Source organism: Bartonella sp. AP88HLJMH, assembly GCF_042195605.1.
In the GTDB taxonomy this organism is placed as follows: Bacteria; Pseudomonadota; Alphaproteobacteria; order Rhizobiales; family Rhizobiaceae; genus Bartonella.
Window position 1 is genome coordinate 57,672 of sequence record NZ_JBHIOR010000002.1, and the last position, 57,671, is coordinate 115,342.

The following is a 57,671-nucleotide window of genomic DNA, read 5'->3' on the forward strand; positions in this document are numbered from 1 at the left end:
TTCGTTGCATATCGCGTACAATATGAGCAGTATGGCCATAGGGTGCTACACAATCAATAAACCATACGTATTTTCCATTCTGCCAATTGGCATCAGGTAAAAATTCTCCCTTATCAAGCATAGATTGATGATTTTTCTCATCTAAAAAAGCCCAAGTGATAAAGGCACAAAATTCTCCGCGTTCATTTTTATAGAGCTTGTATTGCCCAGTCTGTAAAGCTGGTCCTAAATTTCGTTCGATATCCCAGATTCGCCAGCGGCGGTATAAGGGAGATGTGAGCATTAAAACAACCATGGCACCCAAAGCCGTAAGAGGGTCTATGAATGATGGTGATGAATTTTCATTTACAGACATTATCTTTCCTTTAGAGATTGTTCTAAAACTTTGGTGATAGGTTCAAAGAAATAAGAAATGAGACGCCGTTTTGAGGTAATGACATCCGTTGTCACAGTCATGCCAGGGATAAATTTAAGTTGTTTGTTATTCAAAGTGATGTGATCTTGGTCAATTTTGATTAAAACAGCGTAGACACCATTAATTTCTTTATTATAGCGCGCTGTAGCGCCTACATTAACGAATGTACCGTGGATGACACCGAAACGTTCAGGCGGAAAGGCAGAAAACTTGATGTAAGCGTGTTGGCCCTTTTCTAAAAAACCAATATCTCGATTATCAAAAAATGCTTCAATAATGAGACCACCCGCACCAGGGACAATACGCATGAGGGTTTTACCAGCTTCTACAAAGCCGTCCAAAGTATGAATACTTAAATCATCGATACGTCCATCAACAGGTGCATAAAGTGATAAGTGGTCAAGATGGTATTGAGTGCTATCAAGCTTTGCTTTTAATCCTTGAAGATTCAGTTCTGTTTCACGCGAAAGTTGCCGATAGCGGGCGATTTCATCGGAAATGAGACTTTTCCTTTGTTGGCGGAGGGTGTTTATTTCGGCGGCATTTTCTTCCAAACGTCTTTGATTGGTTAAAATTTCATGCTCGACATTTTTAAAATCATGTAAACGCTCTAAATAAACGGCTTGGCTAATGACTTTTGTTTCCATCAGGCTTTTTGCAGCTTTTAATTTTCCTTGGCTTAATTGACGATCATCTTCCAACCTATCTAATTGCGCATGTTGTGTTGCACCGCTGCGCTCGACGCGGTCCGCTTGTGCTTTTAGCGCTCTTAATTTATCTTGGAGAGATTGAAGGGTAGCGCTAATAAGTATTTCTCCTTCTATTCTTGCAGTCGTGTTGCCAGAAGGAGGAACTGGCAGATAGGCAAGCCCTTTGGTCACAAAATCTTTATCCAAAGGATTGCTTTCAGCAAGAAGTGTTGTAGGTATGTTATAAAGAAAAGAATAACCGGTATTCCACGGAGGTTTGTGCAAATCAAAAAGGCCACACAGTATGGAGTTGTCCAGCCTTTTTATGCAAGCAAATGGGAAAATAACGCTCACTTTACAGCATTTTCTTAGAACTGATAACGTATTCCACCAGAAAAGCTCGCTCCTGTTATACCCGTTTTTTGTAGCTTTTGTTGGTAACTAACATCACCATGAAGTACGATATTGTGGGAGAGTTGTGCATTGATGCCCAAACCGCCTTCAATGGCAGTTCCGGCAGGATCAAGGTCAAATTCCTTACCAATCTGTATTTTCCCATCATCACTAAAGGTTTTAAGAAAGTTCACTTTTCCATAAAAAGAAAAGGGATAATCACTTTCGGCAGAAACAGTTTTAGTTAAACGTCCGCCAATCCGAACCAACCATTGGGAAGGATTTTTCATATCAATTTCTAGATTATCAGCATCTTTCATGGTGTCAAACGACAATTGTTGATAAACAATTTGTGCTTGTGGCTCAAACTCTATCCCTGCCATTCCTGTAGCAAATTCTTTTCCAATGGTAACCAAAGCGCTCAAGGTTTTGGCACCCTTCAAGTTTGCGGCATTCTTGATATCAGCCGTAGTGATATTTCCATCGATCATGCCATAGGAAGTTAGGACATCGACATATAAGCCATTGTTGTGTTGTATACTGCCATAAGCTGTAACCGCCCATTTATTGAGTGTGCTTTTGTCTGCACCCTCCATATCCTTAGGTGTGAAAGAGAGTTTCCCATAGGTTCCCATAAGTCCAAAATGCATGGTGATATTTTGGCTTTCCATTGCAGCTAATGCACCACCTGCTTGTACGGCAGCATAGCGAATATCAGCGCCATAGCCATATTTGAAGGGACCACGCTCAGAGGTTAAGGTAGCATTGCTACCATAGGGTGAAAAGAAGAAAGAATAATTTTGTGTTGTACGGATATCAGCTAACAATTTGCTTTGCTTAGTAATGTCGGTAAAACCAGCGTAGAAGAGAGCGTTAGGCATCACGATATAGCTTGCCACTTGCGGTACGACAGCTTCCACATGTGGACCAGGGACAGAGCCACCGGAACCGCTACCGCCACCGGAGTCAAGAAATGCTTTATGCAAGCGAAAATCCCAGAAGTTTTCATTTTTTTCATCAAAGAGGTTTTGCTCAATATTGGCTGTGCCATGGCGTGATTCTGGTCCATAAGCAGTTAGTGTGTATTTATAAGGCAAACCATCTCTTGTGATATAACCATTGGCTAATTTGAAGGAGTCTTCCATCGCTTTTCCAGAGACTTGGATAAGGGAAATACCGCCTGTATTCGAGGGGGCCGCAGCATTTTCTACACTGTTTTTATCCCCTACATCACTCTTGATATAAACTGTTGTTGTACCTGATGCATCGCCATGAATGAGAACGCGATCGGTTTTTTGATCATCTACAGCAACCCCATCGTTCCATGCCATGTTAAAGTGGATTTCTGCGTTTCCAGAAGCGTTATAGATCTCTGGAGTATCTTTTTTACCAGAACCGATATGTAATGTGTGATAATGGTTTTCTACTGGCTTTTCAAAAACAATTTTGCTGTCATTGAGGTTGAGTGCAGAAACATCAGAACGTGATCTTTGAGTGATATCAAGTAACTTGCCCGCATCATCTTTTTCTTTTGTGCTGGTGTTCACAAACCATGTTGTATTGTTTTTGAGATCAAAGCTTGTTTGTCCATTTTCGTCATTTCTTACACCACCTTGTAAGACAGAACGGTCTGCGGAGAGTGAAAAGATTTGATTAGGTTTTGGTGTATCATGGATTATCCCTACGAATAACCTATCGGCTCTGATTTCTGAATCTTTGAGGTTGAGTTTACCATTTGATGAATTGTTGGCAACAATACCCGTTCCATCTTCGATGAGAAGGTTTGTATTGGTCAGGTTTATTTCTAAAGTTTGATCGTTTTTTGAGTTATCAAAGCGTATCCCATTGCGCTGTGCTTTTGCAGAAATATCTGTGACATCAATATGTCCGCCATCTTTTACGACAAATGCTGCTCCTTTTGCACTTACACTCCCTCCCGTCATTGTGATTTTGGCTTCTTCACCATCTACATGGAGTCCGTAATTTTTAGATGTTACTGTGACATTATCATTTAAAGTAATTGTGCTACCTTGCAGAGTTTGTACTTCTCCACCAAAGGAACCTCCGCCCATTACTGTTATTTGGGAATTATCATTAGCCAAGAGAGCTTTTTCTGCATTCTTAACGGTTACATTATTTAAAGAAACCATGCTTCCTTTGTCAGCACTTATTCCTTTCTCCATAAGAAAGCCATCTTTACCGCTTGATATTTTCACATCTTTCAGCGTGTTTTCTTTGCTTGTGGTTTCAAGGAATAATGCACCTACTGCTTCGCCTCCTGTGACCTCAATAGATCCTCCTGTCATCTTGATTGTCGCATTATCACTTTGGGCTTTAACACCGATCTTAGCATTTTTAATTGTTGTGTTTCCATTCAATTCAATGGTGCTGGAACCTCTTGCAAATGCGCCGAATTTTGTTCCTTTTCCATTTGCTGTGAGAGCAACGTCTTTAACATTAATATATCCACCAGCTTTTGTATATAATACACTATTGCTACCGGTAACAGTTCCCCCTGTCATAAAAATTTTTGATTGCTCACCAATTGCATGGAGGCCATCACCCTCAGATGATGTGATTTTAGCCTCATTGTCCAAAGTAATGGTACTACCGCTTTGAGCATTGATTGCATCTTCTTTTGCCTCAAAAGATCCACTAGAAACCATTACTTGAGATTTGTTATCTGCATAGATGCTGCGTTTTGCTTTTGTGACGGTTACATTATTTAAAGAAACCATGCTTCCTTTGTCAGCACTTATTCCTTTCTCCATAAGAAAGCCATCTTTTCCACTTGATATTTTCACATCTTTCAGCGTGTTTTTTTTGCTTGCGGTGTCAAGGAATAATGCACCTACTGCTTCGCCTTCTGTGATTTCAATAGATCCTCCTGTCATCTTGATTGTCGCATTATCACTTTGGGCTTTAACACCGATCGTAGCATTTTTAATTGTTGTGTTTCCATTCAATTCAATGGTACTGGAACCTCTTGCAAATGCGCCGAATTTTGTTCCTTTTCCATTTGCTGTGAGAGCAACGTCTTTAACATTAATATATCCACCAGCTTTTGTATATAATACACTATTGCTACCGGTAACAGTTCCCCCTGTCATAAAAATTTTTGATTGCTCACCAATTGCATGGAGGCCATCACCCTCAGATGATGTGATTTTAGCCTCATTGTCCAAAGTAATGGTACTACCGCTTTGAGCATTGATTGCATCTTCTTTTGCCTCAAAAGATCCACTAGAAACCATTACTTGAGATTTGTTATCTGCATAGATGCTGCGTTTTGCTTTTGTGACGGTTACATTATTTAAAGAAACCATGCTTCCTTTGTCAGCACTTATTCCTTTCTCCATAAGAAAGCCATCTTTTCCACTTGATATTTTCACATCTTTCAGCGTGTTTTTTTTGCTTGCGGTGTCAAGGAATAATGCACCTACTGCTTCGCCTTCTGTGATTTCAATAGATCCTCCTGTCATTTGAATGACACCATTGTCTTTTGCTTCAAGTCCAATGACAGTCTCTTTAATGGTTGCATTATTATGCAAATCAATCATGCTGTTAGGACCAGTGGATTTTGCGCCTGTTCCTTTGTTATATGCGGTGAGAGTGATATCGGCGACATCAATATATCCGCCATTTTCTGTCAACAGAGCACTTTTTTTCCCCTTTACAGTTCCTCCAGTCATTGTGATTTTAGATTGTTCACCATCTGCATGGAGTCCATCATTTTTAGATGTTACTGTGACATTATCGTTTAAAGTAATGGTACTGCATTGTTTAGCTTGTACCTCACCGCCAAAGGAACTGACAGATATTATCACATGTGCATCAGAAGATGCAGCTACGGATAAATCTGCTTCATTAACGGTTACATTTTTTAAAGTAATTATGCCTTTTCTAGCGGAGATTCCTTTGCTCATCGAAGTGTTGTCTTTACCGCTTGATAATTTCACGTTTTCCAATATCGTTGTGCCACTGTCATCAGTGTCTGATATAACGCCATAATCGGCTGCAATAACACCTCCTATCATCTTAAATGTACTACCATGCCATATTCCAACACCACTATGCAGCTGAGTATCGTTTGCACTTTTAATGGTTGTATCCCATAACTCAATTGAAGATTGGGTTCTAAGGACTACAGCATCCAAATCGTTGTTTATTGGATGACCTCCGGTCAGTGTTAAGTTTTTACCGATGACTTTTCCACCATTTGTTGTTTGAATATATTCATAAGTCTTGTTTGATACGTTTTTTACTTCTCCTTTATCAACTTCAAGAGATTCAGCATGTACGTTGAGATTTTTGCCAAAAAGCATAATTGCTGCGATAGCTGTACAGGAGAGTAAAGATTTTTTAGACATAGCTGTTCCTCCCTTATAAGCTCCGCATGTTCTCCCCGCTTAGAAGTAAGAAAAATAAACAATTTAGATTTTAATTACAATACTTACCTATTAGTTAATTTGTTATTATTTGTCAAATATTATAAATTTACTTTTTAATAAAATAAATCATTTTTATTGTTTAATACATAGTATATTAATAGTTAATATATATTAATACTTAAAATATTTTAAATAAAAACATCAAATGAGAGACAAAACAATATTTTTGTTATGAAATAAGTTAGGATTGAGATATTTTCGTTTAAAAGCTTTGTCCTGAAAGAGTAAAAGCACTTTCAGTAATAAGTAATAATAGTGCAAACAAATGACAGGTTGGTAGGGATTTTTCTGTTGGAAGTAAGTACAAGTTTCTACTCATCATCTTGAGAAAGAGGAAGTGACGAGATTTCTGTATCAAGCGCATCCATAAAATCGATAATAAAAACAGCATTAGTCCCCAAATCTCTTGGCGAATAACGAGAAGCAGAACGCATATCAACAAAAGTTGTATCCCCTTCACCAGTTAAACGAATAACAATATCTGAAATAAAGCCAAGGTAAAAAGTTTTTGCCATTGTTTCAATATAAAGCGCATCTTCTTCACCTTTAAACTTTTTTTGAGCCACAACTAGCCAATCATACGCAGCTAAAACATTGAGAACGGATTCGCGAATACGGTCAGGTGATCCATCATAACGGTGCCCCGATATTTCTGGCCATTGTGACATCTGTAATGTTGTTTGTTCAGTCAAAACACTTTTGAGCGGTAAAGCAATGCACAAGCTTGTAGGCATAATTATGTGTCTACAAACTTGACAGGAAGGTTTAGGTGCATAATTTTACAAAATTATATATTTAATTTGGATTTTTTTTATGAATGAGATTATTAGTATTATTGTAGAATTATTATTTTCTATAGGTGCTTTATTTATATTTTTCTATACATTGTTTTCATATTATAAATCTAAAGGTTATAGTAACAAAGAAATTGTGAAAAAAATGTTGTTAAGCACATTTTTGTTCATTATATTTGTTATATTACTTTCTATAACAGTTTTTATTTGTATACGTTATTTATATGAAAAATGATTATTTATTATCTTTATATAATAATGTTTTTGATATTTTATTTTCAATATTTGTTTTTATATTTTTATTAAGTTATAGATAAAGTGATGACAGTTGGAAAAATAGTATAAAGGAAGCAATTAAGACATTTAGTGGGTTATTTTTGGCGTTTTGTTTTATTTATGTTGCGTTTAAATATATTATATATTAGTATTTATATTTAAGTTATGTTTGATGAAAAATTATTTTCATTTAAATAAGTTTCTATTATTTGTAATAATATATATTTTTTTTTATTATTATGAAATTTCTTTATAAAATTGAAATAATCATTTATTGTAAAATACAGATGAATTTATGTGTATTTTATTGTTAATTTTTTCTGTAACTATATTACATATGCATCATATTTTATGATAAATGTATTTCATCTTTCTTGATGAGGGTGTATTTTTCTATTTTCATTGGAAAAATGCGCCTGTAAGAAATGCTTAATTTCCTTATTAGAGAAGTCTTCTTTCCTACTTTTATGATGAGATTTCTGAGCATAAAAAATATATGTAAAATCAATTATAGTATTTAAGTTTAGAATTTGAATTCAAATATTTTATCTATATGTCACGCGCTAAAAAGAGGCTATAAGTTGCTTTTGGGTGTTTAAAGAACTTGTCAGTAATGCTTATGGCCGTCGAGAGACGATAAATGTTTTGTGCGTTTCTGCACGTCTCAAAATTTATTTTTGAAATAAGCTAATTTAGTAAATGTAACTTACTATACTTCTAACCTCTACTCATTATCTTCAGAAAGAGGAAGTGAGGTGATTTCTGTATCAAGTGCATCCATAAAATCGATAATAAAAGCAGCATTTGTCCCCAAATCTCTTGGTAAATAACGAGAAGCAGAACGCATATCAACAAAAGTTGTATCCCCTTCATCAGTTAAACGAATAACAATATCTGAAATAAAGCCAAGGTAAAAAGTTTTGGCCATTGTTTCAATATAAAGCGTATCTTCTTCACCTTTAAACTTTTTTTGAGCCACAACAGGCCAATCATACGCAGCTAAAACATTGAGAACGGATTCGCGAATAAGGTCAGATGATCCATCATAACGGCGCCCTGACATTTCTGTCCATTGTGAGATCTGTATTGCTGTTTGTTCAGTCAAAACACTTTTGAGCGGTAAAGCATCACTGGGACGTATTGTGCGAAAAAAAGCCGGCGGGTTTTGTGTATCGGTAGAAATATCGTAAAGAGCTGGTAAGGTAAACCAAAGTCCCAAAAAGAGTATCAATGGTGTTGCAGTTATTAACGAATAAACGATCCCTTTTAAAGCTTTCATTCCCCCTAGGGCTCCATAGACCCACAAACTATGAAGTGCTTTAATAGCCAGAAAAAGAGAAATAATTACACAGCCAGTAGAGATACCTATCAAAATTATGAAATCGGTTACGTTAATAACGGAAAAACGTTGTAAAATGACTGAAAATAATAAAATAAAGAACGACAATCCACCAAATCGAGGGGACCATACTGCTGCTCTTGAAACGAACCGAACATATCTCTTCTTCATGAAGTTTTTTCCCCTCAATTGTAAACTATAAGCCAAGTTTTTTCAGAGTGCCTATCGTACAAAAAGCTTCTGCTTATAAGAGAAAAATAAAGCACTTATTTTTGAGGTCAAGGATGCGTAATGTCTTATAAGTTTCCAGCGATTATTTTCGCACTTTATTGAAGGTAAACAGTATTTCTTCTATAGTTTATCATGTCATTGATGCGAATTTTATGGGAATGTTTGTAAATAAAAAGAAATAAACTCAAATAACAAGTTTTACAATTGTTAGCAGCATATTTTTTTAGAGCTTTACTCTTGATTTTTCTCTTCTGATTGCGGGGAGTTTTTTCTGTCAGATAATGCGTATCAAATAGGATATGATGATGTGCAATAGAGATTTCATTCTACCTCAATAAAAAATTGAGGGATCTACAATCAGACAAATCTGAATTCGAATATTCAATTAATAGAGAAAAAAGATAACCATTTTGATAGGCTTCATGTATTTTGTATAGAAAGTTAAGGTGTTGTACAAATGAGAGGTTAGTCGGTTTTTATTCATAAAATATACGGCAGGTCGCAGATGAAAGGAAAGCTTCACTTTCTTTTTTCGCAAGGGAAGAAGGGACAAAAGTACGTAAAATAACAAACCCTTCATTCAAATTTTTAGCAACCAAAACTGAATTGGTATTTTTTTTAGGTTTTGATTTTTTGAGTTCTATGATTTGTATTGGTTTTCCAATGATAAGATCGAGTGTCGCATCAGGGGCTGTTCGGTCATTAAGGCTATAGAAAATAATTCCGTTGTGTGTGTAGGCTGCTAGTGACCAAAATTGTCGTGTTTTCAAAGCTTTTAAATGAACAGGTCCATTTTCAAGGTTAAATCTGCAGACTTTAAGAAGAAAGAGGGGATCAGCAGATTGTTGAATAGGATTATCGGGAGTAAAAGCAACAAATTGATAAGGGGCTCCGGATTTTTTAAGTGCTGTCCATATATTATCCTGTGCCCAATAGGGGATCAGAAAGAGAACGCAAATATGAACGATAATAGCGCCAATGATTGCAAGAAGTGCGGTATGAATAAATCTAGTCACAATTTATTTGTCCTGATGGAATTTGTTCTATTGATGGCATTGTAAGCTTTTGTAATGCCGTTGCAGAGATGATTGAGGTATCGTATAAGGTAAGAATAAGCCCGAATTCTTTTTGACTAACTGTTGCAAGCCAATTGCCGGTTTGCGGTGTGGGTGAAATATTAATGCGCAATGAGCCATCATGCTCATAAATAATAGCGTTCGTGTGGAGTTCAAAAGGTATTTCTTTGGATGAAGTATAGGGTTTTAGGGATTTGTCAGCTGTATAAAGGGTAAAAAGACGGGTTTCAGGGATGGTGCCTTTGAGTAAATAATGACAGTGGGGGTGGAGTGGACGCCCTTGGTTATCTTGCCAAATCTGGAATTGAATACCTTCAGTTCGTCCGAGTGAAACAATGCCTTGTTTAGCGGTGCGGGCGCGGGTATAAGGATCCATATTGGCTGTTCCCATTTGTGGATAAGCACTCCATTTTCCAATTCTAAAGAGTCCAAAATGAGGAAAGGAATTGAGCACATAATCGACACTCAGTTTTCCACATAAAATGGAAAAAGCGAAGATAAAAAAGAAAATGGTGATATTAAAAAACATCAGTGAATATCTTGAATTCAAAATGTTGAATCTCCAGTTGTTTTCATTTTCAAAGAAATTGCAGATGTTTTTTTCAGATCTTTGTTAATCAATCGCACGATATTTAATGTTTCAGGAGAAAGCGTAGAGGGTATTGGAGGAGGAACTTCAGAATCTGCATGGGAAGAAAGTACTGGGGGCTGATAAGGAAGGAGAGAATCTTTAACACCATAGAGCTGTTTGAGCATGATATTTTGATGTGCAGCAAGCATGATGCGATGCCATATCATGGCAGGAACGCCACCCCCAAAAGCACGATTCATCGGTGAAAAGTTATCATTTCCCATCCATACCGCTCCTGTATAATTGCCTGTAAAGCCAACAAACCAAGCATCACGATAAGATTGTGATGTTCCAGTTTTCCCAGCGACGAGAGTCATGGGTAGAGCAGCACGCTTACCAGATCCTCGTGTCGTGACACCCACCATCATTTGGTTCATATAAGCTGTTGATTGTTCACTCAGAACTCGGTGTAGTTTTTTTCCGTTATGTTCGAAATCCCATACCACATGCCCATCGATTGTTCTGATTTGCGTGAACCCATGACGATTACCAGCTATCCCGCCATTGGCAAAGACATTAAAGCCAGTTGCTTGATCCATGGGGGTCATGTTGGAAGTACCAAGAACCATTGTTTTGTGTGATAAAATATGCGCGTTAATCCCCATATTCTTGATGAGATCTATGATGGGTTGGGTATCACGGTTAAGATATTGATAGGTGAGATACACAGGGACTGTATTAATAGAAAAAGCTAAAGCTGTTGCTAAATCAATTTTTCCCAAATAACGACCAGAATTATTTTTTGGTGTCCAACCTCCCCAATTGATAGGAGCATCTAAAACGATTGTCGAGGGAGACAGTCCGTGTTCCATTGCGGTTGCGTAAACATAAGGTTTGAATGAAGAACCAGTTTGCCGTCCGCCTTGTGTTGCTCTGTTAAATTGGCTCTTTTTATAATCTTGTCCTCCAACAATTGCGCATACGGCACCGTTATTATCGAGTATAACGGTGGCAGCTTGGGTTACGCGATATTGTTGACCATATTGATGTAAATGATATGCGATTGATTCTTCTGCTGCTTTTTGAATATTCGGATCAAGGGTCGTTTGAATAATTAAACTATGGCTTGGAAGTTGATTACGTATTTTTTTGACTTCCTCGAATGCCCAATCAAGAAAATAATCTGGCTGATTATTTTCTCTTTGGGGAAGTGCCTTAGCAGGGTGGCGATGCGCATTGATAATTTGGCTCTTCGTCATAAAGCCACTATTAACAAGATTAGAAAGGACGATATTGGCACGTGTTTGAGCTGCAAAGAGATGACTATGAGGAGCATATTTTGTTGGAGCTTTAAAGAGTCCTGCTAACATAGCAGATTCACTTAAAGAGACATGACGTATGTTTTTTCCAAAATAAAATTTTGCCGCTGCGGCAATACCAAAATTGTTTCCTCCCATATAGGCTCGGTCAAGGTAAAGTTGTAAAATCTGCTTTTTGCTAAAATTTGCTTCTAGCCAAAGAGCAAGATAAGCTTCTTTGATTTTACGTGTTATGGTTCTTTCGTTTGTTAAAAATAAATTTTTAGCCAATTGTTGTGTGAGAGTTGAACCACCTTGCACCACACCTTTAGCTTGCATATTTTGTGAAATTGCCCGTGTAAGTCCTTGAAAATCAATGCCCCAATGATCAAAAAAACGACGGTCTTCTGTAGCGAGAACCGCTTTAATGACAGTGTCAGGCATTTCTTCAACGGGGATAGAGATTGCCGGCAGTGCACCACGGTGCCCAATGGAATTTCCATAGCGATCTAGAAAAAGAATGGAAAAGTTTTTAGGAGAAGACCAATCTGTTTTGGTCAGTTCAAAAACAGAAATGCCCAAAATAGTGAAAAGAGTAAATCCCATCAACCCTAATGTCAGTATTTCATCGAGAACTTCAACGATAAAACGTTTCCATCCTTGAAGATGAAAATTTTGTGAGACGATTTTTGCCTTTTTCCAGAAAAAACTGTTAGCAGAACGAATGTGATAAAGCGCTGTGTCTAATCGTGCGTCTAATTCAATGAGAGCAGGACTATGAAATGGCTTACGGTGTTGCCCTTTCTTTTTTTTAAAAAAATCAAACATTTAAAGAGAGCCTATGGCAAAGCAATACAACCAAACAAATCTACAATAATTATATGGAGTAGAAGTATTTTTTTTCTATAGTGCTAACAGAGAAAGAATTTGTTTTAGAATTATGCATTTTTTGTAAGATAGTATATTAATATTTTATTATTTTATTGAATAAATTTTATTCTCATTATTAAAAATATTTTTTTGATTTTTTAAAAATTTGGAGTAATGTTAATATGTTCTTCTGTAAGATAGAGGATAAATTGTTTTCATTTGTGATTTTTTAATCGACTAAAAAAAACCATTATTTCTTTTATCCTTTATCAAGGAAGAGAAGAGATGGGTTATTGAAATATTTATGATGAAAAAAAAATTCTTGTTCGTAATAATAGCAGCTTTTTTAGAAGCAGATTCTGTTCTAGCTTCTGGGTGTGCTGAAGTAGGTAAGAAGGCTGCCGCACAAGAGAGCGGGGTTCTCGTCCGTTCAAAACCGGTTGTTCAGGATGGAAAGGACATGTGTGCAATTGTGGTTGTTGTACCAGCCCGTAATGGTGAAAAGTTACGTCGTGTTGAATTTTTTGTTCCTGCTGATTAGTTTTTGGCAGATGGTGTTGTGATGCGTATCTTAATCGTTGAAGATGATCGGAATCTTCACCATCAATTAGCAGAAGCTGTAAGACGTGCAGGATATGTTTCCGATAGTGCTTTCGATGGTGAAGAGGCTTATTTTTTAGGGAGCACAGAGTCTTACGACGCGGTGATACTTGATATAGGTTTACCGCAGATTGATGGTATTAGTGTTGTTGAAAAGTGGCGTCAAGAAGGGCTCTCCATGCCTGTTTTAATGCTAACGGCGCGAGACCGTTGGTCTGATAAGGTGCAAGGTATTGATGCTGGAGCTGACGATTATGTTGTGAAGCCATTTCATTTGGAGGAAGTGATAGCGCGCTTGCGAGCATTAATTCGTCGCACTACGGGACATGCGACAAGTGCATTATGTTGCGGAAATGTTTTGTTGGATACAAAGACGTCTCGTGTTTTTGTGGATGGTCAATTGATTAAACTAACATCTTATGAATTCAGACTGCTTTCGTATCTCATGCATCATTGTGACAGGGTCATTTCAAGAACAGAGCTTACTGAACATCTTTATGATCAGGATTTTGATAAGGATTCGAATACGGTGGAAGTCTTTGTAGGTCGGTTACGGAAAAAGCTTGGAGTGAATTTGATTGAAACTATTCGAGGAATGGGATATCGCGTGAGAACGCGAGGTGATTAATGAATGTTTTTGAAGAGAATAATTGGTATAGGAGGTTCTTTTTTGTAATTACTCGATCTCTCAGTTTACGTGTTATGATCTTATCAACATTATGGGTTGTTATTTCTCTTTTATCGATTTCTGCAGTAAGTATTTTATTTTATAAGCGTTCGACTGAACAAAGCCTAGAGCGTATCCTTTCTGCTCAACTCTACAGTCTTATTGCAACAGTGACGGTGTCATCGGAAGGTACTTTGATAGGAGGGGCTGGGATTGATGATATTCGTTATTCTGATCCAACAACAGGATGGTATTGGGAAGTTGTTGCGATATCCCATAATTTAAAAGGAAGATTGACATCTCCCTCATTGGGAACAGGCGAGATATTTACACCAAGTGATGTTGATATACCTTTTGACAATAAATTCTTTCGCTCTTATCGGATAACGGGGAACAATGGTCAAAAGCTACAAGTGATTGAGAGTGATGTTGTTCTTGATAATAAAAATCATATTGCACGTTTTCGGCTTGTTGGGAATATCGATGAAGCTCATGCCCAGGTAAAGGAATTTACGCGAACTTTGCAAATTTTTCTTTGGAGTTTCGGTATCGGGAGTGTTCTTATTAATATTGCTATTATTTTCTTTAGTTTTCAACCGTTGAAGCTTATTCGACGTGCATTGAATGATATTCGCGAAGGAAGAGTTCATTATGTGAATACGGATTTAGTAAGCGAAGTGATGCCGCTTGTACAAGAGATGAATGCTCTCATTAATAATAATCAGCGTATTATCGAGCGATTTCGCACACAGGTTGGTAATCTCGCGCATTCATTGAAGACGCCTCTATCCGTGATTATGAATGAGACAGATAAGATGCGCGGAGAAAAGGCTAGTTTGTTGAGAGAGCAAACGCAAATAATGCAAGCTCAAATCAATCATTATCTTCAGCGTGCGCGGATTGCAGCACAATGCGATAGTGTTGTCTATCATACGTCTGTTCGCAGTGTGCTTGAACGCTTGGTGCGGGTTATGAAAAAGCTTAATCCTGAAAAACAAATTCAATTTATTATGGATGTTGATGATATTGTTTTTTCTGGAGAGAAGGAAGATTTAGAAGAAATTATAGGGAATTTGATTGAAAATGCTACTCAGTGGTCTCGCGCAAAGGTTTTGATCTCTTGTTGTTTAGAAGAAAATGCTGAAGAAACAGAATATTTTAGTATCTTTGTAGAAGATGATGGTCCTGGTTTAACAGAAGACAAAATTGATGAAGCATTAAAAAGGGGGCGGCGGTTTAATGAAAGTAAACTAGGATCAGGCTTAGGGTTAGCAATTGTTTCAGATATGGTCAGTGAATATGGTGGGAATCTCTTTTTATCCCGTTCTGATTTGGGTGGGTTGTATGCAAAAGTTTTATTACCTAAGATGGGAGAATAACATATTTTCTCCTTAAGCAAGAAATGTCTATAAAGTTTGTAAAGCAGTATTTTCAGATAATACATCAAAGAGTAGGGAAACATTGTTTTTAGTTTCTTTGTTTAATTGATATATATAATAGATTTTATAATATTCTCCATGAAAAAATGAATTTTTATTGATTCACATCACTTTTCTCATGAAGAGGATAAAATGTAAGCGAGTTATTCTCTGTTCGTATTGGAAAAAAACGATATGCTCTTATTGATTTTTGCAGCATTTTTTCTGATTTTTCTGGCAAGTGTTCTTTTTCTTTCACTACGTTTTGATGATGAGATAAAAAAAGAATGGAAAGTTCAAACCGTGGATGGTTATAGAAGCCATAAGCGTATGATTGAGTTTAACAAGCTTTATATGCATTATAAAAAAAGAAATATTCTTAAGGCTTTAAGTATCTTGTTTGTTCTCCTTATGACATGGAATATTTATGGGCTGACAGGCAATCCAGAAGTGAAAAGTTATTTTTTTAGCGAATTAATGGATAAGGATCCTCAAACTCTTAGTAAGCAAGAAAAGCTTATTCGTTTACAAGTGCTTTTTTTCCGTGCACCTCATGATGGCAAGCTAGCAGATGCGTTAGCGGTAGGGTATCTCGAAGAAAGCCTTTTTCAAGAAGCAGTGAATACTTATTTAGATGCACTTCGTTTGAATGGAGAAACAGCTCCAAGGCTTGTAGGATACGGTTTAGCATTGGTTGGTTATGAAGGGGGAGTGATAACGCAAGAAGCGCAAAATGCTTTTCAAAAAGCAGCAGATTTAGCGCCAACAGATTTTTATCCACGTTTATTGTTAGCCGATGCATTGCATCAAGCAGGAAAAACTGCACAGGCAGTGCAATTTTTACAAAGCTTTCTTGATACAATGCCTGAAAATTTTTCAGGACAATCACGTGTTAAAAAAATGATGATTCAGTTACGTGATTTATCGAGTAAGCATACAAAGAAAAGAAATCTTGCACCTATGTAGAAGATGTGCAAAGCTCTTAAAAAATAAAATATTGATACTTAATTATAACGTATTTAAAATTTTTTCGCAGAGTGTCTATGAACAGTCAATCTTTAAAGAATTCTGCCTCATGGAAGGTTATTTTAGAGCAGCGAAAAAAAAAGCGCTTACTGATCATATTATTATGTTGTTTGGTTATGACAATTGCAGCAAGTCTCATAGTGTATGCAATGCGTCATGCGGTCAGTTTTTTTAGAATGCCCTCTGAAATTACAAGAGAAGATATTTTAACGGAGCGCCCTTTGCGTTTGGGTGGCTTTGTTGAAAAGGGAACTGTTCAATATGTTGGAGAGAGAGGCGTTGTTTTTTTTGTAACGGATAACAAAAAACATGAAAAAGTAGTTTTCAATGGTGCCTTACCGGATCTTTTTCGTGAAGGTCAGGGGGTGATCGTAGAAGGGCATTTCGATAAACAGGGCTTTTTTATAGGGATGCGTATTTTAGCAAAACATGATGAAACTTATATGCCTAAAGAAACAGCTGATCGTTTGAAAAAACATTACATTATGGAGAAATAATTCGATTGTGCTTGTCGAACTGGGTCATATTTTTTTAGCTGCAGCATTTTCAGTAAGCTTATTAGGGGCATTTTTACCTGCTTTAGGTTTTTGGTGGAGAGAGCGTTTGTTAATGCAAACAGTTGTTCCTCTAACATATATTACTTTTACATTACTGCTTTTATCTTTTTTAGTGATAATTTATGCTTATGTTGTATCTGATTTTTCTGTTTTGAACGTTGTTGAGAATTCTCATTCAGAAAAACCGATGCTCTATAAAATTACAGGTGTTTGGGGCAACCACGAAGGCTCTATGTTGTTATGGGTTTTAAGTCTTGCTTTTTTTAGCGCATTGATGGCTTTTTTTAGCCAACATTTGCCAGAAGATTTTAAGACGCTTGTTTTAATTTGCCAAAGTTGGATTACAACTGCTTTTCTTTTATTTATTCTTTTTGTATCCAATCCATTTTTACGCGTAAATCCACCAGCATTGCAGGGAAATGGTCTCAATCCTCTTTTACAAGATATCGCATTAGCAATTCATCCACCGCTACTTTATTTAGGTTATGTCGGTTTTTCACTTTGTTTTTCTTTTGCCATTGCGGCATTGATTATGGGACATGTTGATAGAATTTGGGCGCGTGGGATTCGTCCGTGGCTTTTACTTTCTTGGTGTTTTTTGACATTGGGTATTATGGTTGGCTCTTATTGGGCTTATTATGAGCTAGGATGGGGAGGCTATTGGTTTTGGGATCCTGTTGAAAATGTTTCGTTTATGCCGTGGCTTTCAGGAACGGCTCTTTTACATTCTGCTCTTGTTCTCGAAAAACGAGAAATATTGAAAAGTTGGACTCTGTTTTTAGCGCTGCTTACTTTTTCCCTTTCTCTGATGGGAACTTTTCTTGTGCGTTCTGGGCTTTTAGTTTCTGTTCATAGTTTTGCTGTTGATCCAGCACGCGGGCAAGCAATTCTTGCTCTTTTATTTTTTTTTACGGGAGCTGCTTTTCTTCTTTTTGCTTTGCGTACCCCTATTTTAAAAACAGAAAGATTTTTTCAACCAATTTCACGTGAAGGGTTTATTGTTTTAAATAACTTGTTACTGACAACAATAACAGCAACAGTATTGATTGGTACGCTTTATCCTTATTTTATTGAGATATTAACAGGGCAAAAAATTTCTGTAGGGGCTGCTTTTTTTAACCTTACCTGTGGACCGCTAATGGTTTTGCTGTTGTTGTTTGTTCCATTTGGGACAATGATGGCATGGAAACGCGGTGATTTTCTTGCAGTTTTTGAACGCTTGTGGTTTGTTTTTGTATTGGTTGGTATCGTCTGTTTTATAATATTCTATGCGACATCTGTGCGTGATATTTTTGCAGTTTTAGGGATTGGGCTTTCAGCGTTTGTTTTTTTAGGCAGTTTAGCGGATCTATGGGGAAAGAGTGGATATGGCAAGAGAGCTTTTTCAGTACGCGTTAAGAGATTTCTTGGATTGCCATGGTCTACTTTTGGTGCAGCAATAGCACATATGGGATTAGGCGTTACATTATTTGGTATTGTTTGCGTAGCAAGTTTTGGGCAAGAACGTATTTTAATCATGAACGTAGGGGATAGGGTGACGATAGCGGATAAAACGCTTCATTTTGATGCAGTGTATGATGGTGTTGGTTCGAATTATTCGACAATGGAGTTTTATTTTAAAATATATGAAAATAAAAACATTGTAGGTCATGTAACAGCCTCAAAGCGATTTTATTCAAGCCAAAATACATCAACAACAGAAGTTGGTCTTAAAAATCATGGCTTATCACAGCTATATATTGTACCGGGACATATTGATAATCGGGGTCTCGTTGTGCACGTATGGTGGAAGCCTTATGTAATATGTATTTGGTTAGGGGCATTCATGATGGCTATGGGGGGATGTCTTTCTCTTCTGGGGTATTGGTTTCGCATTGGCATGTACAATAAGGTAGTGCTTGCTTTAAATTTTGGGAAAAGACATTGAGATGAAAAAAATTCTTTGGATTGTATTTTTTTTAATTGCAACGTTTCCTTTTCAATTAGCAATAGCAGTAGAGCCGGATGAGATTTTAAAGGATAAGATTCTTGAAGCGCGAGCACGCCATATTTCATCGCATTTACGTTGTCCGGTTTGTCAAAATCAATCAATTGATGATTCAGATGCTGCTTTAGCACGTGATTTACGGCTTTTAATTCGGGAAAGGCTAAAAATGGGCTATAGTAATCAGCAAGTCACTGACTTTCTTGTTGAGCGATATGGTGAATTTATTCTCTTGAAACCACCATTGAATAAAATAACTTGGTTTTTATGGTTCTCGCCTTTGATCATTATTATCATTGGCATAAGTATCATATTTTTCCACTTCAAACGGGATAATCATGCGTTATGTGAATGAAAAAGAACAGTCAAAAATATCATTGCATTAAAAAAAATGTTACATAAAAGAAAAAAATCAGATCATCTGCAATGAGCAGACAATCTTATTGTAATTATATTAGGGAATACTGAAACCTTACAAAACTTTAATAATTTAGACAGAAAACGGTAAGGTCTGGTATTTTATAAGTGATCGGAATTGAAATAAAGGTATGATTGAATAGGAGCATAGAATAAATGGTTAAAAAGGCTTTCTTTAAAACATTTGTCGCAGTGAGTTTTTCTGCGATATTGGAAAGTGCACTGTTTTTTAGTGGATGTACATCAAGCTTGTGGATGACAAAGGCTCATGCAAGTTCTGTATTTACTTCGTTAATGCAACAACAGGGATTTGCCGATATTGTTGCTCAAGTGAAACCAGCCGTTGTAGCAGTACAAGTAAAGAGCAATAAAAAGAAAGAAGATAGGTTCTTTAGCAACTTTTTTAGTGGTCCAGGGCTTGATCAATTACCAGATCAGCATCCTTTAAAAAGATTTTTTAAAGAGTTTTATGATTTTGATAAACCTAAAAATAAATTTCCGCACCAATCGCAGAGACTCCGTCCTGTTGCTTTTGGATCGGGTTTTTTTATTTCATCTGATGGTTACATTGTGACCAATGATCATGTGATTTCTGATGGAACAAGTTATACTGTTGTTCTTGATGATGGTACAGAATTGAACGCAAAGCTCATTGGGAAAGACCCAAAAACCGACCTTGCCGTATTAAAAGTGAATGATAAAAGAAAATTTTCTTATGTTGATTTTGGTGATGATTCAAAGCTTCGTGTTGGGGATTGGGTTGTTGCCATTGGGAATCCATTTGGTCTTGGTGGAACTGTGACAGCAGGTATTGTTTCTGCACGTGGACGTGATATTGGCACTGGTGTGTACGATGATTTTATTCAGATTGATGCTGCTGTTAATAGAGGAAACTCTGGTGGTCCAACGTTTGATCTTAATGGAAAGGTTGTTGGGGTTAATACAGCAATTTTTTCTCCTTCTGGAGGAAATGTTGGGATTGCTTTTGCTATTCCAGCAGCGACTGTAAAACAGGTTGTACAACAACTTATTGAAAAAGGTTCAGTTCAACGTGGTTGGTTAGGTGTTCAGATTCAGCCGGTAACAAAGGAGATTTCCGATTCAATAGGATTGAAAGAAGCCAAAGGTGCTTTGGTTACTGATCCGTTAAAAGGACCGGCAGAAAAGGCTGGTATTAAAGCGGGTGATGTAATTATTTCAGTGAATAATGAAAAAGTTGCTGATGCGCGTGAGCTGGCGAAACGTATTGCAAATATTAAACCAGGAGAAATGGTAACCATAGGGATTTGGAGATCAGGTAAGGAGGAGAGTATAAAGGTTAAACTCGCTTCAATGTCTGAAGATGAAAGTAAGAAAGAGACTTCAAAATATTCAAATGGACAGAGTGATTTAGATGAAACATTGGAAGATTATGGTTTGATTGTTATGCCTTCTGATGATGGTGTAGGGGTTGTCGTAACGGATGTCGATACCGATTCAGATGCTGCAGATAAAGGGATACGCCCTGGTGATATCATTGTGACAGTAAATAATAAACCAGTTAAACGAGTCTCTGATATTATTAACACAATCAAAAATGCTCAGCAGTTAGGACGAAAGGCTATACTCTTACAAGTGCGAACAAATGATCAAAATCGTTTTGTTGCTCTTCCAATTTTCAAAAAATAAAGCTTTAGTTGTAGGACAAATATTTATTAAACATTTGTCCTACAACATAATAAAATAATGGAGATACGTTTTATGAAGATACTCGTTATTGAAGATGATCATGAGACGGGGCATTATCTCGAAAAAGCATTTTTGGAAGTAGGGCATTCTGTTGATGTTGCTTATGATGGAGATACGGGATACGCTTTAGCAACCACGGAAAATTATGACGTTATGGTTGTTGACCGAATGCTTTTGCATCGTGATGGTCTTTCTATTATTGCTGAATTGCGCGCTAAAGGCAATGAAACACCGGTTCTTATTCTGTCTGCTTTAGGGCAAGTTAATGATCGTGTAACGGGGCTGCGTGCAGGGGGAGATGATTATTTGACAAAGCCTTATGCTTTTTCTGAACTTCTTGCGCGTGTTGAAGTTTTACAACGGCGGAAAAATCCTAAAGAAGCAGAAACTGTTTACTGTGTAGGTAATCTTGAGCTTGATCGGTTAGCACATACGGTAAAACGAGGTGATAGAAACATTCTATTGCAACCACGAGAGTTTCGTTTACTTGAATATTTGATGCGTTATGCGGGGCAGGTTGTTACACGCACTATGCTTTTGGAAAACGTTTGGAATTACCATTTTGATCCACAAACGAATGTCATTGATGTCCATATCTCTCGTTTGAGAGCCAAAATTGAAAAAGATTTTGATGTTCCCCTTCTCCATACAGTGCGTGGAGCTGGATATATGCTGAAAGTACCAGATAACAAAGCATGAATCGTTTGATTAATATAATGCGCACGACGGCGCTAAGGCTTTCAGCACTTTACATTTTATTGTTTGGATTGGTGGCAACAGGACTTTCTATTTATATGACGGCATTTTCTGCTTCATTGTTAACAGAGCAAACTGAACAGGCTTTACATGAAGAATTAAAATATATTGAAAATGCTTATAATTATGGGGGATTATCCTTATTAATGCGCACTATTGATTATCGTTCAAGACAACCAGGAGCATTTCTTTATCTTGTTACAGATTCTATGGGGCGTATTTTAGCAGGAAATGTAGCACGTATTGAATTAGGTCTTTTGAATCAGAGTGGTTTTATTTCTACCTCTTTTTTGTATTCCCGTTTTGGAGAACATGGCAAAACAAGTGAACATCGCGCTTTGGCGGTTATTGTTGATTTACCTAATGCTATGAAGATTCTTATAGGACGTGATTTGGATGAGCCAGAACGTTTTGCTGTTGTTATTCGCAAAGCTGTGATCATTGCACTTGCTGCAATGGTTGGAGGCGCTTTACTCATATGGTTTTTTGTTGGCAGGAGAGCTTTACAAAGGATTGATCATGTAACGGCTGCATCACAGCGCTTGATGGATGGTGATTTCAGTGGGCGTTTACCTGTTTCTGGAGTAGGGGATGAGTTTGATCGATTGTCAACCAATCTTAATGTTATGTTAGACCGCATTGAAGAGTTAAATATTGGTTTACGTCAAGTATCAGATAATATTGCTCATGATCTGAAAACGCCGTTAACGCGTCTTAGAAATCGCGCTGAAGAAGCGCTTTCAGGAAATAAGACAAAGCTTGAATATCGTCAGGTCCTTGATAGGGTTATTGCAGAATCAGATCAACTTATTTGTACGTTCAATGCGATTTTAATGATTTCACGTATTGAGGCCAGCAGTGCAATTGAACATCTTGAAATGATGAATATGAAACTGATCATTGAGGATGCTGTTGAGCTTTACGAACCTTTTGCTGAAGAGTCAGGTGTTTTACTTCAGTTGGGAGATATATTTGATAAAGAGCTAAAATTGAATCGTGAGCTTGTTGCGCAATCAATTTTTAATCTTATAGATAATGCAATTAAATATGCGCCTAAAGGTGGAAGGCAAGCGAAGGTTTGCTTATCAATGGAATATCGTGATGAACATTTATTAGTTGTTGTGAGCGATAATGGACCAGGAATAGCAGAGGATAAACGTGAAAAAGTGACAGAACGATTTGTTCGTCTTGAAGAAAGCCGCACACAACCTGGGTTTGGGATTGGTTTAAGTATAGCAAAAGCGGTTATGAAGCTTCACGGGGGTGAATTGTTACTTGAAAATGCAAATCCAGGGCTTAGGGCTGTTTTGTTATTTCCCTAAAGATATTTTTCTTCACTTTCATACGTAACAACTATTTTAAAAGTATAAAGCAATAGAAAGGAAAGCAAAATGCTTTTCAAGGGAGCAGAGATGAAACAAGCTTTTTTAAAAACACAGCTTCTCCCTTTATGTCCTCTCGATAAAAGTGGTTCCCAATGGTTAAAAGACATGGAAGAACAAGCAAGGAAAGAAGGTTTAGAATCGCTTGTTTCCATCATTTCAGAGAGTGGAACGCAGATTGATTTTATCAGTTCGGTTATGACCTTATCTCCTTTTTTGCGTGAGGTTTTAATTGCCAACCCATCATATCTTAGTGCTTTATTAAATGTTGATATAGAAACAAGGCTGAGCGAAATTATAGATGATATTACAGCTATTGATAAAGATGAAGCTATAAATGAAACTTCATTGATGGCTGCTTTAAGGCGCAAAAAACGAGAAGCGCATGTTCTTATTGCTTTAGCTGATTTGGGTGGTGTTTTTACTTACGAAGTTTCATGTGCTTGGTTGACACGTTTGGGCGAAGCAGCATTAAGTGTAGCACTACGTTTTCTATTAAGAGAAGCGCATGATCATGGTAAGATCAATTTATTAAGCCGTGAGAATCCAGAAAAAGACTGTGGTTTAATTATTTTAGGGATGGGAAAGTTAGGAGCAGGGGAACTTAATTATTCTTCTGATATTGATCTTATTGTTTTCATTGATGAAACATCACCTCATATTGGTAATCTTTCTGAAAGTGTTGACGTATTTTCTAAAATGGTACGCCGATTAATCCGTATCATTCAAGAACGCACTGCGGAAGGATATGTTTTTCGTCTTGATTTTCGTCTTCGTCCAGATCCAGGTTCAACCCCTTTGGCCTTACCAGTAAGGACTGCATTGCGTTATTACGAAGGGCGTGGGCAAAATTGGGAACGAGCAGCCATGATTAAAGCACGTCCAGTTGCTGGTGATAAGAGGGCAGGTTTTAACTTTCTCAAAGAGCTTTTTCCCTATGTGTGGCGGAAATATTTAGATTATGCTGCTATTGCTGATATTCATTCGATCAAACGTCAAATTCATGCGCATAAAAATTACGGTCAAATTGCAGCTTATGGGCATAATATAAAGTTAGGTCGTGGTGGTATTCGTGAGATTGAGTTTTTTGTTCAGACACAGCAGCTCATTGCTGGTGGACGTTTTCCTCAATTACGTGGACGTCAGACAGTTGCAATGTTAGCAGAACTTCACACGCTTGGTTGGATCAGTGAGAAAACGAGAAATAGCCTTATAAAAAGTTATGCATTTCTTCGAAATGTGGAACATCGTATTCAAATGCTTTTCGATGAACAAACACATCTTCTTCCAAATGATACAGCTCAATTCACGAGTGTTGCCTATTTAATGGGTTATCAAGACAGGAGCAGTTTTATCCGTGATTTATTAAAAACACTTCAGGTTGTTGAAAAACATTATGCTGCACTGTTTGAGAATGAGCAAGAACTTGGTTTAGAAATTGGTAATTTAGTTTTTACCGGTGAAGAAGATGATCCGGAGACATTAATAACGTTAAGCCGTTTAGGCTTCGAAAGAGCAAGTGATATTTGTCGTATTATGCGCACGCTCCATTTTGGTCGTTATAAAGCAACGCAATCAGCCGAAGCACGCGAGAGATTAACGGAATTAACACCAGCTCTTTTGAAAGCTTTTGGTGGGACAAAACGAGCTGATGAGGCGATGTTGCGTTTTGATGGTTTTTTACAGGGCTTACCTTCAGGAATTCAGCTTTTTAGTCTTTTGCAGTCTAATCCCTCTCTTTTGGATATGCTTGTCCTTATTATGGGTGCTGCTCCACGTCTTGCAGAAATTATTACACGCAGATCCCATGTTTTTGATGGAATGTTAGATCCGAATATTCTTTCAGAATTACCGACCAAAACGTACTTAGAAAAACGGCTTGAATATTTTCTTGAAAATGTTCTTTCTTATGAGGAAATTCTTGACCATTTAAGGATTTTTGCAGATGAACAACGTTTTTTGATTGGTATTCGAATTTTAAACGGTACAATTACAGGAGAAAGAGCGGGTTTTGCTTTTACTGCGCTTGCTGATCTTATGATTACAAAAACATTTGCTACCGTTCAAGAGGAATTTTCTCGTCTTCATGGTCGTATTAAAGGGGGGCGTGTTGGCATATTGGGTATGGGGAAGCTTGGAAGTCGCGAATTAACAGCAGATTCCGATGTTGACCTCGTTTTGCTTTATGAACACGATGATGATGCAGAAATATCTGATGGAGAAAAGCCTCTTTATATCTCTCAATATTATACGCGTTTAGCACAGCGCCTCGTTTCTGCTTTATCCACTCTTACAAGCCAAGGTATTCTTTATGTCGTTGATTTAAGGTTACGGCCATTAGGCAATAAAGGACCTATTGCTGTTTCTTTTCCATTTTTTAAAAAGTATTATCGCCAAGAAGCATGGATATGGGAATATCTTGCTTTAACAAGGGCTCGAGGCATTGCAGGAGACCCTGATTTTTTACAAAAGCTAGAAAATGAAGTGTGTGCAATTATTGCTATTTCTCGTGATAAGAAGGAAGTTGCAAAAGAAGTATGTGAAATGCGTGCCTTGATTGCAAAAGAAAAGCCGCCAAAAAATCAATGGGATTTAAAAACGATGTCTGGTGGCATTATGGATTTGGAGTTTATTGCTCAATTTTCTCTTATTACGCATGTCATTGAGTTTCAAATTGGAGCGACGACAGCGGATATTTTAGATCACTTACCAAACAGTTTTCTTAATCAGTCATGTATTGCTGATTTACATTATGCCTATCGTCTTTATACAAATTTGAGTCAAATTATACGGCTTTGCTTAAATGATTCTCTTGATCCCAATGACATGCCACCTGGATTAAGTGACCTTTTGTTGAATAGTGTTGGGGAACCTGATTTGCTTCGTGTGGAAAAATTAATTGCAGAAACTGGGCAATTGGTCTGTTCAGTTTTTACAAAAATCATGAAACATTAAAATAATTCTATAAGAATAAATAAAAATTATTAATTCCATTTTTATATATTAATTTTTGTCGTTCATTTCATAGACGCTTGAGAGGGTTAGAGTGAAGTTCTCTACTGTTTTTTCAAGTGTGATGAAAAAATTCTCCATTCTAGGTATCATTCTTTATACAAAAAGCGATGAGTGATTAATTTAGTTAATCATATTTTTTATGAGCGTTATCTCATTTTTTCAAAAAATTGACATTATAATTTTTTATATAATTTCAGATAATAACGATCAATATGAAGCTATAAAAGCTACTATAGATTAATAGCTTCTGGAAATTATAAATAATATTTAAGCTTTATTTAAAACTAATTTTAATTTTTTAACTGTGTCATTTTTGCTATAGATTTTTTCAAAAAATTGTGAAACGATTTATCATTATTTATGTATCACATTAGCTTTTAGGGGAGCAATTATGATTACAAAGTATTTAGCCTCAACATCTATATTTTCTTTAATTTCAATTTCTGTAGTACAGGCGTCGGATATCGTTATTCCTGAACAACCTGTTCCTGTTATTCCAGCACCTGCTTTGTCTTGGACAGGATTTTATCTTGGAGGACAGATTGGTAACTTTTCAGGTAAAACAACTGCAAGTTATTTAAAACATGAGACAGGGATATGGAATCCAATTGGAAAGGAGAATTTACCTAAACTTTCTGGTTTTATCGGGGGAGTTTATGCAGGTTCCAATATTGATATCGATAATAGTTTTATTATAGGTATTGATACAGATATTATGTGGTTTGGTAAAAAGGATTCTAAAGATGTCAATCTACCGAAAAAAAGTCCAACTGAAGAAACACCAAAACTTGTAGAAAAAACAAGTCTAACAAGAGATTTGCATGAGGAGGATTCGACAACACCTATTAAAGCTGTACGTCATACTTTAAAACAAAAATGGGCTGGTGCTACACGGGTGAGAGTTGGTTTTGCGATTGAGCGTATGATGCCTTATATTTCTGGAGGGATTGCTTATACGCAGCTTCAGAATATTTTTGCGGCAGTAGCTGATAGCAAAAATGGAGAAGTTGATTTTTCTGATTGGTTGCATGATGAAAAAAAGACCATGATTGGTTATACCCTTGGAGGTGGTATTGATTTTGCAATGACTGATAATATTATTGTACGTGCAGAATATCGTTATTCAGATTTTGGCAAAAAGAAGTTCATACAGGATAAATTTGAAATGGGCTACAAGACAAATGATTTTCGTGTGGGTGTAGCTTATAAATTTTAATTTTTTGCAGAATTAAACACTTCAAAAGTCTCATTTTCGAATGAGGCTTTTATTTTTCAGATATGTTCTAGTAAATATCCTTTACTCAAAAGAGCTACTATTTTATTCGAACAATACTTTGATTTGTAAACATAAATTACTTTTTGTCATGTTGAGTGAGAGACCCAAGTGTCATAAGATTTTCTCATTTTAAACCTATACCATATTGAACCGATCAAAACCATGTCTTTTGCACGTCAAAAAGAGGGGGCGTCGTGAGATAAAACATTAAAGAAAGAATAAAAATACTTCTTATGAACCATTTTAAGTGCTAAAGGCTGTCGCTACATTAGGGGATGGCAAAGTGTGAGATTTTGATACTAGCTTGCTTTTCCATAAACGTGAAGATGGTGTTGCTAAATGGACTTAACATTACATCATTCATAGGTACCGTCGGGAAATAGGTTTGGGTGCTTTAAAAGATGCTTTTTTAAACCAACATGTGAATTGGCAAGCTAATGGCATTTTATTTTATTTGAAAGATCTTTCATACAATCAACTTTTCTGTTTTGCGGTATCGTAAAATATTTTATTTAATAACAAAAAGCTCGCAAAAAAATTCTAAAGAACGTAAAATTACATCCGCAATATAACTCAATAATAAAATAATTATAAAGAGTATTATAAAGTGATTTATAGGAAAAAATAGAGAGAAAATTAGGAATTTATTGAGACATAAAAAACATTATTACCTATGTCTGTTATCGAAATATAATCTATTATTTTTCCTAACTTTTTAATGTACGATAATAAATTTTGAGTGAAATAGTAATGGATCATTTCAAATCTATTTACGATAAATCAATCAACATCATTTGTTTATGAATCACAAGTAGGTTGGGTTATTTAAATTATATACTTTAGTTATTATTTGGCTTTTTTAGCCATTGATTTTCAGGTATAGAAGCTGAATGAGCTTCTCTATTATTCTATAAAATATCATCATTGTAATAATATAAGGATTTTACGCATTAGATGCTTTTGGAGGAGTGGATGATGAAATTCAAAGCAGGGTTTATGTGTAGAGCTTTGTGAAGTAAATCACATGCGCAATTAGCAGCTGGAACCCGTGAGACAAGAATCCGAATTATTTATAAATCAGATGTGGTAGAATTTTCGTCCTTTAGAGCGGGAAGGAAGAAAACCGATAAGTTTGTAAAAAGCTAGTCACATAAGTGGGGCAGCAGATGGAACTGTCTGAGAAAAATTGATCTATTGACAGAGAAGGTGAAACTTTATCTTTTAAGGAGAAAAAGGGAAATAAGAATTATGATTTCCAAAGGGATATGAAATAAAAATGTTTTTATTTTTGGTTGTTTGGGCAACTATGAAGGTGTTTAAAGATTAATTTTTTCAGTACATGCAATCTCGTTTTTGGGGTTGATAATGCTATAACGTTGTAATTGGCAATGCCATTGATTTTGTAAGCGTTCAATGGAAAATAAATTAAAGCCTGCGGGCGGTTTTTTATCACCAAAAGCTTGTGATGCGGAAGGAACACCAACAATAGGAATTTTTTTAATTGGTCCTTCAATGTAATTCAATGTGGGTAAATGAGTATGTCCGTGAAGAATAAGCTCACAACCGTGGTATTTGATAATGTCTAGAAAACGTTTTATATCCCGTAGTTTTTTATGCCAAGACGTTGCCTTTGGAAAGGGGGGGTGGTGAATCATGACGACACGAAAAAGGTTGCGCTGTGCTGCTTCCTTTAAAAAGAGCGGTAAAGTTTGCGCTTGCATTTTACCAAAATAGCCAGAAGCTTGAAAAGGCAATGTCGCAATGGCTGAAGAAGCTGCTATGATGGCAACATCTTTGCGAATGCGCATATAAGGAAAGGCACTTTTTTGAGGGATGTCACCTGTAATCCAAGGTTTAAAGAGAGTGCATGCTTTTTGTAAAGCGCCGCGGACATAGGCATCGTGATTTCCAAATGTCAAAGAAATATCTTGAGGTTTTCCTAGGTTAAGTAGCCAACGATGAGCTTGTACAAATTCTTTATCGAGAGCAAGATTTACAAGATCACCAGAGATCACAAGGTGATCAGGTTTTGTTTTGTTCAAGGCATCTATTAAAGTTTCTAGGACATCTGTTGCCATCTGACTCTTACGTTTTTTTTGCCAGTTCAGATAACCGGTAAGACGTTTCCCAGAAAGTTCAAAAAGGGAAGGTTGCGGGAGAGGGGAAAGATGTACATCCGATATATGGGCAAGATAAAACATAAAAGCTCGTAAAGTATTAAAAACGATTTAAAGAGTAAACATAAGATAAGTTAGTGCTTAAAGGCAAGAAAGATTGTAAAATGAAAATTAGCTTGCAAAAAAGAATGTCTCAAGCGGAATGTTCCAAATAGAATATCCCTAATAAAATATCATTGTGTTGTAGATTCACATATTTGTAAAAAAACATTTCTCAATGCGTTTGAGCTAATTTCACGATGGTACTCGATATTATAATGGAAAGCTTCTGTGAACTATATAGGGCTTACTGTACACTACCATCTCTACACTTATACAAGGTGCAAATAAAAAACATCATACTATTTTCCCCCAATTTTATGAAAATCCTTGCTTTGCTTTAAGAGGATTCATAAGAGGTATTTCACTCTTTTCTTCAATGGTTTCTATCCATACAGCATCCCTTCTAATAATACGCAAGAGAATGTTTTTTATTGTTTTAATATGAGGATATTGGAAATAAGGAGAATTCCACTGTATTTTGAGTTATAAATCAATACGTTATCTAATTACAAAAGACAAGCAAATACGTAAAAAGATAAGCTGAATTTTAAAACTATTATACGAAATCTCAGACTTTTTAACGGCCTTCATAATACCACATGCTGCTCAACAGTAAAAGGCAAGCAAGCAGTGCAAAAAAACCAGAAAATATCGAAAAATAAAAGGTATTGATTAAACGGGTTTCTGTTGCTTCTTTCAGAACAATTGAATGTGCTGGGGAAGAGGACGGACTTGTTTTTGATTGAATCAGCTTAAATGGAGGAAGATGAATGTTTTCTTTTCCTTCAGGGTGTAAACGTCCGATGTAGCCACCAGTGTGCTTAATAATGGGGGCTAGTTTTTCTTGTGTTGAAATCAAGTCAAACAACTCAAGATTATCGAGCATCCCTACAGAAGAAAGTATTGTTAAACCGCCATTTTTAATGTTAAAAATTCCTGTCTCATCAGTGGTCACAGTTGCAGTAAAAAGGCCTTCTTTCTCTTTGGTCAGAGTAATATTTTCTTTTTTTCCAGAGGGAAAGATTATTTCAGCGGGTTCTGGATGGTCTTTTAGAGTTTGGCGGCGAATTGTTAAATGATGATGGCTGCTGGTCGCACTTAATTTTTCTTCCTCAAGTTCTGGTTCTTTCATGAGCCAATGGGCAATACGACGATAAAGAGCAGCATAAGGACCACCGCCTTCGAAACCTCGTGCCCAAAGCCAACTTTCATCAGAAAGCAACATGCCTACACGTCCTTTATCAACATGCGAGAGAAGTAAAAGTGGTTGTTCATCCGCTCCTTTCATGAGGGCGATTCCGTTATTTATGTTTTGAATAGCAATTTGTCGCAACCATTGCCCCCATTGAGAAGCGGGAAGGTTAAGTGTTGCAAGACCCCTTGTGACAGGATGGCGCTCACCTTCTTTGGTTAATGTGGGGCGAAAAGGTTTTTCAATAATAGTTCCATTGGGCAATGCCGGTAGAATGCTTATTAAAGGTGTTTTCGCAAGTGAGTTTTTTTGGGTAAATTCAGGTCCTGTTACCATCAACAATGCACCCCCCTTTTGTACATATTGGGCGATATAATCATAATAGATTAAGGGGAGAACAGTAGAGTGCTGGTAGCCATCAAGGATGATGAGATCAAAGTTATTAATTTCTTCAACAAAGAGTTTTCTTGTGGGAAAGACCACTAAGGATAATTGGCTTGAGGGCGTATTATCTGCTTTGGTGGGGGGACGCAAAATAGTAAAGTGAACAAGATCAATATTGGAGTCACCTTTCAAAAGGTCTCGCCATGTCCGTTCTCCATTATAAGGAGCACCTGAAATAAGAAGAACGCGTAAATTTTCTCTGATTCCTTCAATAATTGTTATGGCGCGGTTGTTTTCAAAGCTTAGTTCACCTTTGTGTGGATCAGTTATAACTTGGATAATATTTTTTTCAGCATGAGGAAGGGTAATTTCAGTTTGAAAAATCACGCCAGGAGTTACAGAATAATGGCCAATGTCTTGTCCATTGACGCTTAGTGTAATATTTGCTTTCTGTGATATTGTTTTTTTGGCGGGGCCTTTATCCTCTACCAAAATGGAGAGCGTTTGTGGTTTGTTGACAAGGGCAAAGCGTGGAGGAGAAATAAACTTGATTTGGCGATCAAATTCATCTGAGTGTCCTGTAATCAGGGCATTGAGAGGTGCTTCATGATGAAGATCTGATAGGTCAGGGATGTCATGCACTTGTCCATCGGTGATAAAAATGGTTCCTGCATAACGAGAGAACGGTACATCAGATAGTGCCTGTGTTAAAGCTTCAAACAAATTCGTTGAGGGTGCATATTGATTATCAGCAAGTTTCCCAGCTTCAATAAAGCGTGGTTCAAATTGTGGATAATGCGCCAGTGTTTCGACTAATTGCCTGCGCGCTTCATCACAATCATTTGTACGTGTTCCAAATGATTGGCTTTTGCTGCGGTCAATGACAATGCCTACTGTGCTTTTCAGTGGTTCGCGCTGTTCTTTTATGATCATTGGATTGAGCAAAGCAAGGATAAGGGCGCTTAATGCCATCAGACGAAATAAAGAACCTTGCTGTTGCGTAACAAGACCAACAACAACAAAAAGAATCGATATTCCGCTTAAGAGCAGAATCCAAAAGAGTGGTAAAAAAGGCTGAAAAGTGAAAAATGATATCATTGCCTTCTTTCTCTTTTAAAGCGTTCCAAGAGTGCTGGAACATGAACTTGATCCGCTTTATAGTTTCCTGTAAGCACATAAAGGACAATATTTAAACCTGCACGAAATGCCCATAGACGTTGCATTGGATCATTGGGAACAAGGGGATATTTCCATGTCCCTTTTTCATCGAGCGCCCAAGCCCCGGCAAAGTTATTTGCGGTGATGAGAAGGGAACTTACGTTATCGCCGTTGGCAAGAGAGTTTTTATTTTTTTTGTTTGTTGATGAGGATTCAACCCATAAAGGTGAACCACGGTAGAGACCAGGAAAATCTGGCATAATATAAAAAGAACGTGCAACAACATGATCTGTTGATGCTGGCTCAATGGATGGAATATTTAACTCTTTTAAGATATCTCGTAATCTTTGCGTTTCTGGAGTAGCGTCTCCTTCAAGATTAAGATTGCTCTTTATCTGATCGCGCGTGTCAAATAAAATTGTTCCCCCATGTTTCATAAAGTTATTTATTTTTTCAAGGCTTTTGGGGGTTGGTATAGGACTCTTAACATCAATTGGCCAGTAAATAAGAGGATAAAAAGAGAGTTCATCTTTATCGAGATCAAGTGCTGTAACAGAGCCAAGGGTAAGCATCGTGCGCTCTGCGATAAATTGACTTAACGCTTCTAGACCACTTTTACTCGTTGTATCAATTTCATGATTATTGGTTATAACATAGGCAAGATGTGTTGCGCCAGCAGCTTGTACACTATCATGATGATTTTCTTTCGTTTGTGCATGAAGAGTTGGATCATATGAAAACAAGGCAATAAGACTTATAAAGGGGACGAGAAACATATTACGCCGTTTCATGAAAGAAAAAATATCTCCCATCCATAAAATGAGAAAATTGTCAAAGGCGAATAATAAGATGGCTAATCCTAAAAGTGGACCGATAAGATTTTTTTCTTTTGTATCGTAAGATAAAGGGCTTTTATTAAGAGAAGTTGGCAATGATGATTGTTTCATCAAGTGCGACGAATGAGTTAAGAGATTGAGTGCATAAAAATTGTTTTTGGTACCATAAAGTCCTGGGGGAGTATGGTAGGAAGGATGGGGTGGATTTTGAGAGTCAAAGATCAAAGGAACAACATCAGAGGGTGGTACTTGTAATTGTCCGTCAACGGCTATAGTTCGCCAAGGGTTTTGTATCACTGTTCTTTTTTCTCTGTGTGTTAGGTTTGTGTTTTCGTTAGAACCTAATGTGATTAATTTTTGCAGCATTTGTGCAAAAAAGCCAGAAAGAGGAAGGTTAGACCATGTTGGGTCAGGAGCAACATGAATGAGAATAAGGGTTCCTTTACCACGTTTTGCTGCGGTAACAAGAGGGGTTCCATCCGAAAGGCTAAGCCACGTTTTTTCAAAAAGATCTGGGGTTGGTTCTGCGAGGATTTGGCGCGAGACAGTAACATCTCCTGGAAAGGGAAGACCAAAGAAAAAGCTATTTTTTGCAAAAGGGGCAAGCTTTTGTGGTTTTGTCCAAGACATAATACTTCCAAGGGAACGTTGACCTGGGCGCAGTGGTATCGGAAGAAGGTTATCGTAATGTTCTGCGCTACTGAGTTTTTCTCCTGCAAAGCGGATGAGTGTTCCCCCTTTATTCACAAAATCAGAAAGTTTTTTTTCTGCTTTTGGGGGTATGTTAACAATGTCACCCATAATCAAAACAGATGGATTTTGTTTAAGCAAATGATCAATATCCGTTGAAAGTTCTCTTCCACCGGCTGTTATAAGCTGTGTATGACCTTGTAAGGCTTTGATAATGTAATAAAATGGAGCAAGTAAAGGCTGTGCCATTTCATTGGTATCGGGTGAGAGAAGAGCAACACGGCTTATCCTGTTATGGCTATCTACCAAGAAGGTTGCTGCAGCATGGTTTTGATTGTTTATTTTTATCCAAGCGATATCATTGCGTAGTTCAAGTGGTACATTAAAAGGAACAAGTGCTGTTGTTTCTCCTTCAGAGAACTTGTTCGTAAATTGACCGAGAAGTTGATTATTTGAATCGTAAAGGCTGAGTATAGCGGGAGTATTACTGTGTGTTGTTGAGCGGATAATACGCGCGCCCATGTTTCCATTGTTATTTTCTATGGATGTTATGCCGGTTAAATCGGAAATATCAGTCAAATACCACAAGAAGTTTCTAGGTTTTAATTCTTCAAGAAGAGCAAAAGCTTGCTCATCTTCATTTGTTTGTAATCCATCACTTAAATAAGCAATATCAAGAGGTTTTCCTTTGGTTCTTTCGCTGAGTTTTTTGAAGGCATGCACACGGTTGACAGGCCAAGGACGCGGTTGCAAATGCATTAAATGCTGTTTTATAATCTTGGCTGGTTGGGGCTCTATATTGGAGATATTATTTTCAGCCGTTGCAACAAGATAAATATTTTTTTGCTGTTTTTCTGCCTGTGCAAGGAGCATTTCAGCGATAGAGATGCGCTGTTTCCATTCTTTTACAGAAACCCAACCATTATCAATAATGAGTGCAAGGGGTTGAGATCCGGAAAAGCTTATTGGTTTTTGATTCCAAGTGGGGCGTGCTAGAGCTATGATAACAAGTGCCGCTATGGTTAAACGCAACAAGAGCAACCACCAAGGTGTATGTTTTGCTGTTTCTTGTTGATGAGTTGGTTTGGGTAAGAAGCGAAAAGGGGGAAAAAGCTCTTTACGCGGAGATGGAGGAGTTATCCGCAACAGCCACCAAATGACCGATAGGAACAAAAGCCCTAGTAACAGAAAGGGAGCAGCAAAACTCAAAGTGCCCTCCTTTTTTGCAATGGAGAGTCGCTCATTGTATTTGCAAGATGAAAAATGGTCTCTGTTAAAGGTTGATCTGTTGTACTAACGTGATAAGACCATCCTTGGCGTGCGCAAAAATTTACCAATTCTTGTCGCCTTGCGTGATATAGTTTACAATAGCTCTTACGAAGATCTTCTGCTTTAGTGGAAACATGTTTCTCTTTCGTTTCGGGATCCAAAAATTCTGTGTGACCTGTGTAGGGAAAGCTTTCTTCTGCGGGATCAGAAATTTCAATTAAATGCGCTGTCACTTGTTTTGTAGTTAAAACGGTTAAATATTGGATGATTTTTTCAGGATAGTCGAGAAAATCACTCATTATAATGACATGTGAAAAGCGTGTAATCGTTGAAAAATCCGGAAATAAATTTTCATCTGAATGATTTTCTAAAGCAAAGGCTATTCGTTCTACGACATTGGATGTCATTGTGGGGGACATTAAGTTAGGAATAGCAATATGTTCGCCACTGCGTGCAAGAAGGGATGCCAAGGTAAGGGTAAGAATAATGGCATGATTACCTTTAGAGATTTTAGAAAAGCGCGAACAGTAATGCATTGATGCGCTCTGATCAGGACAAAGCCAAACGGTTTGTGTCGTTTGCCATTCGTGTTCGCGCAGATACGTATTTTCATCACGCGCTGAGCGACGCCAATCAATGCGGGTAATGGATTCTCCTTCCATATAGGGACGAAATTGCCAAAAGTTTTCCCCATTACCGCTTTTACGTTGTCTGTGCCATCCGGTTATCAGTGTATTAGCGATATGACGCGCTTGTAAAAGGAAATATGGCATTTTGCCAGTATCCTTATGCAGTTCATTTGCCAGCGACAATGGAGGCTTTTGTAAAACTTTTTTGCCAAGTGCCATTCAAAGAGCATCTTTCACAAGGTTATTGATAATATCTTTTACGGTTATATCTTCAGCACGGGCAGAAAAATTAAGAGCCATGCGGTGTTGTAATACAGGATAGGCCAATGCTTCAACATCATCAAGTGAAGGGGCTAAGCGTCCATAATAAAGAGCACGGGCGCGAACACAAAGTGAAAGGGCTTGTGATGCCCGTGGACCAGGTCCCCAAGAAACATAAGTATTAGCAAGGCTATTGTCTTTATGAGGGCGAGATGAGCGGACAATTTTTAAAATAGCTTCGATCACACTTTCTGAAAGAGGCATTTTGCGAACGATATTTTGAATTTTTTGCAATTTTTTGCCGGATAAAATTGGTTTTGCATTTGATTTTTTTTCTTTTGTTGTTTCTAAAATAATCCGTCGCTCTGTTGTGAGGTCAGGATAGTCAATATCGATTTGCATCAAAAAGCGATCCAGTTGTGCTTCAGGAAGTGGATAGGTCCCTTCTTGTTCGAGAGGATTTTGCGTTGCAAGAACATGAAAAGGTTGTGGCAAATCATAACGGTTACCTGCAACAGTAACATGATATTCTTGCATAGCTTGTAAAAGGGCTGACTGTGTCCGTGGGGAAGCACGATTGATTTCATCGGCCATGAGAAGTTGCGTAAAAATAGGACCTTGAATGTATCGAAAAGAACGTTTACCGTCTTTATCGGAATCCATAATTTCAGAACCAATAATATCCGATGGCATTAAGTCAGGAGTGAATTGGATGCGTTTTTCATCAAGCCCTAAGACTGTTCCCAATGTTTCAACAAGACGTGTTTTTGCAAGTCCTGGAGCACCGACAAGAAGGGCGTGACCACCAGCAAAAATAGCGATTAAAGCATATTCGATTACCTGATTTTGCCCAAAAATAACTTTGTCAATTTCTTTTTGTAAAATATCCAATTCTTTGTGTGCCGTATCAATATCATCAATAATGACTTGAGCTTCATGATTGATATTGACCTTTTTTATAGAATTGGATGATGGATCATGTTGACTCATATTTCTTCCTTAAGGCGTTTGTCGCAAAAATGGTAATTTTCTCTGCATGATAATGGATATCTTATTGTTTGTAACAGAAAATGAGAAGAAATGAAGTATCATATGCCGTTTTTTTTCATATTCGTATAGAAGAGAAAAGTTTCTTTGGAAGAATAGACGTGCTTTATAAGGGATGTCTTAAAAAATTTGTTTTATGAAGAGAGTTTTTTAAAGCAATGAAGACAACTTTTTTGAAAGGTTAAAGGGTGAATATAAGACAGAACTTCAAACAGGTTGCGTGGTTACAACAAAGTGATATCCAAACACTTCTTCGTGTTTTGTCTGTGGAGGGGGAAGAGGCGCGTATTGTAGGGGGAGCAGTGCGCAATCAACTGCTAGGGCAGCCTATTAGTGATATTGATATTGCAACAACCTGTTTGCCGCAACAGGTTATTGCACGTGTAGAAGAAGCAGGATTTAAAGCTATTCCTACAGGGATTGCTTTTGGTACAATAACAGTAGTTGCTCATTCATGTTCTTATGAGGTTACAACGCTTCGCTGCGATATTGAAACAGATGGTCGTCATGCAAAAGTGGCATTTGGTCGTGATTGGAAAAAAGATGCTGAACGGCGAGATTTTACGATAAATGCGCTTTATTGTGATGCTGCTGGCAACCTTTATGATGATGTGGGAGGTTTGAGTGATATTGCTAGCCGAACAGTTCGTTTTATTGGGGTTGCAGAAGATCGTATTGGCGAAGATTATTTGCGTATTTTACGGTTTTTTCGCTTTTTTGCGTGGTATGGAGCAGGGCGACCTGATGTGCAAGGATTGAAGGCATGTGTTCGTTTAAAACACGGTTTAAAAAAACTTTCTTCTGAACGTATTTGGGCAGAAATGAAAAAGCTTCTTGCGGCGTTTGATCCAACGCGTGCTCTTTTATGGATGCGACAAAGCAGAATTTTGGCACTCATTTTTCCTGAAACAGAACGATGGGGTATTGATGCAATTCACGCATTGGTGAAGACAGAACAGGATCTTGGTTGGAAAGTTGATCCATTGTTACGGCTAGAAAGCCTTCTTCCTCCTGATCCCATGCGTCTTCATGAAATGGCACAGCGCTTGCGTTTTTCTCTTAAGGAAACAACGCGATTAAAAGAATGGGCAGAGTTAGAAATAATAAACCAAAACTGTTCTGATCATTTTGTGCAAAAACTGATTTATTTTCATGGACGACAGCCAGTTTTAGATCAATTATCGTTGTCTGTCGCTGCATCACATCTTGATCATCTGGAAAAAAGTGATGCTTTGCAAAAAGCAGAGGGTTATGTCAAGCTTTATCAATTTGCCCAAAAATGGCAAATTCCAACTTTTCCTATTAATGGTAACGATTTAATAAAGAAAGGTTTTACAAAAGGTGTACTTTTAGGAAAAAAGCTTAAAGAGCTAGAAATGATATGGATTGAAAGCGGATTTTTAATGGATCGTCATGCACTATTAGAAAAAATTGATTTATAATATTTCTGTTTATAAACTCACTGTTGTTTATATTTTTTAAGTCAACATATTAATTTATAATAATCATTATTTATGTGAAATAAGAGTTCACAATATTGTAAGGTTATTTCAAACCTGTTCATATTACATCAATCAAAGTTATTGCCTTACACGTCACAAGTGAGGAAAAATGATTACAGAGAGGAAAAATGTCTCTTATGAATCATCTCAAAGATAAGGATTCTCGAAAATGAGAACGAATAAAGAGAATAGTGGTAGCGGTTTGCACCTTGTATGACCATAAAGAGGGGGATGTTCACTGGATTTTTACTATGAGGAGTATTTAATCATTCATAGGTGGTGATATGAGGTGATATGAAATGGATGTGATGGGCACTAAGAAATGTTTATTTTACCAGCACTTAATTGTTGGAAAATGATAGGCATTATACGCTCTAACTGTTCTTTATATGTTGTATTATTGTTTTTCGTGATAATTTATGTTTTTATAGATTACAGTTTCTTTCATGATAACCAATTTGGCGTAATGCTTCTCCTGTTGTTATGGCTACGCTCATGGCGAGATTTAGAGAGCGTGCCTGTGGTTGCATGGGAATTTTTAATGTGTAATCGGCCGCTTCATGAACATAATCGGGAACGCCAGCTGTTTCACGACCAAAAAGTAAAACATCATTTCTTTGATAGCATATCTGCGTATAGCATGTTTTTGCTTTTGTACTTAAAAGCAACAGGCGGCGGTTAAAGTGTTTCATGGAGCTTATAAAATGTTGCCAATCAATGTGTCGTTCTAAGGAAGCATATTCGAGATAATCCAATCCTGCGCGTTTGAGATTACGATCCGACAGATTAAAGCCTGCAGGTTCAATAATGTGCACATGTAAACCAAAGCAAGCGCTAAGACGTAAAATCGTTCCAGTATTACCAGCAATATCAGGTTGGAAAAGAGCTATATGAAGTGTCATGTTCTCTATAATATGATTTTTCTTTCGACTTTGTAAAGAAGCACCACAATTTATTCGAAAAATATGCTTTGAGAAATACATGTTTTTTACGGTTCATTTTTATTCCCTTTAAATTTCAGGGAAAAAGTTATGTATACAGGTCTGTTTGGGATCAGAGAGAAGCTCCCTATTAGGGACTTCATTTTATTGAGCAATCCATGAAATGAATTGGCTCATTATGTTGAAAAGTGGGATATTTAATGAGGTTAGATCATCAATTTTAATTAAAATCAACAAAATATGCTTTTTATGCAAAAACAGAAGCGAAAAAAATACTCATGCAACCAGTTGGAATTGAGGGAGGGAGAGATGCTGTAAATGTGTTAAAGAAATAACCGATAAGCTCAACTTGTTTACTGAGATATGGTCATAACAAGACTATGTTTCTTTCTTTAGAAGTGTTTATTTACATGCTATCTCTGATTTTCACGGGCGGGGGAGTAATTTTGATTGATTAATATGAATAGGTTTGAAATGAAAAAACCTTACGGTGTTTAGGGATTTCATTCACTCTGTAAAACGATGAATTATCATTATAAAACAGTTTTTTGTATAAACCATACAAATGGCAGGAGTTTTTTACGGGGATGTTTTTATGGTTGAGGTAACGGAGTGATCAAGCATTGTACAATGGGAGAGGGTATGGTAAAAGAATGTTTTAGCAAAGTGTCTCTTTAAGTTAAGGCCATGGGTGAGCAAACGAGGCGGGATTTTCTGTTTTTGGTAACAGCTGTTGCAGGAGCAGTTGGAATGGGAGCGGTTGTGTGGCCTTTTATCCGTCAGTTGCGTCCAGATGAAGCTGTTTTGGCATCTTCCTCTGTTGAGGTTGATCTTTCTGGTATTGAAGAGGGGATGTCAGTAACGGTAAAGTGGCGAGGACAGCCTGTTGTTATTCGAAATCGTACGGCAAAAGAAATTGCTGATGCGCGCGCTACTGAATTGAGACTTCTAAAAGATCGTCAAGCGCGCAATCCTAATCTTGAAGGTGAAAAAGAAGCGACGGATTTTGCACGTTCAGCAGGTAAAGGACGTGAAAATTGGCTTATCGTCATTAATCTTTGTACGCATTTAGGCTGTATAACACTTGGGCAATCTGGGAAATTTGGAGGGTGGTTGTGTCCATGTCATGGGTCTGTTTATGATACAGCTGGAAGAGTGCGGTCGGGTCCAGCTAACTATAATTTGGCTATTCCTCCTTACCAATTTCTTTCTGATACTTTGCTCAAAATAGGATAAGGTTATGGCAAGGTTTTCTCCTTATTGTCCTAAAAATGCACTTGCCCGTTGGTTTGATAAGCGTTTTCCTCTTCCTCGTTTTTTTTATAATGCATTTGTGATTTTTCCTGTTCCGCGTAATCTTAATTACTTTTATACATTTGGCGGTATTTTGACCATTATGCTTGTGTCACAGCTTTTGACTGGTATTGTCTTGGCTATGCATTATGTTCCGGATATTCATTTGGCTTTTGAAACCAGTGAACGATTTCGGCGTGAAGGGCAGTTTGGTTGGCTTTTTCGTCCATGGCATTGTGTAGGCTCTTCGTTTTTTTTTATTGCTGTTTATATCCATTTGGCACGTGGACTTTATTATGGTTCTTATAAAAATATGCGAGAAATGGTATGGGTTACAGGTATTTTTATTTATATCATCATGATGGCAATAGCATTTTTTGGTTATGTGCTTGTTTGGGGGATGATGTCTATTTCAGCGGCTTCAGTGATTGCAGGGCTTTTAAAAACGATACCTTTGGTGGGGACATGGTTGCATGAGACACTTCTGGGTGGTTATGTCGTAGGACAACCAACGTTGAATCGTTTTTATGTTTTCCATTATGTTTTATCATTTATTTTGCTTCTTTTTGTGGGGCTGCATATTTGGGCAATTCATTGTGTTGGGCAAGGCAATCCAACGGGTCTTGCTATACAATCAGATAAGGAAACAGTTCCATTTTCGCCTTATGCGCTTATCAAAGATATTTTTGCTATTACTGTTTTTCTCATCTTCTTTGCCTGGTTTTTGTTTTATATGCCCGATTATATGGGGCAGGCTGAAAATTATAGTGTGGCAGATCCTTTAAAGGCACCTCTTCGTGTGGTTCCAGAATGGTATTTTTTGCCTTTTTATGCGATGCTTCGTACTATAACTTTTGATATCGGTATTTTCTCTTCAAACTTTGTTGGCTTTGTTTTATTCGTCAGTTCGATTTGCATTTTAATTTTTGTGCCATGGTTAGACCGCTCTAAAATATGTTCAGCAAGATATCGACCTGTTTATAAAATTTTCTTTTGGGCGTTGGTTATTGATGTCGTTTTTCTTGGTTGGTTGGGGTCAAGAGAAATAAGTGACAAAATTCTTTTATGGACACAATTGGCTACGGTTTATTATTTTATATTTTTTTTGGTTATTTTGCCGATTTTGCCAGCGTTTGAAAAAAATTGTTCTCTTCCTTCTTCAATTATGCAAGATTTAAAACAGAAAAAAAAGAGACTATGGTAAATGTTTTTGTCGGGCTGGTTGTTATTGTTGCTATGAGTTTTTCTGCTCAGAGTTTAGCGAGTGATGCCTCTGATCAGGAAGAAGGATTTATTTCTTTTCCTTTACAGGTTCCTAAAAAACAAGAATGGAGTTTTTCAGGTCCATTTGGGCTTTATGATAAGGCGCAATTGAGGCGCGGATTAAAGGTTTATAGACAAGTTTGTTCCAGCTGCCATGGGCTAAAATATGTGGCTTTTCGCAATTTAAAAGATCTTGGGTATGATCAAGAACAGATCAAAGCTTTGGCGGGGCAATATGAAGTGCGCGATGGTCCTAATCGAGAAGGAAAATTTTTTAAACGTGCTGGGGTTGCAACGGATTGTTTTCCTTCTCCCTTTTCACATGAAGAAGAAGCAAGATTTATTTTGAATAGTGCTTATCCTCCAGATTTGACATTGATAGCACGTGCACGTGGGGTATCTTTGCCGTTTCCTGCTTTAATTACTGATGCATTGACTCATTATGATACAGCTGGTCCAGATTATATTACAGCTCTTTTAACAGGATATCAGAAGGCACCGAAGGAGATAAAAATTGCGAATGGTTATTGGTATAATCCTTATTTTATTGCCGGTAATTCTTTAACTATGGCTCCTCCTTTGAGTGATGGTATGGTTGCTTATGAAGATGGAACCCCAGAAATCATTGAACATTATGCGCGCGATGTTTCTGCTTTTTTGATGTGGGCTGCCGATCCTCATATGGAAATTCGTAAAAAAACCGGTTTTCGTGTTATTTTATTTTTAATCATTTTTGCAGGGTTTGTTTATATTTTAAAAAATCGTATTTGGTGTGGTTTAGAAGAAGAATTAGAGAAAGAAATAAAAGACGAAATAAAGAGAAAAGGGTAAAGCGATAAGGCTCAAAAGAGTATAGAGTATAAAGAGCATAAGGAACAAATCTTTTTATGATGCATTGAGGTTTTATAAAGTAAAAGCAAAATAAAAATGGAGATGTTAAAATGAAAAAAATTGCATGTACTACTCTTATGTCAATTTTGATGGTTTCTAGTACTTATGCTCAGTCTTTTGAAGTGCCTTCAAAACCTGAAATGATCTCTTCGACGGGTATTGTACAGGTGGGGATAGATAAGTCTGTGCGTTATGTGACACCTTTAGCAACGGATTTTGTTGCTTCCAGTCTTATAGGCGCCAATGTATATAATATAGAAGATGAAAATATTGGTGAAGTAAAAGATATTATTTTACGTGAAAATAATATTGCAGGATTTGTTATTGCTGTTGGTGGTTTTCTTGGCATAGGCGAGAGTTATGTGGTCGTTTCTCCAGAAACAATCCAGATGACAAATGATTATGGTAAATGGAAACTTATTACAAATGCGACAAAAGATTCTTTAAAGAACGCTCCAACATTTAAATACGAAGGGCGTTGGACACGCTAATTTTATATTTCTATTCTTTAATGGACCAAGCTGTTGCTATCACAATCATATGCTAGCAACAGTTTTTTTGTTCTAAAAGCTCTTGAGAATTTTTGCGACAAGATTCCAAGGAGCTATTATCAAAGTTTTCAAGATAAACTATTAAGACAGAGTGAAGATTTAAGTATTATGTTTAAATAACATGATATCGCCATCTTGCACAATGTATTCCTTTCCTTCATCGCGGGCTTTTCCTGCTTCCTTTGCACCGCTTTCTCCACCCAGAGCAATATAGTCATTATAGCTGATGGTTTGGGCACGAATGAAACCGCGCTCAAAATCTGAATGAATAACACCAGCTGCTTGGGGAGCTTTTGTACCACGCGTAATTGTCCATGCTCGTGTTTCCTTAGGCCCACAGGTGAAGTAAGTAATGAGATCAAGTAAATGGTAACCAGCGCGAATGAGGCGATTGAGACTCGGTTCAAAGAGTCCTAGCGCATTGAGATATTCTGATGCTTCAGCATCACTCAGTTGTGTAATTTCCGCTTCGATAGAAGCAGAAATGATAATGCTTTGCGCATTTTGCTCTGTTGCCATTTTTTCAACTGTTTGGGTAAAGCTATTTCCACGAGCGGCGTCATTTTCGCTTACATTACAAACATAAAGTACAGGCTTGGAGGTTAAAAGATTCAAACTCTTAAGAATGTGGTGTTCATCGGAAGAAATATCTTTGAGTAATAACCGGACAGGGTTTCCCTGTTGCAGTATGTTTAATGCTTTTTCCATAATAGGTAAAATTGTGAGAGCTTCTTTGTCTTTTCCGGTTGCTCGTTTACGGATTTGTATGATTCGTCTCTCAAGACTTTCAAGATCCGCAAGCATGAGTTCGGTTTCAACCGTTGTCGCATCACAAACAGGATCAATACGTCCCTCTACATGGGTAATATCTTCATTTTGAAAACAGCGTAAAACGTGGACAATAGCATCGACTTCGCGAATATTGGCTAAAAACTTGTTTCCTAAACCTTCGCCTTTTGAAGCTCCTCGCACAAGTCCCGCAATATCGACGAAGTTAATGCGTGTAGGAATCATTTCTTTTGAACCAGCGATTGATGCAATTTTTTCCATTCGTAAATCTGGAACAGCAACTTCTCCGGTATTGGGTTCAATGGTACAAAAAGGATAATTGGCAGCCTGTGCAGTGGCTGTTTTTGTTAATGCATTAAAAAGAGTTGATTTCCCGACATTAGGTAATCCGACAATACCGCATTTAAAGCCCATGAGAGTCTTTCTTTTCTATTAATTTTATGGTCAAGATAAAGCTTCCTTTTTATAGCATATTTTCAGAAGAGTTATAGTCCTGGTCTTGCGATAAGTGAGAAAAAAGTCTAAAGTAATAGGTATCTACTTTTTTACCTTAGTTCTTCTTACCTTATTGTTCTCCTTAGTTACAAGGATAAGAAAACTTCGAATTAATGTTAATATTGTGCTAAGTTTTTCATGGTATGCAAATCTGCATAAATAATTAATCGGAGAAAATAGAAGAGTGTTATCTCGTTGTGCCTTTTTAATTGCAGCACTTTTGGCTTTGGCTGGATGTGCTACACGTCAGTCAGATATGTCATCGGTACCTTTTCAACAAGTTCGATACATTCCACCAGAAATACAGGCTTTGTATGGTCCTGTAACGAATGAGACCTATTCGTTACCTGCTGTTGATCTTGCGACAATTGATCCAAAATATTGGCGACAAGAGGTGATTTATTATACATCTTATGCGCCTGGAACATTGGTTATAGATACGCAAGAGTGTTTTCTTTACCTTATTGGTGAAAATGGAAAAGCTTTGCGTTATGGGATTGGTGTCGGTAAAGAAGGCCTAGCATTTGAAGGTGAGGGGGTTATACAGCGCAAGCGTCGGTGGCCAAATTGGGCTCCTACTGCAGCTATGATGGCTCGAGAACCAGAACGTTATGGTCATCTTGGGAAAGGAATGCCACCAGGGCCCGATAATCCATTAGGTGCGCGGGCACTTTATTTATTCAAAAATGGGAAAGATACACTTTTCCGTATTCATGGCTCACACGAATCGTGGTCAATTGGGCGTGCTATTTCAAGTGGGTGTATCCGTTTGCTTAATCAAGATATTATCGATCTTTATGATCGTGTTCCCATTGGTTCGCGTGTTGTGGTATTGCAAAACAATAGGAGTATTCCTACAGTTTATAGTCAACAATCAAATGGTTACGATCCGCTACAGTCGACCATTCAGCCAAATGATTTTTTTTAATTTAGGGGAGAAGATTGGAGAGAGCTGTGTTTGCTGTTCAATCTTCTCTTTCTCTCAAAAGAGAATATAAGCCTTTCTTTTTCAAAGGTGTATACAAGCTTGTATTCTGTTCTATTTTCTAGCTTCTCACGTTGCCAACAGATTTTGCCTTTGAGAAAGTTTATAAGAGGATTTTTTTAAGAGTTTTTATTCATATTCTTCACGCGACTGGGACACGCAAGCCAATGGTTCTGATTGTGTTTTATCGTTTGTGAAACTTCATTCATAAAGAGGGATTTATCATCTTTTATAAGGAGAGCGATATTTTTTGCAATTGTCTCTAAGAGAGGGGATAACCATTCTTGATCAGATTTGGTAAAATTTCCCAGGACATGCTGATGAACAAGTTCTTTGCTTCCAGGATGACCAATTCCTATGCGTATACGACAATAGTCAGTACCACAATGGGCATCAATAGACTTAATGCCATTATGCCCATTATGTCCTCCACCAATTTTTATACGAACTTTCCCCGGTGACAGGTCTAGTTCATCATAAATGATGATCAAATTCTTTAAATCTAATTTATAAAATCGCAAAGCTTCACCGATAGCTTGACCAGAAAGATTCATGAAAGTTTGTGGTTTTATAAGAAAAATTTTCTCATTATTTATGAAACCATTGGAGATTTCTGCTTGAAACTTCTTTGACCATGGAGAAAAAGAGAAGGACTGATAAATGGCATCAACAGCCATAAAACCGATATTATGGCGGTTATTTTGATATTGTAAACCAGGATTGCCAAGACCAGCAATAAGCCACATGTGTATCTTCAGTCAAAGTATGAGTAAGGGTAATGTCTCATAAATTAAGGCGGAAAAATTCCCGCCTTTTGAGTTTTATGAAGTTTGTGTGTCTTCTTCATCATTTTCTTGTTCAGAAGTTTCATCGCTGACATCCATGCCAGCAGGAGCTGCAATGGTTGCAATGGTAAAGTCTCGATCTTGGATGATGGGAGTCACATCTTTTGGCAGTTGCACTGCTGAAATGTGAATAGAATCACCAATAGAGTAGCTGGAGAGATCAATTTCAATAGCTTCAGGAATAGCACTTGCTGGAGCTGTACATTCAATTTCGTGCCGAACAATATTGAGGACACCACCCTTTTTAAGTCCAGGTGCCGTATCTTCATTGAGGAAGTGGACAGGAATATTCACTTCTACAACGGATTTTGCTGAAATGCGCAAAAAGTCTACATGGAGGGGAAAGTCACGCACGGGATCTAATTGATAATCTTTTGGCAAAACCATAATTTTTTGCTTGTCAAGAATAATCGTTGCAATGGTGGTGCGAAAGCCACCAGCATGAATTTTGTAGAAAATTTCTTTATAGGGAACTGTTATTGCCAAAGGTGGTTGTTTTTCACCATAAATGACAGCAGGAATAAGACCGTTGCGGCGAAGTTCACGGGAGGACCCCTTACCAACCCGCTCGCGTTTTTCGGCCTTAAGAGTGTAGCTTTTGCTCATAATTTAAGTCCTTTTTACATGATTGGAGATCCTTCAAAAACAGTAATAGTTTTTGCATGGATATGAAGATATGCGCTAACCAACAGCGATCACTCCATTCTACGTTGCCTCCAAGGGTGTCTACGCAGAAGTTTGTTCTATAGTTCAAACTATTCATAGATGCAAGAGTTGTGGGAAAAATCGATGATTTCTACCGTTAAAAAGGAGGAAATGTTACAAATTACGGTGTGGATGGAGAATCAACCAATATGTGCTGGCACTGATATGTTCAAAATCAAACACTGGAGATGTTATGAAGGTTGAGATTGCCTTGGGTGAGATGTCAGAAAGTCGTGCTTTGCATAAATCGATGCCAGCACTTCTTGATTTGGAAGAATTATTGGCGACACGTCTTCTTGTACAAGGTAATTCCGGTTCAGGGAAATCACATCTTTTACGCCGTCTTCTGGAGCAAAGTGCTAAGTGGGTGCAGCATTGTGTAATTGATCCAGAAGGCGATTTTGTAACTTTGGCAGATAAATTTGGTCATGTTATTGTAGAGGCTCAACGGAGCGAACTAGAGTTGACACGTATTGCGCATCGCATTCGACAACATCGGGTTTCGGTGGTATTTAATCTTGAAGGCTTGGATACTGAACAACAGATGCGTGCTGTTGGGGCTTTTCTTGGGGCACTGTTTGATGTGGAACGTGATTATTGGTATCCTATGCTTGTCGTTGTCGATGAAGCACAATTGTTTGCTCCAACTGCGGCAGGAGAAGTTTCTGATGAAGCGCGTAAAATTTCTTTGAGCGCTATGACCAATCTGATGTGTCGAGGACGTAAACGTGGTCTTGCTGGTGTTATTGCGACACAACGTTTGGCTAAGCTTGCCAAAAATGTTGCGGCTGAAGCTTCAAATTTTTTAATAGGGCGGACTTTTTTAGATATTGATATGGTGCGCGCCGCTGATCTTTTGGGGATGGAGCGTCGCCAAGCGGAAATGTTTAGAGATCTTGAACGGGGAAATTTTATAGCTTTAGGCCCTGCTTTATCACGACGTCCCTTACCAATCATTATCGGTTCTGTTGAAACTTTGGCACGCTCTTCTAGCCCTAAATTAATGCCACTTCCAACAGAGCGGGATGATGTGCAAGAGCTCGTTTTTACTGCTTCACCAGAGGAAATTTTAACGCCATTTAAACAAACACGAGAGCCGATGAGGGAAAAGTCAATGCACGAGATGTTAGAGGAGGTCGTGCATAAAAAACAAGAGTTGTTAGAAGAAAACCCAAGTTTATTTCCTGAACTTTCTGATGTTGAGCGTGACGGGCAAGCAGAACATATTATTCGGGAAATTCTTGAGGATTCTGAAGCTTTTTATCGTTCAACAGCGGTGCTTTATCAAGATTTTTCAGTTCGTTGCCGTATCCATGGTATGTCAAAGGTTCCTTTTAATCTTTCACAATTTCGGCGTAAATTGGCTATTGCTCAGGCTTTTGTTGATGAACAAACGGCTGTCAGTGAACATTGGAAACATATTTTGCAGATATCAGAAAGTTTGGAAGAAGATGTTCAAGGAGTCTTCTTGAACGTGGCACAGGCCGCATTAGGGGGAAAGCCATGTCCATCTGATGCATTTTTAGCACGTCTTTATGGGACTCATTCTTTAAGCCGTGCACGCCGACTTTTAACCTATTTTGAAGAGCGTGGACTTATTGTTATTCACACGCATTTTAGTGGTCAACGTATTGTTGCCTTTCCTGATCTTGGTGTTGAAACAGCACCGGGAGACCCCAAGGAACCACTTTAACCAAATAAGCTGGAAACCGATTGTTCTGCTGCTGTCCTTGCTATTGCTTCTCCCATAAGGTCGGCAATGGGCAAAACACGAATATTATGGGTTTTCTCAATAGCTTGTGTTGGCATAATTGAATCTGTAATAACCAATTCTTTCATCTCTGAATTAGCAATTCGCTCGATTGCATTACCAGAAAGAACACCGTGCGTGATATAAGCTGTGACACTATTGGCACCATGTTTAAGCAGAGCACTTGCTGCATTGCATAAAGTTCCACCTGAATCAACAATATCATCAAGCAAAAGGCAATCTTTTCCCGATACATCTCCAATGATATTCATAACTTCTGATTCACCGGGGCTTTCGCGACGTTTATCCACAATAGCGAGCAAACTGTTCAAGCGCTTGGCGAGAGCGCGCGCGCGCACCACACCACCCACATCAGGTGAAACAACGATAACATTTTCAAGAGAATAATGCACTTTGACATCGCGAGAAATGACAGGAACAGCATAGAGATTATCCGTAGGGATATCAAAAAAACCTTGAATTTGTCCTGCATGAAGGTCCAATGTTAAAACACGATGGGCCCCTGCTTCAGTAATGAGGTTGGCAACAAGTTTTGCAGAAATAGGAGTTCGTGGTCCTGGTTTTCTATCTTGGCGGGCATAGCCAAAATAGGGGATAACAGCTGTAATACGACGCGCAGAAGAACGACGAAGGGCATCAATCATGATGAGTAATTCCATCAAATGATCATTTGCGGGATAGGATGTAGATTGCAAAACAAAAACATCTTGTCCACGTACATTTTCATGCAGTTCTACGAAAATTTCTTGATCAGCAAAGCGCTTTACAGTTGCTTTGCCTAAGGGGATGTTCAAATAATTTGCAACATCTTCAGCTAGGCGTGGATTAGAATTTCCGCAGAAAAGTTTCATAGTAGAACCTCTGAATCATCATGGTGGGAATGCGACACGGTTTTTAATTTCTTTTTATTAAATTGCAAGAGAACAATTACAAAAGCCTTACAATTTTATCGATTATTATTAAAGAGCTATGCAGTATGTTTTCTCTTTTTCCAAAAGTTTATTACTTTTAGAGCAAAGTTTTTCTCCATGCGGCAAAGAAATACATATTGATTAAGCTTTTTGGTTATTACTTTATAAAAATACTTTCAATATGGGGAATGCTTCATATTTAAGATGAATGAAGGGGAGTAATAAAAAGAAGTATCATCTTGCCTTCAATCATTATAACCAAACATTGAAAATGATCATAGCGAAGGCTATCATATTTTATGGGCTGCTAGATAATTTCTTGAAAAAAGCAAAGTACAATGGGATTTATTTTTACATTTGGGTAAAAAGTTTAGTTTTGCAGTTTTGGTATTGTTCTCAAGCATAAAGGGGCTCATCTTTTGTTTTTCAGCATAATAGCAGAAATCTGCCGTCCGTAATCGGGTTCGTTGCGGTGTATTGCACGGCGATAGGAGAAAAAACGCTGTTCATCTTGATAGGTACAAAGCTCTACACAAGAAGCATTAACACCTGCTTCTTTGAGTTGGTTTATAATAAATGCCCATAGATTAAAATAAAAGCGATTTATTTTGTCTGTTTTTAAAAAATATTTTTGGTATTTGCTGTGGTAATCAATAAATTGGTCGTAAAATTCATTTGTTACTTCATAGTAATAGGGGCCAATACAAGGTCCAAGGACTGCTGTTATTGATTGTCTTTTGGCTCCTTGTTTTTCCATAACAGCAATTGTTTTCTCGATAATTCCATTTAAGCTTCCACGCCAGCCAGCATGAGTTGCAGCGATGACTCTAGCTTGTGGATCAGCAAACAGAATGGGGCCGCAATCTGCTGTAAGAACCCCAATAACGAGTTCTGGGGTGGTTGTAACCAGAGCATCAGCTTGAGGAGGTGCACCGATAGTTGCTTGATGAGCTACGACAACGTTACAGGAGTGTATTTGATTAACTGTGACTAAATTTTGCGCTTCAATAGAAAAATAATTGGCAATCAAAAGACGATTCTGTACAATATATTCGAGTTGATCATTTGAACCTTTCCCAACATTAAGACTATGATAAAGATTTTTTGAAATACCACCTTGACGTGTAAAAAATCCATGTTTTATTCCATGGGGGTGTAAAGTAGAAAGATTTTTTGCAAGAATGGGATGAGGGATAGATTTCATAAAAGTTCCTTATGGAGATTATTTGAAATGAGGATGGAGATGTTCATATTTGTCAATGAATATTTCAGATAATGATGTGCTTATTGACAAAAGCGCCGATCACCAAAATTGGGGAGGTATGGAGATATTTTTATCACTGAAATGTAAAACTTTAAATAATTTTCCCATCTGATCTGGACTAGTGAGCCGTTCGATGTCTTGGCGGATTTTGTCTTGCAAAGGAGCATTTTTGCCAACTCCAAGCTGGTTTGCGCGCTCCAGTAGCCCCATTTTAAAAAGAAAATCTCCTTGCTCTAAGATTTCAGCAAAACAGCCCTGTTCAAGAGCTATGTTTTTTAAAAAAGAAAAATCAACATGGGATGTTAAATCATGTTCACCAGGGGCATCAAAAACATCACGAAATCTATGTTTTGAGAGTGCTTGCAAGGTATCGCCAAAGGCAAGCTCACAAGCACCATAGTCGATAAGTAAAGCAGAACCTGTCACTTGCACTAAATGGTGGCTGATTTGTTGCATGAATTGATGCCGTAAGGGGGCATGTTCAAAAATTGTTCCGTCAGGCACTTTAGAACAACAGGTTTGTAGACAAGAAGAGGGAAGTTTATGCGGGGCAGCAATAAAGATGAAATCTCCATTTTGATTGACTGTAATGCGGCGCTCTTTCCATTCTCCATTGACTTTAATATATTGGTTGATAGGGAGTGTATCGAGAAATTCATTAGCAATGAGGAAGAGAGGTTTTGAAGGAATTTGATTAAAATTTTCAATGCTATGGATTTGTTTTTGATAAGAGAAAAGGCGTTTTTTTTGTTCTTTTGCAAGTTTTTTGCTTATTTCGATCAGAAAAATTTCAGCAGCATTAAATGCCGTTTGAGAGAGCTTTTGGATAGTTCGCAAAATGTCATCCATCAAAGTTCCTCGTCCTGGACCTATTTCAGCGAGAATAAAAGGGTGAGGGCACCCTTGAGCTTTCCAGCTTGCAAGAGTCCAAATGCCAATCATCTCTCCAAATAATTGGCTTATTTCAGGTGCTGTAATGAAATCACCAGCATGTCCAAAAGGGGTTTGTGTGTGATAATAACCAAATTGGGGATCGGTGAGTGCCAACGTCATATATTGGCTAACAGTGATTGGTCCATTAAGGACAATAATTTCTTTAATTTTTTCTTTGAGATTGGCCATTTTCTGTCGATTTATATTTAAAGGCGTGGAGAAGAAGATAAAACCCTACAAGAAGCATGGGAAGAGATAAAGCCATGCCATAGGTAAAACCAGTAGAATGGAAAAGAGTCGAAAACCATTCTGGATCTTCTTGAGGCGCACGGTAAATTTCAGAAATGCTGCGTGTTACTGCGTAGCCTATAATAAATGTTCCTGATACAGTACCGGGACGTTTTAATGCTTTGAACCCAAAAATAAGAAGACACAGGATGATGAAGAGAAGAAATCCTTCCATAAATGCTTCGTAAAGCTGGCTTGGATGGCGCGGTAAATAGTAAGGATCGAGAGGAAAACAAACAGCCCAAGGACGTGTAGTAATATTACCCCATAATTCTTGGTTAATGAAGTTGCAGATTCGTACAATGCCGATACCAATAGGAGCACCTGCAGCAATGATATCAAACATGGCTCGTATGTTAATATGATTTTTACGGGCAAACCAGATCATAGCAATGATAATACCAATAAGTCCGCCATGAAAGGACATTCCCCCATCCCATACGGCAATAATAGCACTTGGATGATTAAAATAGTAAATGGGATCCCATACAAGAACTTGTCCTAAACGCCCTCCGACAACAACACTTATGGCAGACCAGACAACAAAATCTCCGATCTTTTCTTTATCCATAGGAGGGTGGCCTCTATACCATAGAGATGTTTTTTTTAATAATTTTTGCGCATACCACCAAGCAAAAAGAATACCCAGCACGTAACCAAGTCCATACCAATGAAGTGTTACGGGACCTAGCTGGATAATAACAGGATCAAGAAAAGACGGAAAAGCAATGGCTGGACAGGCGAGATTGTTCATGAATTAAGCATTTTACATTATACGAGATGAATATGAAGTGACTCTAATGATCAGAAATGACAGATGAATACACAATGGTCAAGTCAGTAGGGAGGCTAGTCAGAAAGGGGGGGAGATTTCCACTGATTTATCGTGGTAAAAATATGGTGATAAAAGGAATATTAAAAAATCTTAAACAAAATCATTACGAAAAATCTGCACAGTATGTAAAATATAGAGTAAAAGGAACAAATTACAGTATCTAAATGTTATGAGAATACGCTATAATGCGTGCGTCAATAATTAAAATTTAAGGAAAAAGGTTATGCGTAATGGATCAAATCGTATTCTTGATGAATTAGCAAAATTAGCAACGGATGCTGCTGACGTTGCGCAAGGCATACGACGTGAAGCTGGAACAGCTTTTCGTGTGCAGGCTGAAAAGATAGCAAACAAACTTGATCTTGTTTCTCGCGAAGAGTTTGAGACTTTTAAGGAGATGGTGCTGAAAATCCATGCTGATAACGCTGATTTGAAAAGACGCCTTGATGATTTAAAAAAAGATGATTAAAAAAAACGCAGACATAAAAAAGTAAAATAGTTTTAAAAAAAGAATCTTCAAAAAAATATCCCCAATTTTTCAATATGATGCGTGAAACTAAAAAATGCTTAATCTTGAGTCTGTTAGAGCGGAGCATTTGTTTATTTTTGATTTTTTTTGGGGGTAAAGTACATTTTTTTGAATCAGGGGGGCTGGCGCTATGAAATTGTATCAATACACTGAAAAGACTTGATGATTCGTTTTATGACTATCAGGTTGCCCTAAACAGCGCGATTGTGTTCTGGGTGTTTGTGTACTGTCGATGTTTTATGTGTATTTGTTTGGTGTAAAGGTCTGATTGTAGCAAAATATTGTTACAGTTTAGACGGTTTATATTCTGTTGACAATGTTTTAAGATGATTGAGGATTGTGATGAGGCTTGCATTTTGCGCCACAGAAAGAAAAGAGCACCCTGTTGACTTTATCGAACAGATTGCCTGTGAATATGATTGGTCGTTTGAGCGGGATGCACAAGATGAAATTAGCGTTTGTGTGGAAGGAAAACGCGCAAACTATCGTCTTGCTTTTTCATGGATGGAAGAGCATGAAGCACTTCATTTAGCTTGTTCGTTTGATCTCTCTACTAAAAATGCTCGAACAGCTGAAATACAGCGCTTATTGCTAGCAATTAATGAAAAGTTGTTGTTGGGACATTTTGATTACTGGCAAAGGAATAATTCAGTCATTTATCGACAAGGTCTTCTTTTGGCTGGTGGGATGCATCCATCTCATATACAGGTTGAAACATTGTTGATACATGCACTTAAAGCTTGTGAAAGCCATTATGTTGCATTTCAGATGGTTGCTTTGTCGGGAGAAAGTGCTTACAAGGCACTACAATACACTTTGTTTGAAACTGTAGGGAATGCCTAAAATATGCAGTTTGTTATTTTTACAGATGGTTTGCGGAAATATTGCTCATAGGGGGACATCAAGAATAGCGCGCACTCCCCCGAGTGGGCTCTCATCTAATTGTATATTGCCACCATGGCTGCGTGCTATGTCTTGAGCAATAGAAAGACCAAGTCCTGTTCCACTTGCATCTTGATTTCGCGCTTTATCAAGTCGAAAGAATGGCTTAAAAACTTCTGTGCGCATATCTTCATGAATTCCAGGTCCATTATCATCGATTATCAATATAAAAGATTCTTGTTGAGAGTTAGCGGTTAGTTTAACAGTCGTGCCGTAACAAAATGCATTTGTTACAAGATTGCTGACTAAGCGTGTGAAAGCACGGGGACGTACTTGTATTTCTGTAGGACCTTCAATGGTGTAAGAAAATTGACGTTTGTGAAGACGAGCATCGGTGGAGAATTTTTGCATAAGAGCATTTAAATCAAAAGTCTTGACACTTTCACTTCCTTCACCACGAGCAAAAGCAAGATAATCTTCTAACATATTTTGCATGTCACTTACATCTTGCTCAAGCGGTTTAATATCAAAGCCAGTATTTGCTAATGCTAGCTGAAGTTTAAAACGTGTAAGAATGGTTCTTAAATCATGACTTACTCCTGAGAGCATCATGGTGCGTTGTTCGATTTGGCGTTCAATACGTTCTCGCATACGTAAAAAAGCGATGCCTGCACGACGGACTTCATCAGCTCCTTGTGGTTGAAATCCTTTTGGTAAAGGACGACCGCGTCCAAAGCTTTCTGCTGCTTCAGCCAATTGTTGAATCGGTTTGATTTGATTGCGTAAAAAGTAAATTGCTATCAGCAATAAAACAAGAGCTGTTCCTACCATCCAGCTTAAAAAAATAGCAGTATTGGAAGCATAGGCTTGGCTGCGTGGAGCAAAGACGCGTAAGATGTTGTGACCAAGGTGGATACGGATTTCAACAAGATCAGAATCTCCTACGGTATCGATCCAGAAGGGACGGTTAATTTGGCGGGTGATTTCTTCACTTAAAAAATAGTCAAGAATTGCAAAAAATGGCTTAGGTCCTGGAGGGGGTAAGGAGGTAGGAGATAGAATAGAAATATTTAATCCCATACGTTGTTGTGCAATACGCTTGATATCTTCATAGTTATCTTGTTGGGGATATGTTTCAAGAATATCAATAATGGCTGAAATATCATGCACGACAGCCGTTGAAAGACGCTCGGTTACCATTTGCCAATGGCGTTCCATAAAGACATAAGCAATGACCGTTTGCAGAAGCACCATGGGAGCAATGATAATGATCAAAGAGCGAGCATAAAGCCGTTTAGGCATTTTTTTCGTTAACCATCGAAGAAAAAATCTTAAAGGTTTGATCATTCTTGTGCCTATTCAATAGAGAGTTTATACCCTATTCCTCGCACGGTTTGGAGCCATATAGGCAGTGCTGGGTTTTTTTCGATCTTACGACGAAGGCGGTTGATCTGCACATCAATGGCACGTTCACTTATATTGCTGTCATCGGTCGCGAATTTATGGCGCGGAATTGTATCGCCTGCATTTTCGGCAAACATGACCATCATTTCTTGTTCTTTATCTGTTAATTTAATAATTTCTCCTCCTTTTTTGAGTTCGCGTCGTGAAATTGAAAATATATAAGGACCAAAAACTATTTGCTCAATTTTGGGTTGGTGAGGGGGAAAACCACGTCGTAAAATGGCGTTGATGCGAAGGAGAAGTTCACGAGGGTCAAACGGCTTAGCCAGATAATCATCTGCCCCTGCTTCTAATCCACGGATACGATTGTCTATTTCTGATAAAGCTGTTAACATAAAGATAGGGACATCTTTTGTTTGGCGGAGTGAATGAGTGAGATCAATACCGTTTTCGCCAGGCATCATGACATCAACAATAAGAAGATCAAAATCTAAACTTGCTAACAGTCGTCTTGCTTCATTCGCATTAGCTGAAACTGAAACACGAAATCCATTTTTAATGAGAAACTGAAATAAAAGATTGCGAATGCGTGTATCGTCATCAATCACAAGAAGGTGAGGGGCATCGTCACACAAAACTTGAACGTGATTGCTCATTCTTAAAAAACCTTGATAAAAATTTAGTTTACACAAAATGCAAGTTTACATAAGTTGTATAAAGCTGTCGAGCAGCACCTTTACCTTAAAGGAAAGAAAGTTTTATTTATAAATTTAAAAAAGTTATTTTTGAAAAGGATATTATGGGTAGTCTTAATATACATATTATTCCAGTTACGACATTCCAACAAAATTGCACTTTGCTTTTTGATAGTGAATGTAAAACGGGGGTTCTCGTTGATCCTGGTGGTGATTGGCCGCGGATTCAAGACGTAATCGAAAAGAATGGTGTTATCGTTGAGGCTATTTGGATAACACATGGTCATTTTGATCATGTAGGAGCAGCAATGCAAGTGAAAGAAGCGCTTAATGTAAAAATTATCGGTTCACATCGCGATGATAAGCCTGTGATGGATGCCGTGAGCGAAAGCGCAAAAAATTATGGCATCACTGATGCTTGCATTTGTATTCCTGACCAATGGTTAGAAGATGGTGAGTGCGTTCATTTTGCTGGACATGTGTTTAAGGTTTTTCACACCCCAGGACATTCCCCTGGTCATGTTATTTATTTCAATGAAAAACAGCGCTTAGCGCTCTTGGGTGATGTTCTCTTTCGTGGTTCTATTGGACGTACGGACTTCCCCTTCTGTTCTTATGAAAAATTGATGCAATCCCTTCGAGAAAAAGTTTTACCCTTAGGCGATGATGTTTGTTTTATCTGTGGGCATGGTCCCAAAAGTAGCATAGGCTATGAGCGACAAAATAATCCTTTTCTTCAAGATTTTAATATATGAGCAAATAAAAAAAACGCTTTGAAGCGTTTTTTTTGCCATTTAAGACTTTTTAGTAGAGCAGAACAGAAGTTAATTTATTGGGGCATAACAAACGTGTTCCAAACCATTACGGTCTCGGAAAGTTCCTGTTTTAGGGTTGAAAGAACGGTATTTTTTCTTGCAATATTGAAGCCAATCAGACTCTAATGATTGTTGTACTGGCTCATATTCCACCGTTTGCGGAGTTTCAT

45 protein-coding genes and 1 pseudogene (2 of these 46 cut by a window edge) are annotated in these 57,671 nt (G+C 37.6%); 22 read left to right on the forward strand and 24 right to left on the reverse strand.

The genetic code is table 11. The features are described from left to right. From ACFIMA_RS01415 to ACFIMA_RS01450, 8 genes and pseudogenes are all read right to left on the reverse strand, one after another. On the reverse strand, positions 1 to 355 hold the 5' portion of the coding sequence (locus ACFIMA_RS01415) for a toxin-activating lysine-acyltransferase (RefSeq protein WP_375645519.1). Its footprint begins 110 nt before the window's first position; the window shows 355 of its 465 coding nt (coding positions 1–355); its start codon is at positions 353 to 355; the stop codon falls past the left edge of the window. Next, a complete protein-coding gene (locus ACFIMA_RS01420; RefSeq protein ID WP_375693019.1) occupies positions 355 to 1,389 on the reverse strand; it encodes an HlyD family type I secretion periplasmic adaptor subunit in 1,035 nt (344 codons plus the stop codon). Before ACFIMA_RS01420 ends, ACFIMA_RS01415 begins: the two co-directional genes overlap by 1 nt. Before the next feature lie 83 nt (positions 1,390 to 1,472). Then, positions 1,473 to 5,867: an autotransporter outer membrane beta-barrel domain-containing protein gene (locus ACFIMA_RS01425; RefSeq protein WP_375693727.1), complete on the reverse strand. Its 4,395-nt coding sequence runs from the start codon at positions 5,865 to 5,867 to the stop codon at positions 1,473 to 1,475. Between the two features lie 392 nt (positions 5,868 to 6,259). Further along, positions 6,260 to 6,661, reverse strand: a pseudogene (locus tag ACFIMA_RS01430) (DUF1499 domain-containing protein); the annotation flags it as partial. A gap of 1,081 nt (positions 6,662 to 7,742) precedes the next feature. Further along, on the reverse strand, positions 7,743 to 8,528 hold the full coding sequence (locus ACFIMA_RS01435; RefSeq protein ID WP_375693021.1) for a DUF1499 domain-containing protein: 786 nt from the start codon (positions 8,526 to 8,528) through the stop codon (positions 7,743 to 7,745). A 536-nt stretch (positions 8,529 to 9,064) separates the two neighbouring features. Further along, positions 9,065 to 9,604 carry a hypothetical protein gene (locus ACFIMA_RS01440; protein WP_375693022.1) on the reverse strand — a complete coding sequence of 180 codons (540 nt, stop codon included), beginning with the start codon at positions 9,602 to 9,604 and terminating at the stop codon, positions 9,065 to 9,067. Next, a complete protein-coding gene (locus tag ACFIMA_RS01445; RefSeq protein WP_375652312.1) occupies positions 9,597 to 10,193 on the reverse strand; it encodes a DUF1214 domain-containing protein in 597 nt (198 codons plus the stop codon). The genes ACFIMA_RS01440 and ACFIMA_RS01445 overlap by 8 nt, the downstream gene beginning before the upstream one ends. Positions 10,194 to 10,210: 17 nt before the next feature. Further along, entirely contained in the window at positions 10,211 to 12,361 is a 2,151-nt protein-coding gene (locus tag ACFIMA_RS01450) for a transglycosylase domain-containing protein (RefSeq protein ID WP_375693023.1), read from the reverse strand. A gap of 346 nt (positions 12,362 to 12,707) precedes the next feature. Between ACFIMA_RS01450 and ACFIMA_RS01455 the strand changes: the two genes are divergently transcribed. From ACFIMA_RS01455 to ACFIMA_RS01510, 12 genes are all read left to right on the forward strand, one after another. After that, positions 12,708 to 12,944 carry a hypothetical protein gene (locus ACFIMA_RS01455; RefSeq protein ID WP_375622279.1) on the forward strand — a complete coding sequence of 79 codons (237 nt, stop codon included), beginning with the start codon at positions 12,708 to 12,710 and terminating at the stop codon, positions 12,942 to 12,944. Between the two features lie 21 nt (positions 12,945 to 12,965). After that, positions 12,966 to 13,631 (forward strand): response regulator transcription factor, encoded by a 666-nt coding sequence (locus ACFIMA_RS01460; RefSeq protein ID WP_375652310.1) that lies wholly within the window; start codon positions 12,966 to 12,968, stop codon positions 13,629 to 13,631. Then, positions 13,631 to 15,049, forward strand: coding sequence for an ATP-binding protein (locus ACFIMA_RS01465; protein WP_375677806.1), 1,419 nt, complete (start codon positions 13,631 to 13,633; stop codon positions 15,047 to 15,049). The genes ACFIMA_RS01460 and ACFIMA_RS01465 overlap by 1 nt, the downstream gene beginning before the upstream one ends. Before the next feature lie 234 nt (positions 15,050 to 15,283). Further along, positions 15,284 to 16,054, forward strand: a complete 771-nt coding sequence (locus ACFIMA_RS01470; protein ID WP_375652309.1) for a tetratricopeptide repeat protein — start codon at positions 15,284 to 15,286, stop codon at positions 16,052 to 16,054. Between the two features lie 77 nt (positions 16,055 to 16,131). Then, entirely contained in the window at positions 16,132 to 16,611 is a 480-nt protein-coding gene (gene ccmE, locus ACFIMA_RS01475) for a cytochrome c maturation protein CcmE (protein ID WP_375611160.1), read from the forward strand. Between the two features lie 7 nt (positions 16,612 to 16,618). Beyond that, positions 16,619 to 18,598, forward strand: a complete 1,980-nt coding sequence (locus tag ACFIMA_RS01480; RefSeq protein WP_375652308.1) for a heme lyase CcmF/NrfE family subunit — start codon at positions 16,619 to 16,621, stop codon at positions 18,596 to 18,598. Between the two features lies 1 nt (position 18,599). Beyond that, positions 18,600 to 19,010 (forward strand): cytochrome c-type biogenesis protein CcmH, encoded by a 411-nt coding sequence (locus ACFIMA_RS01485; RefSeq protein ID WP_375652307.1) that lies wholly within the window; start codon positions 18,600 to 18,602, stop codon positions 19,008 to 19,010. A 218-nt stretch (positions 19,011 to 19,228) separates the two neighbouring features. Beyond that, entirely contained in the window at positions 19,229 to 20,740 is a 1,512-nt protein-coding gene (locus ACFIMA_RS01490) for a Do family serine endopeptidase (protein WP_375611163.1), read from the forward strand. 72 nt (positions 20,741 to 20,812) lie between these two features. Further along, complete coding sequence (locus tag ACFIMA_RS01495; protein WP_273791552.1) at positions 20,813 to 21,499, forward strand: response regulator transcription factor; 687 nt, start codon at positions 20,813 to 20,815, stop codon at positions 21,497 to 21,499. After that, a complete protein-coding gene (locus ACFIMA_RS01500; RefSeq protein WP_375610111.1) occupies positions 21,496 to 22,878 on the forward strand; it encodes an ATP-binding protein in 1,383 nt (460 codons plus the stop codon). The genes ACFIMA_RS01495 and ACFIMA_RS01500 overlap by 4 nt, the downstream gene beginning before the upstream one ends. A 90-nt stretch (positions 22,879 to 22,968) precedes the next feature. Continuing rightward, positions 22,969 to 25,893 carry a bifunctional [glutamine synthetase] adenylyltransferase/[glutamine synthetase]-adenylyl-L-tyrosine phosphorylase gene (locus ACFIMA_RS01505; protein WP_375677805.1) on the forward strand — a complete coding sequence of 975 codons (2,925 nt, stop codon included), beginning with the start codon at positions 22,969 to 22,971 and terminating at the stop codon, positions 25,891 to 25,893. A gap of 451 nt (positions 25,894 to 26,344) precedes the next feature. Beyond that, positions 26,345 to 27,169, forward strand: a complete 825-nt coding sequence (locus ACFIMA_RS01510; RefSeq protein WP_375612993.1) for an outer membrane protein — start codon at positions 26,345 to 26,347, stop codon at positions 27,167 to 27,169. Positions 27,170 to 28,545: 1,376 nt separating this feature from the next. On the opposite strand, the gene ACFIMA_RS01515 is transcribed toward ACFIMA_RS01510, so the two are convergent. The 5 genes from ACFIMA_RS01515 to ACFIMA_RS01535 form a co-directional block, all read right to left on the reverse strand. Continuing rightward, entirely contained in the window at positions 28,546 to 29,430 is an 885-nt protein-coding gene (locus tag ACFIMA_RS01515; protein WP_375612992.1) for a metallophosphoesterase family protein, read from the reverse strand. Between the two features lie 595 nt (positions 29,431 to 30,025). Continuing rightward, entirely contained in the window at positions 30,026 to 32,122 is a 2,097-nt protein-coding gene (locus tag ACFIMA_RS01520) for a glutamine amidotransferase (RefSeq protein WP_375693024.1), read from the reverse strand. Then, the gene (locus tag ACFIMA_RS01525) at positions 32,119 to 34,917 is read right to left on the reverse strand and encodes a DUF4159 domain-containing protein (RefSeq protein ID WP_375693025.1); all 2,799 of its coding nucleotides are present in this window, start codon (positions 34,915 to 34,917) and stop codon (positions 32,119 to 32,121) included. The genes ACFIMA_RS01520 and ACFIMA_RS01525 overlap by 4 nt, the downstream gene beginning before the upstream one ends. Beyond that, complete coding sequence (locus tag ACFIMA_RS01530; protein ID WP_375612989.1) at positions 34,914 to 35,825, reverse strand: DUF58 domain-containing protein; 912 nt, start codon at positions 35,823 to 35,825, stop codon at positions 34,914 to 34,916. Before ACFIMA_RS01530 ends, ACFIMA_RS01525 begins: the two co-directional genes overlap by 4 nt. After that, positions 35,826 to 36,857 (reverse strand): AAA family ATPase, encoded by a 1,032-nt coding sequence (locus tag ACFIMA_RS01535; RefSeq protein WP_375612988.1) that lies wholly within the window; start codon positions 36,855 to 36,857, stop codon positions 35,826 to 35,828. Between the two features lie 245 nt (positions 36,858 to 37,102). Here ACFIMA_RS01535 and ACFIMA_RS01540 point away from each other — a divergent pair, with 245 nt between their 5' ends. Continuing rightward, positions 37,103 to 38,356 carry a CCA tRNA nucleotidyltransferase gene (locus tag ACFIMA_RS01540; protein WP_375612987.1) on the forward strand — a complete coding sequence of 418 codons (1,254 nt, stop codon included), beginning with the start codon at positions 37,103 to 37,105 and terminating at the stop codon, positions 38,354 to 38,356. Between the two features lie 485 nt (positions 38,357 to 38,841). On the opposite strand, the gene ACFIMA_RS01545 is transcribed toward ACFIMA_RS01540, so the two are convergent. Beyond that, entirely contained in the window at positions 38,842 to 39,318 is a 477-nt protein-coding gene (locus ACFIMA_RS01545; RefSeq protein ID WP_375612986.1) for a tRNA (cytidine(34)-2'-O)-methyltransferase, read from the reverse strand. A gap of 726 nt (positions 39,319 to 40,044) precedes the next feature. Between ACFIMA_RS01545 and petA the strand changes: the two genes are divergently transcribed. The 4 genes from petA (at position 40,045) to ACFIMA_RS01565 (ending at position 43,295) form a co-directional block, all read left to right on the forward strand. Beyond that, positions 40,045 to 40,593: a ubiquinol-cytochrome c reductase iron-sulfur subunit gene (gene petA / locus ACFIMA_RS01550; RefSeq protein ID WP_375611173.1), complete on the forward strand. Its 549-nt coding sequence runs from the start codon at positions 40,045 to 40,047 to the stop codon at positions 40,591 to 40,593. A 4-nt stretch (positions 40,594 to 40,597) separates the two neighbouring features. After that, the gene (locus ACFIMA_RS01555) at positions 40,598 to 41,854 is read left to right on the forward strand and encodes a cytochrome bc complex cytochrome b subunit (RefSeq protein ID WP_375693026.1); all 1,257 of its coding nucleotides are present in this window, start codon (positions 40,598 to 40,600) and stop codon (positions 41,852 to 41,854) included. Continuing rightward, a complete protein-coding gene (locus tag ACFIMA_RS01560) occupies positions 41,848 to 42,744 on the forward strand; it encodes a cytochrome c1 (protein WP_375636227.1) in 897 nt (298 codons plus the stop codon). Before ACFIMA_RS01555 ends, ACFIMA_RS01560 begins: the two co-directional genes overlap by 7 nt. Positions 42,745 to 42,854: 110 nt before the next feature. After that, positions 42,855 to 43,295 (forward strand): PRC-barrel domain-containing protein, encoded by a 441-nt coding sequence (locus tag ACFIMA_RS01565; RefSeq protein WP_375611176.1) that lies wholly within the window; start codon positions 42,855 to 42,857, stop codon positions 43,293 to 43,295. 159 nt (positions 43,296 to 43,454) lie between these two features. Here ACFIMA_RS01565 and ychF read toward each other — a convergent pair whose 3' ends face one another. After that, positions 43,455 to 44,558, reverse strand: a complete 1,104-nt coding sequence (gene ychF / locus ACFIMA_RS01570) for a redox-regulated ATPase YchF (protein WP_375668219.1) — start codon at positions 44,556 to 44,558, stop codon at positions 43,455 to 43,457. 265 nt (positions 44,559 to 44,823) lie between these two features. On the opposite strand from ychF, the gene ACFIMA_RS01575 reads away from it, so the two are divergent. Further along, a complete protein-coding gene (locus ACFIMA_RS01575; protein ID WP_375611178.1) occupies positions 44,824 to 45,567 on the forward strand; it encodes a L,D-transpeptidase in 744 nt (247 codons plus the stop codon). A 176-nt stretch (positions 45,568 to 45,743) separates the two neighbouring features. On the opposite strand, the gene pth is transcribed toward ACFIMA_RS01575, so the two are convergent. Continuing rightward, on the reverse strand, positions 45,744 to 46,370 hold the full coding sequence (gene pth / locus ACFIMA_RS01580) for an aminoacyl-tRNA hydrolase (RefSeq protein ID WP_375612982.1): 627 nt from the start codon (positions 46,368 to 46,370) through the stop codon (positions 45,744 to 45,746). A 75-nt stretch (positions 46,371 to 46,445) separates the two neighbouring features. Further along, positions 46,446 to 47,075: a 50S ribosomal protein L25/general stress protein Ctc gene (locus ACFIMA_RS01585; RefSeq protein WP_375611180.1), complete on the reverse strand. Its 630-nt coding sequence runs from the start codon at positions 47,073 to 47,075 to the stop codon at positions 46,446 to 46,448. A gap of 292 nt (positions 47,076 to 47,367) precedes the next feature. Here ACFIMA_RS01585 and ACFIMA_RS01590 point away from each other — a divergent pair, with 292 nt between their 5' ends. Then, a complete protein-coding gene (locus ACFIMA_RS01590) occupies positions 47,368 to 48,867 on the forward strand; it encodes a helicase HerA domain-containing protein (protein WP_375611181.1) in 1,500 nt (499 codons plus the stop codon). Here ACFIMA_RS01590 and ACFIMA_RS01595 read toward each other — a convergent pair. The 4 genes from ACFIMA_RS01595 to lgt form a co-directional block, all read right to left on the reverse strand. Further along, on the reverse strand, positions 48,864 to 49,796 hold the full coding sequence (locus ACFIMA_RS01595; protein WP_375606345.1) for a ribose-phosphate pyrophosphokinase: 933 nt from the start codon (positions 49,794 to 49,796) through the stop codon (positions 48,864 to 48,866). The two genes, ACFIMA_RS01590 and ACFIMA_RS01595, sit on opposite strands and share 4 nt — an antisense overlap. Before the next feature lie 472 nt (positions 49,797 to 50,268). Further along, complete coding sequence (gene pgeF / locus ACFIMA_RS01600; RefSeq protein ID WP_375693027.1) at positions 50,269 to 51,060, reverse strand: peptidoglycan editing factor PgeF; 792 nt, start codon at positions 51,058 to 51,060, stop codon at positions 50,269 to 50,271. Between the two features lie 99 nt (positions 51,061 to 51,159). Continuing rightward, on the reverse strand, positions 51,160 to 52,242 hold the full coding sequence (locus tag ACFIMA_RS01605) for a class I SAM-dependent methyltransferase (protein ID WP_375693028.1): 1,083 nt from the start codon (positions 52,240 to 52,242) through the stop codon (positions 51,160 to 51,162). Next, positions 52,217 to 53,095: a prolipoprotein diacylglyceryl transferase gene (gene lgt, locus ACFIMA_RS01610; protein ID WP_375652299.1), complete on the reverse strand. Its 879-nt coding sequence runs from the start codon at positions 53,093 to 53,095 to the stop codon at positions 52,217 to 52,219. Before lgt ends, ACFIMA_RS01605 begins: the two co-directional genes overlap by 26 nt. 304 nt (positions 53,096 to 53,399) lie before the next feature. Here lgt and ACFIMA_RS01615 point away from each other — a divergent pair, with 304 nt between their 5' ends. Further along, entirely contained in the window at positions 53,400 to 53,645 is a 246-nt protein-coding gene (locus ACFIMA_RS01615; protein ID WP_273791228.1) for an accessory factor UbiK family protein, read from the forward strand. Between the two features lie 402 nt (positions 53,646 to 54,047). Then, positions 54,048 to 54,548, forward strand: a complete 501-nt coding sequence (locus ACFIMA_RS01620; RefSeq protein WP_375629408.1) for a YbjN domain-containing protein — start codon at positions 54,048 to 54,050, stop codon at positions 54,546 to 54,548. Positions 54,549 to 54,593: 45 nt separating this feature from the next. On the opposite strand, the gene ACFIMA_RS01625 is transcribed toward ACFIMA_RS01620, so the two are convergent. Then, positions 54,594 to 55,934, reverse strand: a complete 1,341-nt coding sequence (locus tag ACFIMA_RS01625) for an ATP-binding protein (RefSeq protein WP_375693029.1) — start codon at positions 55,932 to 55,934, stop codon at positions 54,594 to 54,596. An 8-nt stretch (positions 55,935 to 55,942) separates the two neighbouring features. Then, the gene (locus ACFIMA_RS01630) at positions 55,943 to 56,647 is read right to left on the reverse strand and encodes a response regulator (RefSeq protein WP_375612976.1); all 705 of its coding nucleotides are present in this window, start codon (positions 56,645 to 56,647) and stop codon (positions 55,943 to 55,945) included. 143 nt (positions 56,648 to 56,790) lie between these two features. On the opposite strand from ACFIMA_RS01630, the gene ACFIMA_RS01635 reads away from it, so the two are divergent. Next, the gene (locus ACFIMA_RS01635) at positions 56,791 to 57,441 is read left to right on the forward strand and encodes an MBL fold metallo-hydrolase (protein ID WP_375631652.1); all 651 of its coding nucleotides are present in this window, start codon (positions 56,791 to 56,793) and stop codon (positions 57,439 to 57,441) included. A gap of 69 nt (positions 57,442 to 57,510) precedes the next feature. Here the strand turns inward: ACFIMA_RS01635 and ACFIMA_RS01640 are convergent, their stop codons facing one another. Continuing rightward, positions 57,511 to 57,671, reverse strand: the end of a protein-coding gene (locus ACFIMA_RS01640) for a BA14K family protein (RefSeq protein ID WP_375620700.1). 463 nt of this gene lie beyond the right edge of the window; 161 of the gene's 624 nt are visible here — the last part of the coding sequence; the start codon falls outside the window, past its right edge — the gene reads right to left on this strand; the stop codon is at positions 57,511 to 57,513.

What these genes read in the sequence shown, in the direction of transcription:
- ACFIMA_RS01425 (WP_375693727.1), bottom strand. Translation starts at nt 5,867, where the DNA reads ATGTCTAAAAAATCTTTACTCTCCTGTACAGCTATCGCAGCAATTATG.
- ACFIMA_RS01435 (WP_375693021.1), bottom strand. Translation starts at nt 8,528, where the DNA reads ATGAAGAAGAGATATGTTCGGTTCGTTTCAAGAGCAGCAGTATGGTCC.
- ACFIMA_RS01445 (WP_375652312.1), bottom strand. Translation starts at nt 10,193, where the DNA reads ATGTTTTTTAATATCACCATTTTCTTTTTTATCTTCGCTTTTTCCATT.
- ACFIMA_RS01450 (WP_375693023.1), bottom strand. Translation starts at nt 12,361, where the DNA reads ATGTTTGATTTTTTTAAAAAAAAGAAAGGGCAACACCGTAAGCCATTT.
- ACFIMA_RS01455 (WP_375622279.1), top strand. Translation starts at nt 12,708, where the DNA reads ATGATGAAAAAAAAATTCTTGTTCGTAATAATAGCAGCTTTTTTAGAA.
- ACFIMA_RS01460 (WP_375652310.1), top strand. Translation starts at nt 12,966, where the DNA reads ATGCGTATCTTAATCGTTGAAGATGATCGGAATCTTCACCATCAATTA.
- ACFIMA_RS01465 (WP_375677806.1), top strand. Translation starts at nt 13,631, where the DNA reads ATGAATGTTTTTGAAGAGAATAATTGGTATAGGAGGTTCTTTTTTGTA.
- ACFIMA_RS01470 (WP_375652309.1), top strand. Translation starts at nt 15,284, where the DNA reads ATGCTCTTATTGATTTTTGCAGCATTTTTTCTGATTTTTCTGGCAAGT.
- ccmE (WP_375611160.1), top strand. Translation starts at nt 16,132, where the DNA reads ATGAACAGTCAATCTTTAAAGAATTCTGCCTCATGGAAGGTTATTTTA.
- ACFIMA_RS01485 (WP_375652307.1), top strand. Translation starts at nt 18,600, where the DNA reads ATGAAAAAAATTCTTTGGATTGTATTTTTTTTAATTGCAACGTTTCCT.
- ACFIMA_RS01490 (WP_375611163.1), top strand. Translation starts at nt 19,229, where the DNA reads ATGGTTAAAAAGGCTTTCTTTAAAACATTTGTCGCAGTGAGTTTTTCT.
- ACFIMA_RS01495 (WP_273791552.1), top strand. Translation starts at nt 20,813, where the DNA reads ATGAAGATACTCGTTATTGAAGATGATCATGAGACGGGGCATTATCTC.
- ACFIMA_RS01500 (WP_375610111.1), top strand. Translation starts at nt 21,496, where the DNA reads ATGAATCGTTTGATTAATATAATGCGCACGACGGCGCTAAGGCTTTCA.
- ACFIMA_RS01505 (WP_375677805.1), top strand. Translation starts at nt 22,969, where the DNA reads ATGAAACAAGCTTTTTTAAAAACACAGCTTCTCCCTTTATGTCCTCTC.
- ACFIMA_RS01510 (WP_375612993.1), top strand. Translation starts at nt 26,345, where the DNA reads ATGATTACAAAGTATTTAGCCTCAACATCTATATTTTCTTTAATTTCA.
- ACFIMA_RS01515 (WP_375612992.1), bottom strand. Translation starts at nt 29,430, where the DNA reads ATGTTTTATCTTGCCCATATATCGGATGTACATCTTTCCCCTCTCCCG.
- ACFIMA_RS01520 (WP_375693024.1), bottom strand. Translation starts at nt 32,122, where the DNA reads ATGATATCATTTTTCACTTTTCAGCCTTTTTTACCACTCTTTTGGATT.
- ACFIMA_RS01530 (WP_375612989.1), bottom strand. Translation starts at nt 35,825, where the DNA reads ATGGCACTTGGCAAAAAAGTTTTACAAAAGCCTCCATTGTCGCTGGCA.
- ACFIMA_RS01535 (WP_375612988.1), bottom strand. Translation starts at nt 36,857, where the DNA reads ATGAGTCAACATGATCCATCATCCAATTCTATAAAAAAGGTCAATATC.
- ACFIMA_RS01545 (WP_375612986.1), bottom strand. Translation starts at nt 39,318, where the DNA reads ATGACACTTCATATAGCTCTTTTCCAACCTGATATTGCTGGTAATACT.
- petA (WP_375611173.1), top strand. Translation starts at nt 40,045, where the DNA reads ATGGGTGAGCAAACGAGGCGGGATTTTCTGTTTTTGGTAACAGCTGTT.
- ACFIMA_RS01555 (WP_375693026.1), top strand. Translation starts at nt 40,598, where the DNA reads ATGGCAAGGTTTTCTCCTTATTGTCCTAAAAATGCACTTGCCCGTTGG.
- ACFIMA_RS01560 (WP_375636227.1), top strand. Translation starts at nt 41,848, where the DNA reads ATGGTAAATGTTTTTGTCGGGCTGGTTGTTATTGTTGCTATGAGTTTT.
- ACFIMA_RS01565 (WP_375611176.1), top strand. Translation starts at nt 42,855, where the DNA reads ATGAAAAAAATTGCATGTACTACTCTTATGTCAATTTTGATGGTTTCT.
- ychF (WP_375668219.1), bottom strand. Translation starts at nt 44,558, where the DNA reads ATGGGCTTTAAATGCGGTATTGTCGGATTACCTAATGTCGGGAAATCA.
- pth (WP_375612982.1), bottom strand. Translation starts at nt 46,370, where the DNA reads ATGTGGCTTATTGCTGGTCTTGGCAATCCTGGTTTACAATATCAAAAT.
- ACFIMA_RS01585 (WP_375611180.1), bottom strand. Translation starts at nt 47,075, where the DNA reads ATGAGCAAAAGCTACACTCTTAAGGCCGAAAAACGCGAGCGGGTTGGT.
- ACFIMA_RS01590 (WP_375611181.1), top strand. Translation starts at nt 47,368, where the DNA reads ATGAAGGTTGAGATTGCCTTGGGTGAGATGTCAGAAAGTCGTGCTTTG.
- ACFIMA_RS01595 (WP_375606345.1), bottom strand. Translation starts at nt 49,796, where the DNA reads ATGAAACTTTTCTGCGGAAATTCTAATCCACGCCTAGCTGAAGATGTT.
- pgeF (WP_375693027.1), bottom strand. Translation starts at nt 51,060, where the DNA reads ATGAAATCTATCCCTCATCCCATTCTTGCAAAAAATCTTTCTACTTTA.
- ACFIMA_RS01605 (WP_375693028.1), bottom strand. Translation starts at nt 52,242, where the DNA reads ATGGCCAATCTCAAAGAAAAAATTAAAGAAATTATTGTCCTTAATGGA.
- lgt (WP_375652299.1), bottom strand. Translation starts at nt 53,095, where the DNA reads ATGAACAATCTCGCCTGTCCAGCCATTGCTTTTCCGTCTTTTCTTGAT.
- ACFIMA_RS01615 (WP_273791228.1), top strand. Translation starts at nt 53,400, where the DNA reads ATGCGTAATGGATCAAATCGTATTCTTGATGAATTAGCAAAATTAGCA.
- ACFIMA_RS01620 (WP_375629408.1), top strand. Translation starts at nt 54,048, where the DNA reads ATGAGGCTTGCATTTTGCGCCACAGAAAGAAAAGAGCACCCTGTTGAC.
- ACFIMA_RS01625 (WP_375693029.1), bottom strand. Translation starts at nt 55,934, where the DNA reads ATGATCAAACCTTTAAGATTTTTTCTTCGATGGTTAACGAAAAAAATG.
- ACFIMA_RS01630 (WP_375612976.1), bottom strand. Translation starts at nt 56,647, where the DNA reads ATGAGCAATCACGTTCAAGTTTTGTGTGACGATGCCCCTCACCTTCTT.
- ACFIMA_RS01635 (WP_375631652.1), top strand. Translation starts at nt 56,791, where the DNA reads ATGGGTAGTCTTAATATACATATTATTCCAGTTACGACATTCCAACAA.